The following is a 55,243-nucleotide window of genomic DNA, read 5'->3' as shown; positions in this document are numbered from 1 at the left end:
CCGAGGGGGTCGTCGAGCGGGATCGGCGCCCGGTTCGGCGGGTCGTCGCGGACGTGGACGTCGTGGACGCGGGCCAGGTCGATCGGTTGCGCCCGGTTCACCTCGACGATAAGGCGGTCGGCCGCACCCACGTACGCGGGCGTGTGACCGATGGAGGTGGAGGGGACGAGCCAGTCGGGCCCGACCGCGACCGCCTCGACGACCGCTATCGTCTCGCCGCGCATCCCCGCGCGGAGGCCGCCGAACCGCACCTCGTCGGCGAGCCGCGAGATGTGGCGGTCGTGGAAGGCGAGCCGGCCCTCGTTGGCCGCCTCGCGGGAGGTCTCGTTCGGGACGAACGGGTAGCGCCGGGCCATGTCGCCGGACTCGACGAGGTCGCGGTCGATCTCGTCGCCGACGCCGCCGCCGGATATCACGGTCAGCTCGCGCTCGCCGTCGGCCGCGGCGACGGCCTCGGGGACCAGCTTCGGGTAGCCGACGCCGCCGAAGCCGGAGACGAGCAGCGTCGCGGTCTCGGGGACTAAGGCGGCCGCCTCCTCGGGGGCGGCGAACGGGAGGTCGCCGCCGAGCCGCGTCGCCGGGACCGGGTCGTCGAGGGTCGGCGCCGCGGGACCGGAGGGCGCGGGCGTCACTCTAAGTCCTCCGGCTGGGTGCCGATCCCCTCCGGCCACCCCGTCGGCTGCGCCGCGCTCGGCTGCGCGTGCGACCGCTTGAGCACCATCGGCGTGCGCTCCAAGGAGAGCACCAGCTCGTCGTCCTGGTTGTACGTCCGCAGCTCCGTGGTGACGATGCCGACGTGGTCGCGCGAGGAGGACTCGCGCTTCTCTATCACCTCGGACTCGGCGAACAGCGTGTCGCCGTGGAAGACCGGCGCGTGGTGGCGGATCTCGTCGTACCCGAGGTTCGCGGTCGCGTTCGCCGACACGTCGATGACGCTCATCCCGACCGCCAGCGCGATGACGAAGGTCCCGTCGACGAGGCGCTCGCCGAACTCCGTCTCGGCGGCGTACGCCTCGTTGAAGTGCATCGGGTTGAGGTTCATCGAGAGGTTGGTGAACCAGACGTTGTCCGTCTCGGTCACCGTCCGCCCGTAGGGGTGTTTGTACACGTCCCCGACCTCGAAGTCCTCGTAGTACCGGCCCTCCCAGCCGCCGACGAGCCGGCGGTCGGCACCCCCGTCGGTAGCCGGGGTCCCGTCGGTCGCCGCGCCCTCGCCGGTCGCCGATCTCCGGTCGTCCGCGCCGTCGTGTGCGTCGCTGTCTCGTACCATACCGCTCCCGACAACGAACGGCTAAAAGAGGATTGCGCTCGCGGCCCCGTCCGCCGGATCGGTCGCGCTGAACGCTACAGCGAGGACGTGTACAGCAGCAGTCCGACGGCGACCAGCGAGACGAGCAGGATCCACCCGACCATGATGGCCCCCATCTGACGGTGCGTGAGGTTCGTGCCCTCGAGTATCTCGGAGACGCCCATACGCCGACGGATTCGCCGAGAGTATTTAATCGCTTCCAACGGACGAAGCGGACTCGCGGGCCTAACGAGCGAACGAAGTGAGCGCAGGAGTGGACTCGCGGGGATTCTGAACCAGAACCAGACGTGCTCGCTCGCGTCGCTCGCTGCGCGCGACTGGTAGGGTTCAAATCCCCGCTCATTAAGATATGCGCCGCTCGCGACGTTGCTCGCGGCGCAAAAACATGGACTCGCGGGGATTTGAACCCCGGGCCTCTTCCTTGCGAAGGAAGCGATCTGCCACTGATCTACGAGCCCTCACGACGAAGCAATCGCCGTTCGTATTTGTACCTTACCTTTCGCCGACCGGTACGCGAGAGGCTCCCACTCGTCGACCGAACGGGTTCGGCCGGTGTACCCGACACCCGCGAACCCGGCCGGCACCGACGGGATTAGGTACCGCGAGCGCGAATTCGCTGACACGACGCGGATTCTCGCCGCCGGCAGTCGAATAACGTTTTTGAGACGCATCCCACATTCGTTACCCTTTTGGCCGCGGACGACCGAGCGTTCGGTATGTCAGACGCGACGGCGACCGACGCGGCGGCCGACGTGGACCCGGCCGCGCTCGCGGCCCTCAAACACGTCGGGCTGGTCGGCGGCCTCTCCGAGACGAAGGTGTCGTGCGCGGCGCTGGGCGACCGGCTCGACGCCTCCACGCAGACCGCTTCCCGGCGCCTCCAGACGCTCGAATCCGCGGGCTACGTCGAGCGCGACGTGGTCAGCGACGGGCAGTGGGTCCGCGTGACGGACGCGGGCGAGGCCGCGCTCCGCGCGGAGTACGCCGACTACCGCCGGCTGTTCGAGTCGGACGTCGAGCTCTCGCTCCGCGGCGCGGTCACCGGCGGGATGGGCGAGGGACGCCACTACATCACGCTGCCGGGCTACGCCGAGCAGTTCCGCGAGCGGCTCGGCTACGACCCGTTCCCGGGGACGCTCAACGTGAACCTCACGGAGGAGAGCGTCCGCCGACGCGGCGAGATGGCGGGCATCGACGCCGTCCCGATCGAGGCGTGGGAGGGCGAGGACCGCACCTACGGCGCGGCCACCTGCTACGGCGTCACCCTCGTCGCGGACGGCGAGCGCTACGAGGCGGTCCACGCCATCGTCCCCGACCGGACCCACCACGACGACGACCAGCTCGAACTGATCGCGCCGGACCGGCTGCGCGACGCGCTCGACCTCGAAGACGGCGACAGCGTGGAGGTCCGCGTCGAACCCGCGAGCCGCGCCGACGAGCCCGGGTCGGCCGCGGTCGAGACGGAGGTCGCCTGATGCGCGCCGACGTCGACGCCGATCCGGACGCGGCGGGGGCCGACGCCGGCGAGACCGCCGAGGGGACGGACCCGGTCGAGCGCGCGCTCGACGCCTTCCGCGCCGGCGACCCGGTCTGCGTCCACGACTTCGCGGACCGCGAGGGGGAGACGGACATCGTCTACCCCGCGGGCGCGGTCGACGAGGCCGCCGTCGCGCACATGCGCAACGACGCCGGCGGCCTGATCTGCGTGGCCGTCAGCGACGCGGTCGGCGACGCGTTCGACCTGCCGTTCCTCGCGGACGCGCTCGACCACCCCGCGGTCGACGACGACCCCGACTACGACGACCGCTCCTCGTTCTCGCTCCCCGTGAACCACCGCGAGACGTTCACCGGGATCACGGACGCCGACCGCGCGAAGACCATCGTCGAGGTGGCGAACGCGGCCGCGCGGGTCCGCGACGACCCGACCGGCTACGGGCCCGAGGAGTTCGCCGCCGAGTTCCGCGCGCCCGGCCACGTCCACGTGCTGCGCGGCGACCGCGACGGCCTCGACGGCCGGACCGGCCACACCGAACTCGGCCTCGCGATGGCCGAGGCCGTCGGCGCCGCGCCCGCCGCCGTGGTCTGCGAGATGCTCGACGACGAGACCGGCGACGCGCTCGCGCCCGCGGACGCCGCCGCCTATGCGGCCCGCCGCGACATCCCCTACGTCGAGGGCGCGGCGCTCGTCGAGGCGCTGAAGTAACTCCTTCTCACGCTTCGCGGTGGCGCGTGCCTGCGAGCGGCCGCCCTCGGCGGCCGCGAGTCAGCACGCGCGAGGGAGTCGCTGGCGCCACCGGCGCCAGCGACGAGGCTGGGGAGGCGTGAGGTGCGGTTGCTGTGCGGGGCGGGACTCGAAGGGGCAGTCGCGAGGCCCGCGCAGGCGACGCAAGCACCGCAGGAACGAGCGAAGCGAGTGACGAGGAGCACAGCGAGCGTGCGCGGGCCTCGCGGCTGGGGCTTCGGCGGCGTTCGTCACGGATCTGCTCACGACCACTTATAAGAGAGCGACTGGGGCTTCGGAGGTGTCTATCGCCGTCGCTTCCAGTAGCGATTACGGACACGAGATCCGTCGACGCGAACGCTCCGAACGGCACCACGCCGGTCAACGACCCGCCCGGATCGCCGCGACCCGCCTGGACACCCACCCGACGAGCCAGTACTGCCAGACCGCCGTTCCGGCCGCGCCGAGGGCGAACGACGCGACGACGATCAGCGGCGATGCGCCGGACCACCCGAACCAGATCCCGAGGTACGTGCCCCCCACTAGCGGCCACGCGAGCACCGCGGCTGTCGGGATCATGACGACGGCGATCGACGACACGTCGGCGAGAGCGACGACGAGGCCGACGGCGGTGACCCCGGCGAGCGCGGCGGTCGTGGCGGCCCGCGACCGCGACGGCGTCGGGACGCGGTCGGGCGCGAGCGCGACGACGGCCGCGGCTACGACGTACGCGAGCGCCGGCAGCGCGGCGACGAACAGCGCCTTGACGACCACGGGCCACGGGTCGAGCGCGAGGAGTCCGGCGACGCCGAGGACGTAGCCGGCCGCGAGGAGCGGGAGGAGGTGCTGGCGCCGGGAGCGGAGGGCGTCGCGGACGGCCGCGCGGGACCCGGCCATGCCGATATTCCGGGCGCGACGGGTAATGGGCCTTCGGGGGCGCACGGCGACCGTTCCGGCAGTCCCAGGCCGGTTGTCACAGTTTTAAGCCCGCCGACCGCAACGACGAACCATGGGATTCGACGAGATGGACGTCGACACGATCTGGAAGAACGGGGAGTTCCTCGACTGGGAGGACGCGACGACCCACGTTCTGACGCACGCGCTCCACTACGGGAGCGGCGTGTTCGAGGGCGTCCGCTGTTACGACACCGAGCGGGGGCCGGCCATCTTCCGGTGGGACGAACACCTCGACCGGCTGTTCGACTCCGCGAAGATGTACGACATGGACATCGAGCACTCCCGCGAGGAGATAACCGAGGCGACCCTCGAACTGCTCGACCGGCAGGACCTGGAGTCCTGTTACATCCGGCCGATCGCCTACTACGGCTACGACTCGCTCGGCGTCTCGCCGAAGGACTGCCCGACCGACCTCGTCCTCGCGGCGTGGCCGTGGGGCGCCTACCTCGGCGAGGAGGCGCTCGAGGACGGCGTCGACGTGATGGTCTCCTCGTGGCGGAAACACGCGTCCTCGCAGGTGCCGACGAACGTGAAGACGACCGGTCTCTACGTCAACTCCATGCTGGCGGGCGAGGAGGCGCGCCGGAACGGCTACGTCGAGGCCATCGTCCTCAACAAGGAGGGCAACGTCGCGGAGGGGCCCGGCGAGAACGTCTTCATGGTGAACGACGGCGAGATATACACCACCGGGCCCGCCCAGTCCATCCTCGAAGGGATCACCCGCGACACCGTGATCACCCTCGCCGAGGAGCGCGGCTACGAGGTCCACGACGAGGCCGTCATCTCGCGGGGGCAGCTGTACACCGCCGACGAGCTGTTCTTCACGGGGTCCGCCGCGGAGGTCACCCCGATCCGCTCGGTCGACGACACGGAGATCGGCGCGGGCACCCGCGGGCCGGTGACCGAGGAGCTCCAGAGCGCCTTCTTCGACCTGGTCGAGCGCCGGACGGACGACCACGACGAGTGGTTCACGTACCTGTAGCCCGCGCGACCCCGTCTCGATAGAGCGGTTACTCACCGGAACGTAGACCGTCTACTCGCCGGAACTCAGACCCTCTACTCGCCGGAACTGCCGCCGTCGGCCGCCGACCCCTCCCCGTCGCTCGGGGTGCCGTCGGTCCGGACGTGCCCGTAGCCGCCGGGAGCGTCCGCCCCGTCCCCCTCCGCGGGGGCCTCCTCGTGGACGGGCACCTGGTGGGCCGACTCCGCGAACCCGGCCGAGAGGACGCGCGTCATCCCCTCCTCGACCGTCTCGCCGGTCTCCTCGATCCGCTCCGGCTCGACCTCGATGACGAACCCGGTGGTGATGTTCGGCGCGGTCGGCATGAACAAGACGATCTTGCCGTCGCGGGTCTTCTTGCCCGTCCGGAAGGCCGTCATCCGGATCCCCGGCCACGTCTCGATGTACACCGGGCTCTGGAGCTCGTCCGTGCCGGAGATCGCCGTCTCGATCGCGAGCTTCGAGGCGTTGTACACCACCCGCAGCGCCGGGATCCGGTTTATCGCGTCGTCCACGGCCGACTCCGCCAGGCGCCCGAGCGTGGTCCGCATGAAGTACCCGACCGCGAGGACGACGGTCGCGAACACCGCGAACGCGATGACGACGCGCGAGACGGGCTCTAAGGGCGCGGGGATGACCTCGGGCTGGAGCCCCTCGATCAGCGGGATCGACGCGATGTACTGGTAGATCCAGCGGAGGACCAAGAGGAGGACGAGGAGCGGCGCCAGCACGATGAGCCCGCTGGCGAAGTCGCGTTTCCACGTGGACATCTATCGGATCGGTATGTGTCGGCAATCCTTAAGAGGGCTTCCACGCGGCGGCGGCCCGAGGCCGGCCGGCGGTCGCCTCGCCTACCCGCCCAACACCGCCCGCACCGCGAACGTCAGGTTCTCCTTGCGCTCGCGGACGCGGCGGTAGAAGTACGAGAGCCACTTGCCGCCGTACGGGGCGTACTGGTACACGTCGACCCCCTGCGCGGCGAGGTCGCGCTGGGCGTCCTCGCGGACGCCCATCAGCATCTGGACCTCGTAGTCGGCGCCGCCCTCGCGCGAGAGCCGGTCGGCGAGCGAGATCATCTCGGGGTCGTGGCTCCCGACCGCGATCCCGCGGTCGCGGCGCTCGAAGAGGAACCGGAGGTCGTCGCGGTACGCCTCGTCGACGCGCGCCTTGTCGGTGTACGCGATCGACGACGGCTCGTCGTAGGCCCCCTTCACGAGCCGGATCTTGCCGGGGACGTCGACGAGGCGGTCAAGGTCGTCGGCGGTCCGCTTGAGGTTCGACTGGATGCACTGGCCGACGCTCCACGGATAGTCGGCCGCGATGGACTCGAAGGCGTCGAGGGTGGCGTCGGTGGTGTCGGCGTCCTCCATGTCGCACCAGACGAACGCGCCGAGCTCGTCGGCGCGGGCGACGATCTCGCGGTAGTGCTCCTCGAACAGGTCCGCCGACACGTCCATTCCGATCTGGGAGGGCTTCACCGAGACGCAGGCGTCGAGGCCGCTGTCGGCGATGTCGTCGAGGAGCTGGAGGTAGGCGTCGGCGTCCGCGCGGGCGTCCGCGGGGTCGTCGTAGTGCTCGCCGAGCAGGTTCAGGATGACCGCGACGCCGTCCTCGTTCGCCGCCCGAGCGTGGTCGAGGGCGGACGGGACGCTCTCGCCGGCGACGAACCGACTGGCGATGGGGGGAATCATACGAACAGTTCCGGTCGGGGCGAACTTTACCTTTGCCGACCCGGCGGCGACGACCGCAAGCCCGATCCGGGGTTTATAAAACGCCGCGCGCCGGCGGTGAGGACATGATCGGTACGCTCGTTGCGACCGCGTTCTGGGCGATGCTCCCGGCGTACGTCCCCAACAACGCCGCGGTGCTGGCCGGCGGGGGCCGCCCCATCGACGGCGGCCGCGAGTGGCGCGGCGCGCGGCTGCTCGGCGACGGGAAGACGTGGCGCGGGACCGCGGTGGGGACACTCGTCGGCGTGCTGCTCGCGCTCGCGCTCAACCGCCTCGCCGACCCGGCGAGCGCCGCGCTCGGCGCCGACCTGCCGACGTTCGCGCTCCCGGCGGCGGTCGCGCTCGCGTTCGGCGCGATGTGCGGCGACATCGGCGCCTCCTTCCTCAAGCGCCGGTCCGGGCGCGAGCGCGGCGCCGCGTTCCCCGGGCTCGACCAGTTGGACTTCGTCGTCGGCGCGCTGGTCCTCGCCTTCGTCGTCGACACCGACTGGGCGCTGGCGGTGTTCACGCCGCGGGTCCTCGCGGTCGTCCTCGTGATGACGCCCGTCCTCCACGTGGTCACGAACGTCGGGGCGTACGCGCTCGGCGTCAAGAACGAGCCGTGGTGAACGCGACGGGAATCGTCTTCCGCGACAGGAATTACCTTCTGTGACGGCCAACACGTTCCGAACTTTCGTAGTTGCGCTTCCGGTCAGAAAAACTGATCGAACGGTCGCGTAATTCACAGCGACGAGAACGGCAGAAAGATATATATGCTGGTGTGGCATACCATGGCACGCATGTCTAGTAGTGCACCCAGCTCGGACGACGACGTGTTCGACGAGTTCCTCTCGGATCACGGCCACGAGACAGAGATCGTAAGCTGGGAGCGATCCTATAACAAGCTCCAGTGTCCCGAGTGCGGTGCGCTCCACGAGGAAGGAACGGCGCGGTGTTCGGTCTGCGACTGGCGGCCGAACTGACCCCCGCGGCGACGCCGCGGTGTAGGGATTTTCTTTCCGTCGTACTCCCCGGTAGTATTATGAGGAATTACCCGATAGTGACTACCATGCCGACCTGTCAGAACTGCGGTTCGTTCGTCACGACAGATTACGTTCGGGTGTTCACTCCGAACGAGGTCGATCGGCCCCGCGTCTGTCCGGCCTGCGAGGACCTGGTCCGCGACGGCGCCGACGTCCGCGAGGCCCGCGCGACGCGGAGCAGTTGACGGCCGCCTGGCCGGCGAGGCGCCCGTCCGTCGCGGCCGGGCCGGAGCCCGGGGCGACGACCGCCGAGCCACGGCGTTTAAGGAGAGTCGGAATCTGGGGGTAACAATGACTGATACCACGGTGACGCGGCTGTTCGGGGGTCCCGGGAGCGGGAAGACGACCGCGCTCCTGGACCGCGTCGAGGAGATTCTCGACGAGGAGGGGGCCGACGTGCGCGACGTGCTCGTCGTCTCGTACACGCGCGCGGCGGCGGCGGAGATCCGCGAGCGGCTCGCCGAGCGGCTCGGCGTCTCCCCGCGCAGCCTCCAGGGGAACGTCAGCACGATGCACGCGAAGGCGTACGAGCTGCTCGACCTCTCGCGCGGCGACGTGGTCGGCGAGGACGACAAGGAGGCGTTCTGCGAGGAGTACGGCATCGAGTTCGAGGACCAGCACGGCGGCGCCGGCCGCCGCACCGCGCGGTCGACGACCATCGGCAACAAGATCATCGCCACCTCGCAGTGGCTCCAGCGCACCGAGCGCGACGTGGCCGACTGGTACGACGTGCCCTTCCAGTGGAACGTCGAGGAGGTCCGGCTCCCGCCCGAGGAGGACCCGAACGCCCAGCAGGGGAACAAGTACACGCCGACGTGGCCCTCCGACGACGACCGGATCGACATCCCCGAGACGATCCGGGCGTGGCGCGCGTACAAGGGCGACAACGACCTCGTCGGCTTCGCCGACATGCTCGAACGGGTCGCGCAGCGCTCGCTGGTCCCCAGCGTCGACTACCTGATCATCGACGAGTTCCAGGACATCACGACGCTCCAGTACAACGTCTTCGAGGAGTGGCGCCCGCACATGGAAAAGGTGCTCATCGCCGGCGACGACGACCAGGTCGTCTACGCGTGGCAGGGCGCCGACCCCGACCTCCTCCTCGACACCGAGGTCGACGAGGACGTGGTCCTGCCGAACTCCTACCGGCTCCCCTCGGAGATCCTCAACGTCGTCAACGCCGAGATCCGCCACATCGAGAAGCGCCAGGAGAAGGACCTCCACCCGCGCAAGGAGGGCGGCACCGTCGAGGCGATCGAGTCGCCCTCGATGATCGAGCTCGTCCGGAACGTCCGGTACACCGTCGAGGACGACGAGGGCGACATCATGTGCCTGTTCCGGGCGCGCTACCAGATGTTCGACTTCATCGACGAGTTCATCGACCACGGCATCCCGTTCACGATGCTCACCGACGGGCGCATGTGGACCGACCGGGTCCAGGACTACGTCAGCGCCATCGAGAAGGCCGAGGCGGACGAGCCCGTCACCGGCCTCGAGGCGCGGCGGCTCGCGGACATGCTCCAGGACTCGGCGTTCGGCACCCACGACCGCGAGGAGTTCTACGACTTCCTCGACGACCGCGAGGAGGCGGCCGACGCCGACGACGTCGCCGAGATCGAGGTCGCCGCCGACACGCTGAACGAGTACATCCCCTTCATGCCGGACACCGCGAGCGCGGACGACATGGTCCGGAAGGTGACGAGCTTCCAGCGCAAGTCGATGGGCGCGTACTTCGACGGCGACTACCGGGGCACCGACCCGACCCGCGTCCGCGTCGGCACCATCCACTCGGCGAAGGGCCGCGAGGCCGACCACGTGTTCGTCGCCACCGACCTCACTGAGAAGGTGGTCGAGCAGATGGCGGCCTCCATCGACGACCCGACCGACGTCGACGGCGTCGAGGAGTTCACGAAGTCGACGAGCCCCGTGCCGGTCCTCACCGACAACGAGCGCCGCGTCTTCTACGTCGGGATGTCCCGCGCCCGCGAGCGGCTCGTGATCATGGAGAGCCTCATCAGCGGCGCGCCGACGCTCCCGATCAGCGTCCTCCTCTTCAACGAGCTCCGCGACGAGCCGGCCCAGGAGCTCGTCGACGAGGTCCAAGCGGAGCTGGCGGTCCCCGAACCCGAGCCGTGAGCGGGGGCGACGCGACGCCGGGAGACGGCGATGGGGGACCCCGCCCGCTCCGGACCGACCTCCGGCCCGTCGTCGAGGCGGTCCGCGAGGCGGACGCGGCGGCGTTCGTCGCCGTCGGCGACCGCTCCGACGACGACCTCTGCTACCTGACGCGCTTTTCCGGTCCGGACCGCCCGTACGCGCTGGTCGTCGCGCCGAGCGGCGGGACGACGAGCGGCGGCGACGCCCGCGCGGTCCTCTGTGCCCCCGCGCTGTTCCGCGAGCAGGCGGAGCGGGAGTTCGTCGCGGGCGCTCGCGCGCCGAGCGCGGAGGCCACCGCCGACGCCGAGGAGCGGTTCCACGACGGGGTCGCTCGCGAGGTCCGGACCGAGGGCGTCGGCGACCACGCCGGCGAGCGTGCGGCCGCGGTCGTGGAGGACCTCGTCGACGGCGCGAGCGCGGCGGCCGAGGGCGACGACCCGACCGTCCTCGCGCCCGCCTCGATCCCGCACGACGCGGCGGTGTACCTGGAACGCGCGGGGGCCGAGTTGGCCTCGACGGACGCGGTCGCCGAGGCCCGGGCGCGCAAGGCGCCGGCCGAAGTCGACCGGCTCCGCCGCGTCCAGCGCGCGGCGGTCGCCGGGATGGCCCGCGCCGAGGCGGTCCTCGCCGAGAGCGAGGTCGCCGGTGGCGGGAGTGACGACGACGGGGCCGACGGCGGCGAGGAGGCGGAGACGGACCGCCGTCCCCCGCTCCGCTGGAGGGACGAGCCCCTCACGACCGAGCGGCTTCGCCGCGAGGTGAACGCGGTCCTCGCCGCGCGCGGCGTCCGCGACGCCGGCAACACGGTGATCGGCGCCGGCCCCTCCGCGGCCGACCTCCACTACGTCGGCGGCGACCCGATCCGGCCCGGCGAGACGGTGCTGCTGGACGTCTCGCCGCGGGGCCCGGACGGGTACTACGGCGACGTGACCCGGACGTTCGTCGTCGACGGCGACGGCGGCTGGGAGCGCCGCGCGTACGTCGCGGTCGAGGCCGCCCGCGAGGCGGCGCTCGACGAGGTCGAGCCCGGAGTTCCGGCGAAGACCGTCCACGGCGAGGCGGCCGCGGAGCTGGCCGCGTACGGCTTCGACCCGAACGCGGGCGAGGGCGAGGCCGGCTTCACCCACGGCACCGGCCACGGCGTCGGCGTGAGCCTCCACGAGGGGCCGTCGCTGTCCGGCGCGGGCGAGCTCCGACCGGGACACGTCGTGACCGTCGAGCCGGGCGTCTACGACCCCGAGATCGGCGGGGTCAGGCTGGAGGACCTGATCGTCGTCACCGACGACGGGTACGAGATACTGGCCGAGTACCCGTTCGGTATCGCGCCGGAGGAGCGGTCGGACGCGGACGCCGTCTGAAGGCCAGCGAGTTACCGCCCCGTCGCGTCGTCGCCGTCGACCGCGGCGGCGTCCGTCGACCCGGACTCGTCGTCGCCCTCTCGACCCGAAGCCGTCCCGTCGGGGTCGCCGCGCAGTTGGCGCGGCAGCAGCCCGGACAAGAGCTTGCGGGCGATCCGCGCGGGGTCGAGGAAGTACTGCGGGAGGATGACCATCGCGGCGGCGACGACGAGCAGCCCGGCACCGAGCGCGGTCTCGCCGGCGGCCAGCCGGATGATGGCGTAGTTGGCGAGCGGCAGCGCGAAGACGAGCGAGGCCGCCAGCCCGATCATGTCCAGCAGTCCGAGTCGCATCGACCCTCAGTTGATCCCCGGGGGAGAAAAGGGGCCCGGCGCATCCCGCTGCGGCGCGGCGCGGGACGAGGGCGTGCCGCGGCGCGCGACCGGCCCGCTCGGTCGACCGCGCTGACCCAGAACCGATAACCGTCGCCCGCCCCCAGTTCCGGTATGTTCACCGGCATCGTCGAGGGCACCGGCGCGGTCCGCGAGCGGACCGAGACCGACGACGGACTCCGCCTGCGGATCGGCGTCGACGGGTTCGACGACCTCCACCACGGGCAGTCGATAAGCGTGAGCGGCGTCTGCCTGACCGTCGAGGAGTACGGGACTGGCGGCGCGGCCGAGGCGAGCGACGGCGGTGAGGCGACGGGTGACGAGCCCGACTGGTTCGAGGTGTTCCTCGCGAGCGAGACGGTCGCGAAGACGTACCTCGGCGACGTGCGCGAGGGCGACGCGGTCAACGTCGAGCGCGCGATGCCCGCGGACGGGCGGTTCGACGGCCACGTCGTCCAGGGCCACGTGGACACGGTCGCCGAGGTCCGGGGGATCGAGCGCGTCGGAGAGGACTGGCGGTTCACCTTCGCGATTCCGTCGGGACAGGACCGCTACCTCGTCGACAAGGGCTCCGTGACGCTCGACGGCATCTCGCTGACGGTCGCCGAGAAGCGCGGCGACGAGTTCGACGTCGCGATCATCCCGACCACCTACGACCTCACCACGCTCTCCGAGAAGTCGGTCGGCGATCCGGTTCACCTGGAGGTGGACGTGATCGCGAAGTACGTCGAGAACATGCTGGACGGGTACGCGGGAGCGGACTGAGCGGAAACTGACCGCGCTCTTGACCGTCTCAGGCGTCCTTCGCGCCCTTCACCGTCTCGCGGACGGCGTCGACGCCCTCGTCGTGGAGCAGGTCGCCGACGACGATCACGTCGCTGTGGGCGGCCATCTCGTTGGCCGACTCGTAGTCGTGGATGCCGCCGCCGTAGAAGAGGGTGGCGTCGTCTAAGGCGTCGTGGGCGGCCGCGACCTTCTCCGTGTCGCCGAAGGTGCCCGAGTACTCGACGTAGACTATCTCCTGGCCGAACATGCGCTCGGCGACCTTCGCGTACGCCCCCACGTCGTCGGCGCTGAGGTCGCAGTCGGCCTCCGTCAGCTGGGCGACGGACGCCTCGGGGTTCATGACGATGTACGCCTCGGTGTGGGTCCGGCTCCAGTCGAGGTCGTCGATGCGCACCCACTCCTTGTGGGCGCCCGTGATCCAGAAGGGACCGCCAGCGTTGAACACGGTGGGGATCAGGTAGCCGTCGAGCGACGGGGAGTCGATCACGACGCCCGGGTTCGACGGCTCCTGGTACAGCGGCACGTCGTACTCGGCGGCGGCGTCGACGACGCGCGTCATCTTCTCCGCGGTGACGTCGAGGGTCCCGCCGATCTCGATCGCGTCCGTCCCGGTCCGGCACACGTCCTCGAAGGTCTCGCCCGGGCGGAGGTCCTTGTCGGGGTCGACCTTCAGCACGTGGTCCCAGTCGTCCCACGGGTTAGTCATCGGGCGAAACTCCACCGGGCGTGACCAAAAAGGTGCGGAACCTGTCTCACGGGGGAGAAAGCGCCGCGGCTACAGCAGATCGTCGATCTCGTCGTTCTCGAACGCGGCCGCCGGGTCGGGCTTCTCCTCGCGCTCGTCGCGGACCGCCTGCCTGGCGCGCTCTAAGAACGCCTCGACACGCTGGGAGCGCTCGACGCCCGCGAGGAGGACCAGGGCGGCGATCCGGTCGGAGTCGAGCGGGAAGTCGCCGCCGCGGACCTGCATCGACCCCGTCTCCTCCTGGAGCCACTTCCGGGCCTTCTCCGCGCCCTTCCGCGAGATCCGGTCCGGGTCGCCCGCGACCGCGACGAGGGCGGCGTCGGCGTCGGTCGCGTTCGGCAGCGAGAGCCCCGTCATCACCGCGCTCCGGACCGCGCTGGTCACCGTGGTGACGTTCTCCTGCGGGTCCTCGGCCGCGGGCGCCGACGCGAAGCCGACCGCGGCCATGCCGCCCGAGCGGAGCGTGTTTATCACCTCGCTCGTGTCGACGACCGACTCGCCGACGCCCTCGACCGCCTCGCCGGCGGCGAGGATGAGGCCGATCCGCTTCGCCATCGAGGCGTTGATCGCCTCGTAGCCGCCCTCGACGGACTCGCCCGCGGAGCGCCACGCGTCGTTGTCCAGCAGGATCGTCGCGTCCGCCTCGCGGACCAGGGTCTTCAGCGACCGCCCGGCGTTCACCTGGTACATCGTCCCCTCGTCGCGGCCGGGGAGGACGCCGATGGCGTAGACGGGCACGTCGTACACGCGGTTCAGTTCGCGGACGAGGACCGGCGCGCCGCCGGAGCCGGTCCCGCCGCCGAGGCCGGCGACGACGAACACCGCCTCGGCCTCCGCGGTGACCTTCGGGGCGAGCGCGTCGAGCACCTCGACGGCGTCCTCGTCCATCACTTCGGCGCCCAGTTCGTTGTCGCCGCCGACGCCGTGGCCGTTGACTCGCGACTGCCCGACGAGGACCGTTTCGAGCGGGAGGGGGTCGAGGTCGGCCGCGGCGGTGTTGACGGCGAGCGCGTCGAGGACCGCGCCGTAGCCGGCGTCGGCGTCGAACTCGGTGATGGCGGTCGCCAGCTTTCCGCCGGCCTGTCCGACGCCGAGGAGGACTGCTTTCATGCGGGGTCGTACCACCCCCCGCGACAATACCCTTTCCCCGAGTTTTAAGAGTGGAGCCGCGGGCAACGGGCCGCATGACCGATCACGCACGCGGGACCGAGCCGCCGAGAGCGGAGACGGAGGCGGAGAGCGCGACCCCGACGGACGCGAACGGCCCGAACGACCGGATCGAGTCCCGGCTCCGCGCCGTCGAGCGCGCGGTGACCGGAGGCGACGCGCGGCCGGCGGACGCGGCCACGGAGGCGCGGGCGACGGCCGAGCGCGAGCGGCTCGAATCGCGGCTCGACGACGTGGAGGAGCGCGTCGCGGAGCTGGAGGCCGCGACGCAGGCCATCCGCGGCTACGCGGGAGCGGTCAGGGCAGTCAACGACGAGGTCGAGCGGCGGGCCGACCTGGCGCTTGCGCGGGCGACCGAAGCGAGTCGAGGGGCCGGCCGTAACGGAGTCGGCGGCCCAGATCGAGACGCGGACGAGGAAGCCAGTCCCGACAGTGCGGTCCCGTCGGAGAGAGCCCTCGACGCCGCCCTGCCGGACGACGGGCGGGCTTCCGGCCCTCGCACCGGCGACGGCGGGAGCGTCGAGGGCGGCGGGGGCGCGAGCGACGACGGCGGCGCGTGGGCGACGGACGCGCTGGACCGGCTCCGGGAGTCGCTGTGAGCGCGCCGTGATCCGCGTGGTCCTCACGGTCCTCGTGGCGGTCGCGCTGCTGGCGGCGTCGATGCCCGCCGTCGAGACGGCCCGGACCGCGACGACGGCGGAGCGGCTCGGCGCCGAGACGGACCGGCTGGAGCGAGCGATCGGCGGCGTCGTCAGCGGGTCGACCCCCGTGAGCGATCCGGCGATGGCGGCGGGGACGACGGTCCTCGTCCGCGTGCCGACGGGGTTCGCCGCGGCCGAGACGGACCGCGTCGCGCTCGTCGAGTCGGCGGAGGGACCGGGCGGCGTCGCGCTCGCGTACCGGATCGACGGCGGACCGAAGCGCACGCTCCGCGTCGGAACGGGACCCGCGGAGACGGCCGTCGACCTCGTCGGCGGCCCGATCGAACTCCGACCGGGACCCAACCGGGTCCGGATCCGGTACGTCGACGACGGGGGACCGACGGTCCGGATCGGTCGCATCGGCTGAAGCGGGTCGGGAGCGGGGGCGAGTGATCGGGCGATCGTTTATATACCGAACCGCGGCCACGGCCGGCATGAACCTCGACCTCACCGAACGGCTCGCCGGCGGCGACGGCGAGACGCGGCTCGGACGGCTCCCGTGGGTCGACGACGGTGCCGGCGCGTGTCGGTGCGAGCCGACGTTCCGCGAGCCCGTGGGGACGGGCGTCGGGGACCGGGTCGTGCTCGACGTCGACGCCGACGGCTGCCCCGGGCGCGGCGACCTCGCCGCGAGCCCGGACTGCCTCGCGACCGTCGTCTCGGCGCTCACCGACCGCGACGCCGACGTGATCAGGACGCGGCACCGCGGGCGAGAGCGCTCCTACGCGGACCGCGCCGCCGAACTCCTGATCGCCGCGGGACGGTTCCGCGAGCGGATCGGGTTCCACGAGGAACGGCTCGCCGACCGTGTCGTCCGCGACCCGCTCGGCGCGGCGGCGGAGGCGGCCGGGCGCGCGGGGGCCGCGAAGCGCGTCGCGACCGAGACGGGACTGCTGTCGGCCGCCGAGGAACTCGCCGGAGGCGCAGACGGCGTCGAAGGCGACCGCGACCTCGACGAGATTCTCCGTGCGCACGTCGGCCCGACCGCCGCGACCGCGCGCGTCGCGGCCGCGCCGCCGCCGGGCGCGACGCTGGTCGACCGCTGGACAGTCGCGACCGGGGCGACCGTCCGACTCTACGAGGGCGACGGCTCGCTCAGGACGTACCACCTCACGCCGCCGAGCGCCGAGTTGGACGCCGACGCCGTCGCGACGCTGGCCGACGCGCGGGACCGGCTGCTCGACGATCCTCGCGGGGGCGACAGGGCGCCGGGGAGAGCGGTGCGGGCGGCCGCGGACGACGGCGATCCGGTTGGGGACCTGACCGAGGTGCTGCGGCGGCACACGCACGGCTACGGCGCGTTCGAACACGTCTTCGCCGACGAGCGCGTGAGCGACGCGACGGTGACGGCGCCGGTCGCGGAGAACCCCCTCCGCGTGGTCCTCGACGGCGAGCGGTGCCGGACGAACGTGCGCCTCCCGCCGGAGAGGGCGGCCACGCTCGCGTCCAGGCTCCGGCGGGAGAGCGGGCGGGCGTTCTCGCGGGCGACCCCGACGCTCGACGCGACGATCGAGTCCGAGACCGGGCGCGTCAGGGTCGCCGCGGCCACGGCGCCGGCGAGCGACGGCCTCTCGTTCACCTTCCGGCGCGGCGACCCGGAGGCGTGGACGCTCGCCCGGTTGGCGTCCGTCGACACGCTCACGCCCGCGGCCGCCGGGGTGTTGTCGGTCGCCGTCGAGCGCGGCGTGGCCGGGCTGATCGCCGGGGGACGGGCGGCCGGAAAGACGACCGCGCTCGGAGCGCTGCTGTGGGAGCTACCCGCCGAAACGCGGACGGTCGTCGTCGAGGACACGCCGGAACTGCCAGTCGACGCGCTCGCGGACGCCGGCCGGGACGCCCAGCGCCTCCGCGTCGGGGACGGCGCCGAGCTCGCGCCGGCGGACGCCGTGCGGACCGCGCTCCGCATGGGCGGCGGCGCGCTGAGTGTCGGCGAGGTGCGCGGCGAGGAGGCGCGGGCGCTGTACGAGGCGATGCGCGTCGGCGCCGCCGGCGAGACCGTCCTCGGGACCATCCACGGCGAGGATCCGGCGGCCGTCGAGGAGCGCGTCGTCACCGACCTCGGCGTCCCCCGCTCGTCGTTCGCCGCGACCGACTTGGTCGCCGTCCTCGATTCCCACCGCATCGAATCGATCGTCGAGGTCGTCGACCGCGGCGACGGCGTGAGCTTCGAGCCGCTCTTCGAGCGCGCCCGGGACGGACTCGTCGCGACGGGGCGGGTCGACCGCGGCGAGAGCCGACTGATCGAGGCCCTCGCGGGCGCGGACGAGTCGTACGCGGCGGTGCGATCGGCAGTCGATCGGCGGGCCGACGAGATCCGGGAGGCGGTCCGGACCGGGCGGACCGCCCCAGCGAGGTACGTGGGGGGCGACCGATGACGGGAGCCCCGTCGCCACAGTCCGACGGACCGGTCGGATCGAGCGACGACGGGGAGGGAGCCTCGGAGGAGCTACGGCGGGCGGTCGCGTTCCTCGGGTGGGACCGCTCCCCCGAACGGATCATCAGCCTCGGGTACCGGATCGGGATGGTCGCGGGCGGGGTCGTCACCGCCGTCGCGGCGCTCCTCGCGGGCGCGGTCGCCGCCGCACCGGCGGGGCTGGCCGCCTTCGTCGGCGGGGTCCACGCGATCCATCGGGCGCCGGTGTGGCTCGCGTCGCTCAGGCGGACGCGGGCGCTCGGCGCGGCGCCGGGACTCGTCGGGCGGCTCGTGTTACGGATGCGCCTCGATCCCTCGACCGAGCGCGCGGTGCGGTTCGCCGGGCGGACCGGGGACGGGCCGCTGGCCGCGGCGCTCGCCCGCCACGAGCGGGGGAGCGCGGACGGGCCGACGAGCGGCCTTCAGGCGTTCGCGCGCGAGTGGCGCCCGTGGTTCCCGGCGATCGACCGCGCCGCGGCGCTGGTCCGGACGGCGGCGACGGCGCCCCCCGAGCGCCGCGGGCGGTGCCTCGACCGCGCGCTCGACGCGACGCTCTCCGGGACGACCGACCGGCTCGCGTCGTTCGTCGGCGCGGTTCGGGGCCCGGTCTCCGCGCTGTACGCCTTCGGCGTGTTGCTCCCGCTGGCGCTCATCGCATTGCTTCCCGCGGGCGCCGCCGCCGGCGTCGCGATCGGCCCCGGGCTCGTCGCCGGCCTGTACCTCGTCGCGCTCCCGAGCGGGCTGGTGGCCGCCTCGGCGTGGCTGCTCTTCCGGCGACCTGTCGCGTTCCCGCCGCCGCGGATCGACGGCGATCACCCGGACGTGCCGGACCGCGGCGGGTCGGCGCTCCTCGTCGGCCTCGCGCTCGGCGCGGCGGCCGCCGTCGTCGCCGCGCGGGCCGTGGCGCCGTGGGCCTGGCCGGTCGCGGGAGTCGGCGTCGGCGTCGGGAGCGCGCTGTTCGTCCTCGCGCGGCCCCGTCGGGCGGTGCTGTCGGACGTGCGCGACGTGGAGCGGGGGCTCCCCGACGCGATGACCGTGATCGGCGGCGACGTGGCGGAGGGGATCGCGGTCGAGACCGCCGTCGCGAACGCCGGCGAGCGGCTGGACGGCGCGACCGGCGAGGTGTTCGAGCGCGCCGGGCGGCGCAGCGACACGCTGCGGGTCGGCGTCCGCGAGGCGTTCCTCGGGCGGGGCGGCCCGGCGGCCGCCGTCCCGTCGCCCAGGCTCCGCGGCGCCATCGCGCTGCTCGCCGTCGCCGCGCGGGAAGGGCGGCCCGCCGGCGACGTGCTGCTGGAGCTCGCGGACCAGCTGGAGTCCCTGCGCGACCTCGAACGCGACGCGCGCCGCCAGCTGGCGACCGTCACGGGGACCCTCTCGAACACCGCCGCCGTGTTCGCGCCGCTCGTGGGCGGGGCGACCGTCGCGCTCGCGACCGGGATCGACGCGGTCGACGTCGGCGGGCTCGGCGCCGGGGCGGCGGCGGGCGCCGACGCGCTCGGCGGCGGGCTGAGCGCCGGCGGCGGCGCGGGCGTCGAAGCGGGGGGTGCCGCAGGGGGGAGCGGTCCGGCCGGGGCGAGCGGCGGCGCGGGGACACTGTCGGTGCCGGTGCTCGGCCGGATCGTGGGGACGTACGTGCTGCTGCTCGCCGCGCTCCTCACCGGGCTGGCGACGGGGCTGGAGCGCGGGTTCGACCGGACGCTGGTGGCGTATCGGATCGGGATCGCGCTGCCGACGGCCACCGCGACGTTCCTCGTCGCGTTCGCCGGCGCCGGCCTGCTGTTCTGATACCCGGCGAGGGAAGCCGAGACGGCGGCCGGTGCCGGCCAGCGCCACCGGCCCGCGACCCCGATCGTTTATATACCAAACCGCGGCCAGCCGCGCCATGTTCGAGACCCACCTCGACGCCACGTACGCGTGGCTCGGCCTGGCCGTCGTGAGCGTCGCGGCCGTCGGCGTGGCGGCCGCGTTTCCAGCCTCGCCGCCGCCGGACGCCGACGGCGTCGCGCGCACGGTCGACTCGGTCGCCGACGGGGAGTATCCGGCGACCGCCGAGCACGGGATCGCCGCAAACCGGATCCGGATCTCGGCGGGCGCCGTCTCGCTCGGCGACGATCGGGGGACGGCGTGGGCGGCGCTCGACGCGCCGCGGATCACGCCGGTGGTCCGGCCGACGGCGGGCGTGTCGCCGGCCGCGGTGACGGACGCCCGGCTTCGGCGCGTGCTCGACGGCGCACCGCCGGACGCGGCGTTCGACGACCCGGCGGCGTTCGCGGCTGCGGCCGAGCGGGCGCGGGCGGCGGACGCGACCTGGACGCCGGCGCCGGAGCAGATCACGGTCCGACGGGTACACTACGGCGACGTCCGCGTCACGCTCGTGGGGTGATCGCGCGTGTTACCGGACTCCGCGAGGCCGGGCGATTCGACGGCGCCGGAGGCGACGACGGACCCGACTCGGCCGTTCTCGGCCGCCAATCGCGCCGCCGTCGAACCGATCGCCGCGCTCGTCGCGGTGATCGTCGTCGGACTCGCGCTGGGACTGTACGCCGGCGCGTTCGCGGACGCGGCGCCCGGCGAGGACCGGACGAGCGCGGCGGCGGCGCTCGACCGCGTCGAGGACGCGGTCACCGTCGGGGGCGTGGTCGAGCCGGAGCGGCTGCGGCAGGCGGAGGCGCCGGGGACGGCGACGGCGATCGAACTGGAGGCGGACGGCGAGCGGTGGTCGGCCGCGTCCGGTCCGGAGGCGCCGGGACCGCCGGGGGTCCGGTCGCCGGAGGCGGTCGCGGTCGCCGAGCGGCGGGTGACGGTGCGCGTGGCGCCGGGACGGAACGTCCGGGGGACGCTCCGGGCGGTGGTGTGGCGGTGACCAGCACCGTCCTCGACGTGACCGTGCTGCTGCTGTGCGTCTCCGCCAGCGTCGTCGCGCTCGGCGCGACCGACGCCGGCGGTCCCGACGGCCCGACCGCGACCGACGCCGCCGACCGACTCGTCACCGAGACCGCGACCGTGACGTACCCGGACGGGGACGCGCCGAACGGCACGCGGCGCGTCACCGCGACGCGGGCGGAGCTGCTCGCGCTGCTCGCCGTCCGCGACGCCGAAGGGGCGTTCGACCGCGAGGCCGTCGCGTCCGTCCGGGCGGGGGTCGGCCCGCGGACGCGCGTCGACGCGACGGTTCGGCGCGACGACGCAGCGGGCCGGAGCGACGCCGCCGGAGGATCACCGGGCAGCGACGCGCGGCGGCGCTCCGGGGCCCCACCGGCGCGAGGCGAGGCCGCCTCGTCACCGCATTCGATCGTCGGTGCGGCGGTTCCGACGCGGGGAGTCGACGGGCGGGGCCGAGCGCACGGCGTAGGCGACGCGGGATGGTCGGTCGCCGTCGGCCCCGAGCCGCCGCGAACCGCCGACGTCGCCGTCGCCGTGGTCCGACAGCCGGTCCCGGACGGGTTCGGCGATGCGAGCGGCGAGCGCCGCCCGTCGGAGGGCGTCGTTCGGATCGTCGTCAGGAGGTGGTGAGCGTGGGGAATCGAGGGCGCGGTCGGTCCCCGAACGCCGGTCGCGCGCGGACGTTCGCCGTCGACGAGCGGGCGCGGGTCCCGTTCGCGCTCGTCGGCGTGCTGCTGCTCGTGACGAGTTCGGCGTACGCCGCGGGCCTCGCCGAGCAGGGGCTGGTCGGGGAGGACCGCCGCGTCGAACGCGCCGTGGAGCGCGTCGACGCCGACGCCACCGCCGCGCTTAGGAGCGCCGCCCGCGAGGCCGCCCACGACGCGGCGGCGGCGCCGGTGACGCGCGCGCCGGAGGGGACCGGCCCGGGGGCCGAAGCGGTCCGCGAGGGGTCCGCGTTCGAGGACGCGTTCCGAGTCCGGCTCGCGATCGCCGGCGCGGAGGCGCTGCGCGCGGTCGAGAGCGACCACGGCGCCGTGACGGCGAACGTCTCGCTCCCGCCCGTCGACTCGGCGGACGACCTCGTCGCCGCGCGCGACCGGGTCCGCGTCGAACCGGCCGCCAACGGCACCGCGACCCGGGTCACCTTCGAGGGCGTCGCGACGACCGCGACCCGGGACGGTCGGACGGTCGTCAACCGGACGCGACCGCGGACGGTCACGGTCGCCGTCCCGACGCTGGCCGCTCACGAGCGGACCGAGCGGTTCGAGCGCCGGCTCAACCGCGGGCCCGTGGAGGGGCCGGGGCTCGGGCGACAGGTCACCGCCAGCCTCTACGCGATGGCGTGGGCCCGCGGATACGGCCAGTACGCCGGCGCCCCCGTCGAGAACGTCGTCGCGAACCGCCACGTCGAGCTGTCGACGAACGCCGGCATCGTCCGCGTCCAGCGGGACGTGTTCGGAACCAGCGACCCCGACGCGCGCGGCGGCGTCGCCCGCGCGACCGCCCGGACCGGCGTGACCGACCTGCTGGCGCCGACGGGCGTCCGCGAGGCCGCCTGGACCGACGCGGTCCTCGGGGCGCCGACGCCGACCGGGGACGTGGAGGGAGAGTCCGCGGCCTCGACCGGCGACGCGGCGGCGAGCGAGGACGCCGCCTTCGACCCGGGCGGGGAGGCGACCGGCGAGACCGCCACGGTCGAGGTCGGTCACGCGGCCGACCGCGCCGCGACCCGCGTCCACGACGACCTCGAATCGATCCTGCGGGCGAGCCACCGGGTCGAGGCGACACTGGAGGCGGAGGCGACGCGGGTCGTCGACGGCGGCCCGGTGTCGCCGGACCGACCGCGTTCGCGGCTCGCCGAGCCGTGGCGCCGCGTCGACGCGTCGCGGATGGAGCGCGTCCGCGTGACCGACGGGAGCGAGCTCCGGACGGGGACCGACGGCGCGACCGTGTCGGCGGGCGAGTCGGTGTCGTTCGGGCGCGCGACCCGGACGGTCGTCGTCGAGCGCACCGCGACCGCGACGTGGGAGCGCCGGGTCGTCAAGCGCGGGCCGAACGGGACGGTCGCGAACGTGAGCGTCGACCGCGCCGTGACGCGGGACGAGGCGACGGACCGCTACCGCGTCCGCGTGTCGGTGACCGGAACGTACGCGCCGCGCGGCGACGCGCCCGACCGGCCGACGGCGACGTTCGGGGCCGCCGAGGGCCGCGGCGTCGCCGGTCCGGACCTCGCGGACACCCCGGCGGCCGCGCGGGCGGAACTCGGCGTCGAGACCGATCGCGACGTCGACCGGCTGGCGCGCGAGGCCGTCGAGTTCGGCGACGAGACGCGGTCGACGGTCGTGTACGGCGACCGCTCCGACGCGGACGTAGACCGGATCGCGAGGGACGTCTCGGAACTGTCCGAGCGCGTCCGCGGGGTGGAGACCGAGGCGTCGATGACCGACGCGGCGGTTGGCGAGTCGACGCCGTACCGGGACCTCGCCGCGGCCGTGCGCGACCGGCGGGAGCGCCTCCGGGACGCCCCGGCGAGGTACGACGGCGCCGTCGACCGGGCGCGCGTCGCCGCCCGCGTCGCGTACCTCGACGCCGTGGTCGCGGAGTTGGAGTCGGCGGCCGAAGACCGGGAGGCGGCGACCGAGGGCGTCCTCGACCGCGTGAACGACGCGTTCGGCGGGCCGCCCGTGGGCGAGGTGATCGCCAGCCGCGAGGCCGCCCGCGACCCGGGGACCTACGCCGTCGGCGGCGGGGGACCGGGCGGCGCCGTCACGTTCGCGCCGGAGGGGTCGCCGGGGTACCTCCCGCGGACGGCGGTCGACGGCGAGCGCGTCGCCGGCGTCGACGGCACGACGACGCGACCGCTCGCGACACGGAACGTGAACTACGTCACGCTCCCGTACGGGGACGTCTCCGGCGGGATCGCGGACCGGATCCTGGGCACCGACGACACGGTCCGGATCGGCGTCGCCGGGCGGGCGCTCCTCGCGGCCGACGAGGCGCTCGCGGCGGCCGACGGCGACGACGACCTGCGCGCCGACCGCCGCGCGCTCGCCGGACGGGTCGACGCCTCGCTGCGACGGGTCGACGAGGCGCTGGCGGCGCGGCTCGCGGAGCGGACGGACCTCTCTCGCGCACGGCGGAAGGCGGTCTTGGACGCCGTCGCGGCCGAGTACGACTCGCTCGGCGAGCGGGCCGTCGCGGTCGGCGACGGCGAGTACCCGGAGCGCGTCGCGAGCGAGGCGGCCCGGGTCGGGTCCCTGTCGTCGGCCGAGCGGCTCGGGCTCGCGGCGCACCTCCGCGTCGAGGCGCGCGCGGAGGCGGGGCGGGACGCGGTCCGCGTGCCGGCCCGGTTCGTCGACGAGGCGACCGCCGCGTCCCGCGCGGTTCGCCGGAAGCGGGTCGAGTCGGCGATCGAGGGGCGCGCGAGGAAGGCGGTCGCGTCGGTCCCGGACGAGCGGGTCCCGAAGCCCGTTCGGACCGTCGGCGCGGGGCTGCCGGTCGCGCCCGTGCCCGGGTACTGGGTGGCGACGGTCAACGCGTGGCACGTCGAGGTGCGCGGGGAGTACCCGCGGTTCGCCCTCCGCGCGAACGTCGGAACGCCCGGGCGCCCGTTCGAGTACGTCCGAGAGCCCGGCGCGGTCAGCGTCGAGGTGGACGGCGAGTCGGTCGGGCTCGGCGCCACGGAGCCGGTCGCGTTCGAGACGCGGACGGTCGTCGTCGTCGCCGTCCCCGCCGGACCGCCCGGCGTCGGCGACGTCGGCGGGACGCGCGAGGAGACGTCCGCCGGCTGGCCGTGTCCGGGTCCCCTGACCGCGTCGCCGGCGGACGGAGACGAGTGTACGGCGGGGTGAACGGCGGCGGGAACCGACCGGCACGCGCCCGACCGCAGGCGTTTTGAGACGGCGCGACCGAGTGAGGGTATGTTCCACGAGGTCGTCGACGGTCGCGGCGCCGGGCCCGACGTCGACGCCGACGAGCCGGCGGCGGCGGAGTTGCTCGCCGCCTTCGAGGCGATGGTGACGGAGGCGACCGCGGCGGTCGATCCCGACCGGCTGGTCGGAGAGACCGGGCTGAGCGAGGCGGACGCGGGCGCCCTCCGCGACGGAGAGATCGCGTCGCTCTCGCTCGCGGACGGGGCGGCCGTCCTCGCGGCGGCGAACCCGGACCGAGACGCCGACGCGATGGTGGCCGAGGTGCGCGACCACCTGCTGATGGGGATGGCGACCGCCGTCCTCGACGTCGACGCGATCGCCGCGAAGATCGACGCCGACCTCACCGGCCAGGAGGTCCAGCAGGCGTTGGAGGGGCGGACGAGGATGACCCTCGGCCAGCTCGCCGAGATCCTCGCGGTCATCGAGCGACGCAAGCCATGAGGGTCGTCGTCGTCGGCTGCGGCTACGTCGGGCTGGCGCTGGCGGACCAGCTCGCCGCCCGCGGTCACGCGGTCACCGGCGTCCGGCGGTCGGACGCGGGGCTCGACGCGGTCGACGCCGTCGGCCCCGACGTCGAGGCCGTCCGCGCGGACGCGACCGATCCGGCGTCGCTCTCGGCGCTCCCGGACGCGGACGCGGTCGTCTTCGCGGCCAGTTCGGGCGGACGGGGCGCCGAGGCCGCCCGCGAGGTGTACGTCGACGGCCTGGCGAACGTCGTCGACGAGTACGGCTCGCGGGCGTCGCCGCCGGACCGGCTGGTGTACACCTCCTCGACGGGCGTGTACGGCGACCACGACGGCGGGTGGGTCGACGAGGAGACGCCGGTCGAGCCGACCACCGAGAAGACCCGGGTCCTCGCCGAGGCGGAGCGGATCGCGACCGAGCGGACGGCGGAGGCCGGGATCGACGGGACCGTCGTCCGGTTCGCGGGGCTGTACGGCCCCGAGCGGTACCGGCTGGAGCGGTACGTGGAGGGGCCGGTGACGGCCGGCTACCTGAACATGGTCCACCGCGACGACGCCGCGGGGTCGATCCGGCACCTGCTGGAGGCGGACCGGGCGCGCGACCGCGCCGTCCTCGTCGTCGACGACGAGCCGGTCGACAAGCACGCGTTCGCCGACTGGCTCGCCGACGCCTGCGGCGTCCCGCGCCCGGAGAAGTTATCGAAGGACGAGCGGATCGCGGCCGGCGGCCTCTCCGCGGCGGCGGAGCGCCGGATCCGGACGAGCAAGCGGTGTTCGAACGCGCTGCTCCGCGAACTGGGCTACGAGTTCGCCCACCCGACGTTCCGGTCGGGGTACCGCGACGCCGTGCGCGCGTTCCGGGCGCGGAGCGAGTAGACCGCCCCGTCGAATCGCGGCGCGCCGCCGCAGGGCCGCAGGATCGCGGGGCGTTCCGTCGGTTCCGGTCGGTCGGAACGGTAACGAACCTTCATGTGTCGGGAGCGACTCGCCACAACGCATGCGAGCGATGAGCGCGGTCGGCGACCGGTTTTCGCAGGCGGCGACCATGGCTCGGGAGAACCCCGAACTCGCCGTCGCCGCGGCGCTCGTCGTCCTGATCGCGGTCGGTATTGGGCTGATCGTGCTCCGGTCCCGGCGGACGGCCGGGGTGAAGTTCCGCCGACTGCTGGCCGCCGAAGACGAGATCACGGTGTTGATGCACCCGAACCCGGACCCCGACGCGATGTCGGCCGCGGTCGGGGTCGCCTCGCTCGCCGACCAGGTGGACGTCGACGCCACCGTCCAGTACCCCGGTCAGATCCGCCACCAGGAGAACCGGGCGTTCCGGACCGTCCTCGACCTCGAACTGGAGCCGATCGAGCACGTGAGCGACCTCGCGGCGGAGTCGGTCGTCTTAGTCGACCACAACGAGCCGCGGGGGTTCGCCGGGGCCGACGGCGTGTTGCCGATGGCGGTCGTCGACCACCATCCCGGGGACGGCGCCGGCGAGCTGTTCACCGACGTGCGGACGGACTACGGCGCGACCGCGTCGGTCGTCGCCGAGTACTTCCGGGACAACGACGCGGTCCCCGTCCCGCCGGACAAGCACGCGAGCGAGACGGCGAGCGACCTCACGCTGTCGACGGACACGGCGACGGGCCTGCTGTACGGGATCTTGGCGGACACGAAACACCTCACCGTCGGCGCCAGCGAGCCCGACTTCGCGGCGGCCGCCTACCTCTACCCCGGCGTCGACCAGGACCGGCTCGACCGCATCGCGAACCCCGCGGTCGACGCGGAGGTGCTGGAAGTGAAGGCCCGGGCGATCGCGGGGCGCCGGATCGAGGGGTCGTTCGCGGTCGCCGACGTCGGCGGCGTGAACAACGTCGACGCGATCCCGCAGGCCGCGGACGAGCTGATCCAGCTCGAGGGCGTCAGCGCCGTCGTGGTGATCGGGGAGCGGGACGAGACCGTCCACCTCTCGGGCCGGTCGCGCGACGACCGAGTCCACATGGGCAACGCGATAGCGGCGGTGTTAGACGACGTGGACAGCGGAAACGGCGGCGGGCACTCCCGGATGGGCGGCGGGACGATCGAACCGGAGGTCGACCCCACCGGAGAGGGGGAGCGAGAGACCGTCGACCGCGACGCGCTCGCCGACGGGCTGTTCCGCGCGATGGCGGGCGACGTGTGACCGCGTCGCCGAGCCGACGGCCGCCGCGACGCCTCCGGCGGCGCGACGCGCGGATTTAAGTCTCGGGCCGCGGTGCGTCCGACATGGACATCGACGCGTCGGTCGACGACGGCTGGCTCGCGCTCGCCGGCGTCGGCGCCGGCTACGGGATCGCGGTCGGACTGGTGTTCCTGCTGGTCTTCGTCGCGCCGTACCTCGTCGTCGCGGCGCTGTAACGGGCGCTTCGACGGGAGGCGACGGTCGAAAAAGGACTGAGCGGCCGCGACGCGATCAGGCGAACGCCAGCGAGTCGTCGGCGTTCGTCTCGTCGTCCTGGCGGAGCTTCTCGTGGGCCTCGAGGAAGTCGTCGACGGTGACCTCCGTGCGGTCGTCGCGGATGGCGAACATCCCGGCCTCCGTACAGATCGCCTTGATGTCGGCGCCGGATGCGTCGGGGGTCAGCTCGGCGAGCTCGGCGAAGTCGACGCCGTCCGCGAGGTTCATGTTGCGGGTGTGGATCTGGAAGATGATCTCGCGGCCCTCGGTCTCCGGCTTGGGCACCTCGATGAGGCGGTCGAAGCGGCCGGGGCGGAGGATCGCGGGGTCGAGCATGTCGAAGCGGTTGGTCGCGGCGATGATCCGGACCTCGCCGCGCTCGTCGAAGCCGTCCATCTCGGAGAGCAGCTGCATCATCGTGCGCTGGACCTCGGCGTCGCCGGAGGTCTTCGAGTCCGTCCGCTTCGAGGCGATGGCGTCGATCTCGTCGATGAACAGGACGGCGGGCTGGTTCTCGCGGGCGACCTCGAACAGGTCCCGGACCAGCTTCGCGCCCTCGCCGATGAACTTGTGGACCAGCTCCGAGCCGGCCATCTTGATGAACGTCGCGTCCGTCTCGTTGGCGACGGCCTTCGCGAGCATCGTCTTCCCGGTGCCCGGCGGCCCGTACAGCAGGACGCCGCTCGGGGGCGTGATGCCGACGTCCTCGAACATGTCGGGGTGTTCGAGCGGCATCTCGACGGTCTCGCGGACCTCCTGCATCTGGTCTTCGAGCCCGCCGATGTCGGCGTAGGTGACGTCCGGCGAGTGCTCGACCTGCATGACGCGGGCGCGGACGTCGGTCTCCTTCTCTAACTTCTTGACCACCGACAGCGAGTTGTTGACCGCGACGCGGTCGTCGGGGTCGAGCTTCTCGCGCATCTCGTCGGTGATCTCGGTGAGCGCCTCCTGGTTGTTGCCGTGCTGTTTGATCACGGCGCCGTCGGGCGTGATCTCCTGGACCGTCGCCACGAACAGCGGGGACTGCTTCAGCTTCTTGTTCTCGTGGGTGAGCCGTTCGAGCTTCTGCTGGTACTTGTTGTTCTCCGCGTTGGCGTCGAGGAGCTTGTCGCGCATCTCCTCGTTCTGGGACTCTAAGACGTCGAGCCGCTCCTGTAAGGAGTCGATCTTCTCCTGTTTCGACGCCGCTCCCTCGTCGTAGGGCATATCGACGTCGTCGACGGTGTCGCTCATTGTGCTTATTAAAGCGTCTCGCGGATAAGAGGCTTCGGGTGGGGGCACGATGCCGCCAGTATCGTCGGCGAGACGGCGACGCGCGGGGGGTTCGGCCGGACGGACTGGTCGGTCCGGGGCGTACAGATGCTCAACAGTAATGAATTAGGATAGTAAATATTATTATCCGGCATGCGATCGATCGAGGTACGCATGAGCACGACCGATGCCGTCACCGCCGACGACGCGGCCGCGGACCGCTGGGCGGCCGTACGCGACCTGCCGCCGAGCGCGAAGCTCGTCGCGAAGGTGTTAGACTACAACGACACGCTGACCCAGAGCGAGCTGGCCGAGGAGACGCTGCTCCCGCCCCGGACCGTCCGCTACGCCCTGTCGCGGCTCGAAGAGGAGGGCGTCGTCGACTCCCGGTTCTCCTTCACCGACGCGCGCAAACGGCTGTACTCGCTGGCGGTCTGAGGCGGGGTTCGGACCGCGCCGCGGTCCGCAGGGTCGAGGGGAGCGTCCGCGACGCTTTATCCCCGATGCCGCGCCAGTCGGCCCGTGGTCTCGACTACCGCCGTCAAGCGCGCCCTGGCCGCGCTCGCGACGCGCACCGACACCGCGAGGCGCCCGTACGTCGCCGTGATCGACGAGGCGGACGCCGCGCGCGCCGACCTCCGCCGGGCGGCCGGCTTCGTCGACGCCGTCGGCCTCGACCGGCTGGCGGAGGCGGTCGACGTCGCGGAGCGCGCGGGCGACGAGGCCGCCGCCGAGCGCGGCCGCGAGGCGCTGGCCGCGTACCGGGCGTTCCGACGCGCGGCGGACGGTTCCGGCGGGGACGGTGACACCGACGCCGGCGGCCCCGAGCGGCGCGGCGACGGGCGCGACCACTTCCGCTCCGGCCCCGGAATCCCTAAGCCGGACACCGGCCAAGACGCGGACAGATGACACGGGTGATCCACACCGGCGACACCCACGTCGGGTACTCGCAGTACCACTCGCCGGTCCGACGCCAGGACTTCCTCGACGCGTTCGAAGCCGTGGTCGACGACGCGGTCGACGACGGCGTCGACGCCGTCGTCCACGCGGGCGACCTCTTCCACGACCGCCGGCCCGAACTCGGCGACCTGATGGGGACCATCTCCGTCCTCCGCCGGCTCGACGACGCGGGGATCCCGTTCCTCGCGGTCGTCGGCAACCACGAGTCGACGCGGGGCGGGCAGTGGCTCGACCTCTTCGAGCGCCTCGGCCTCGCGACCCGGCTCGGCGACGAGCCGGTCGTCGTGGGCGACACCGCCTTCTACGGCCTCGATCACGTCCCCGTCTCGCGGCGCGACGACCTCGACTACGCGTTCGCCGACTACGACGCCGAGTACGCGGCGCTGGTCGCGCACGGCCTCTTCGAGCCGTTCGGCTACGCCGACTGGGACACGGAGACCGTGCTGACCGAGAGCGACGTCGACTTCGACGCGATGCTCCTCGGCGACAACCACACGCCCGACACCGCGCGGGTCGCCGACACGTGGGTCACGTACCCGGGCTCGACCGAGCGCGCGAGCGCCAGCGAGCGCGAGGGGCGCGGCTACAACGTCGTCGTCTTCGACGCCGACGCGGCCGGCGGCGACGACCGGGTCGAGATCCGGCGCCGCGCGCTCGACACGCGCCCGTTCGTCTTCGTCTCCGTCGAACTGCGCGAGGGCGAGGGCGAGTCGCGGGTCCGCGAGCGCGTGCGGGAGCACGACCTCGCCGAGGCGGTCGTCCACGTCGAGATAACCGGGGAGGGCGACCCGGTGACGCCCGCGGCCGTCGAGGAGTTCGCGACCGACGAGGGCGCGCTCATCGCGCGCGTCACGGACAGGCGCGAGGTCGACGCCGACGGCGAGGTGGACGTGAGCTTCGCCGACCCGGAGGACGCCGTCCGCGACCGCCTCGACGAGATGTCGCTGTCGACCGCCGCACGCGACGTGGAAAGCGCGGTCCGCGAGGACACCGTCCCGGACGCGAACGTCCGCGAGACGGTGAAGCGACGGGTCGAGGAGCGGCTCGACGGCGACGAGGACCTCGGCGCGTTCGAGGCCGTGGAGCCCGACGCCGAGACCGGCGATGACGACGGCGGCGAAGCGACGGCCGAATCGGATGAAGCCGGGGACGACGACGAACCGAACGGCAACGAATCGGACGGCGACGAATCGAACGGGGAGGAACCGGACGACGACGAACCGGACGGCGACGAACGGGACAGTAACGAACCCGAGCCGGACGAGTCCGACGCCGACCCCGCCGAGGCGACGGACGCCGACGCGGCGTCGCCCGACGGCCAGGTCTCCATGGAGGACTACCTGTGAAGTTCGACCGCGTCCGCCTCGCGAACTTCAAGCCCTACGGCGACGCCGACCTGCGGCTGACCGAGGGGGTCACCGTCATCCACGGGCTCAACGGCAGCGGGAAGTCGTCGCTCCTGGAGGCCTGCTTCTTCGCGCTGTACGGCTCCAAGGCGCTCGACGGGACCCTCGACGACGTGATCACGAACGGCGAGGAGGAGACGGAGGTTGAGCTGTGGTTCACCCACGACGGCGTCTCCTACCGGGTCGAGCGGCGGATCAAGTCCTACGACGGCCGGATCGACCACCAGTGTACGCTCGAGGCGACCGACGGGAGCGACGTGACCCGCGACGGCGCCCGCGCGGTCCGCGAGTTCGTCACGGAGCTGCTGCGGATGGACGCCGAGGCGTTCGTCAACTGCGCGTACGTCCGGCAGGGCGAGGTGAACAAGCTGATCAACGCCACGCCGCGGGAGCGGCAGGACACGATCGACGACCTGCTCCAGCTCGGGAAGCTGGAGGAGTACCGCGAGCGCGCCGGCGACGCCAGGCTCGGCGTCGAGGACGTGCTGGAGAACCGGCGCGGGCGGCTCGACCAGCTCGACGAGCAGATCGCCGCGAAGGAGGACCGCGACCTCCACGCGCGGCTCAACGAGCTGGAGGGCGAACTCGGCGAGGTCACCGACGACATCGAGCGGTACGAGACCCAGCGGGAGCAGGCGAAGGAGACGCGCGACGCGGCCGCCGAGACGCTGTCGACGCACGCGGAGAAGCGGGAGAGGCTGGAGGCGGTCGAGTCGGAGATCGACGAGATCGAGGCCGCGATCCGCGAGGCCGAGCGCGAGCGCGACGACCACCGCGACGCGATCCGCGAGACGCGCGAGCGGATCGACGAGATCGAGTCGGAGATCGACGGGCGGCTCGACGACGCCGGCCTCGACGCGGCGACCGAGGAGGCGATCGCCGACCGCCGCGCGGCGCTCGACGAGCGGGAGGCGACGGTCCGCGAGGACCTCGACGACGAGCGGGTGAACGCCGAGGGGCTCCGCAATCAGGCGACGAACCTCGCCGGGAAGGCCGACGACCGGACCGAGCGCGCCGCGGAGATCGAGGCCGAGGCCGACGACCTCGCCGACGAGGCCGAGGCGACGGCGGCGGCGGCCGACGAGGCCGAGTCGTCGGTCGCGGACCTCCGCGAGGAGGCCGACGAGCTCCGCGAGCGGTTCGCGGCCGCGGACGCCGACGTCGACCGCGACGGCGTCGCCGACGAGCGGGACGCGCTGCGCGACGAGCGCGGCGAGGTCCGCGAGCGGATCGCCGAGCTGTCGGCGGAGCTGAAGAACGCCCGCGAGCGCGTCGCGGAGGCCGAGGAGCTGCTCGCGGCGGGGAAGTGTCCGGAGTGCGGCCAGCCGGTCGAGGACTCGCCGCACGCCAGCGGGATCGACGAGGACCGCGAGCGCGTCGCGGAGCTGGAGGCCGAGCTCGCGGACGCCCGCGACCGCGAGGCCGACCTCGACGACCGGATCGCGGAGCTCGACGGGCTCGCGAGCGCGGCCGACCGGCTCGACGAGATCGACGAGCGCGTCGAGACCCTCGAGGCGCGCGTCGAGGAGAAGCGCGAGGCGGCGGACCGGAAGCGGGAGACGGCCGAGGAGAAGCGCGAGCGCGCCGCAGAGCTCAGGGACGCGGCCGAGGAGACGCGCGAGGTCGCGGCCCAGAAGCGCGAGGAGGCGGAGGCGGCCGCGGCGCGCGTCGAGGAGCTCGAGTCCGAGCTCGCGGCGATCGACGACGCGCGCGAGGCGGTGACGGCGGTCGAGGAGCGCCTCTCCGCTATCGCGGACGCGGAAGACGAGGTCGAGCGCCGCCGCGAGAAGCGGGAGAACCTCGAAGAGGTGAACGACGAGCGGCGCGACCGGCTCGCCGACAAGCGCGAGCGGCGCGACGAGCTCGCGGACGCCGTCGACGAGGCCGCGGTCGAGACGGCGAGGGAACGGAAACAGGAGGCAGAGCGGTACCTCGAACGGGTCGGCGAGGAGCTCGACCGCCTCGACGAGCGCCGCGAGGAGCTCCAGAACGCGATCGGCGGGGTGAAAGGCGAGCTCCGCGAGCTGGAGGAGCTCCGCGAGGAGCGCGAGGCGCTGGGCGAGCGGGTGGCCGCGCTGGAGGGCCTCCACGAGGAGACGAGCGAGCTGGAGTCGATGTACGGCGACCTGCGCGCGGAGCTCCGCCAGCGCAACGTGGCCGAGCTGGAGCGCACCCTCAACGAGACGTTCGAGCTCGTCTACGGCAACGACGCCTACTCGCACATCGAGCTCGACGGCGAGTACGTCCTCACCGTCTACCAGAAGGACGGCGAGCCGCTCGACCCCGAGCAGCTCTCCGGCGGCGAGCGCGCCCTGTTCAACCTCTCGCTGCGCTGTGCCATATACCGCCTGCTCTCGGAGGGGATCGAGGGCGCGGCGCCGACGCCGCCGCTCATCCTCGACGAGCCGACGGTGTTCCTCGACTCCGGCCACGTCTCGCGGCTCGTCCGGCTCGTCGAGGAGATGCGCGGCTTCGGCGTGCGCCAGATCGTCATCGTGAGCCACGACGACGAGCTGGTGGGCGCGGCCGACGAGCTGGTCACCGTCGAGAAGGACCCGCGCTCGAACCGCTCGACCGTCCGGCGGGAGGACGCGGCGGACATCGAGGCGGCGTCGCTCGCCGACGACTGAGGCGAGGTCCCGCAGGACCGCCCTCCGCGTGCTCCGACGGGCGCCCGTTCGTATCTCTCCGCCGGGCAGCGGGCGACGCTCACGCCCCGGCCTGCCCGAGCAGATAGGCGAACGTACCGAGGGCGCCGGCGACGGCGAGCCCGGCGTACGCGAGCAGGTACCGCCACGAGTCCGCCGAGGAGTACCGGAAGGCGGCGACGGCACCGACTCCCGCGAGCGCGAGGAACCCGTACGCGACCGGGGGTCCGGCCAGCCCGAGGCGATGCGCCAGGACCCGTTCCGAGATGAGCGGGGCGAGGAGGCCACAACAGACCGCGAGGAGGGCGCCGCTGAGGCGCCCGTTCGGTCGGAGCGCCATGGGCGAGGGGCGTCGGCCGACCGGCAAGTGCTTTCTGTCGGCGTCGGCCGTTCGACGCCGGCGGGATCAGCCGTCGTCCGACTCGGCGCCGCCGTCGTCCGCCGACTCGCCGCGCAACAGTGCCAGCGCCTCGACCGCGACCGGGGTCGCCTCGTAGCCGCGGCGCCCGGCGACCTCGGCCTCGTCGACCAGGCCGGCCGCGCGGAACTCGGAGAGCGCGCCGTGGAGGTCGGACTCGCACATGTCGGCCGCGTCGAGGAGGTCGATGGCGGCGATCGGCCCCTCGTCGACGACCACCGCGAGCAGGCCGAGCGACCGGTCGTCGCGGACCGCGCCGAGCGTCCGACGGACCGGCTCCGACACGCCGGAGGCGGCGGTCGCGAGCGGCGACTCGCCGTCGACGACCCGGAGGTCGTCGTTGTCGACGTACCGCTCCGCGCCGGTCGCCGGGTCCCGCACGCGGCTCGACTCGGCGGAGCGCTTCACGAGGAGGTACGTCTCGCCGTCGCCGTCGCGGACCGTCTGCATGGTCGAAGGAGGGCGCTCGCCGGGTATTACGCTTCCGGGGGCGCCGCGTCGGGGTCGGGGTCGTCCGCCTCGGACCCCGGATCGCCGTCGCCCTCCCCGTCGGCCTCGTCCCGCGACCGCCTCCACGACCGGTACGTCTGGTAGGTGCGGACGCCGGCCAGGAGCCCGGCGACGAACAGGGCCGGACCGATCCGCGACCAGCCCTCGAAGAACCACACCATCGGGCCGAGCGCGACGAGGAGGACGGCGGCGTTGGCGTAGATGACGGCGACGACGAACGCGCGGAGGGTGCCCTGGTCCACGTCGCTCGCGCCCTCGAAGTCGCCGCCGTCGTCGAACGACTTCACCGAGGGCGCCCGCGGAATGTCGGGCGTCATCTCCCGCTCGGCGTCGGAGCTCTCGCCGACCGAGATCTCGCCCTCGTCGTCCTCGTCGAGGCTGAACACGCCCGGCCGTACGCCGCGCCGGGGCAAAGGGGTTCCGTCCGGACGCGGCGCCGCGGCTGCTGGCGAGCGAGTGCGGTGCGGCGGGGCGGGGCGGCGGACGGCAGTAGAAGGGCCGCGTCAGACCGCGTCGGCGAGCCGGACGGTTCGGCTCGCCTCGACCCACGCAAGGGGGTTCGCGGCGTCGAAAAGCACCACGTTCCCGTCGTCTTCGTACGCCTCCACCTCGGCGTCGACCGCGTCGGAGTCGGCCGGGCGAGCCACCTCGGATTCGGAGCGTGGGTCCGAAGACATAGACCGTGGTAAGTCATCACACATTATATGCCTTTCCGTGGCGGGATAGCTCGCCGCACCCGAAAGCCGAGTTTTTTAGCCGGGTGCCGCCGAAGGGCGGATATGACTCAGTCGGGGCTGTCGGACTTCTCGTCGACCGGGGATGCGGGCGACGGGGCCGACGGCGACACGGACACCGAACGGGAGGAGCTGGCCGCCCAGGAGGCGGCCGTCGTCGCCGGCGGCGGCCGCGGTCACGTCAGCGACGTGGTCGACGTCGACGAGGCGAAGTTCCCGGAGTCGACGGGGACCGTCGAGCTGATGATCACCCAGATCGACTACGCCGTCGAGGGGTACGGGAGCGACGAGTACCCGGTCGTCCACGTGTTCGGTCGGCGGCCGGCCGAGAACGTCGACGGGGAGGCCGAAGGCGTCGACGGCGACCCGGACCACGACGTCGTCGAACACCTCCGCGTGCTCGGCGTCGAGCCGTACTTCTACGTGCCCACCGCCGACCTCGACCGCGACCCCGTCGAGGAGTACGACGTGGTGATCGGGACCCGCGAGGAGAGCCCCGACGGCGAGCCCTTCGAGAGCATCCGCGGCGAGCCGCTCACCCGGATCGTCACCCGGACGCCCCGCGACGTGGGGAACATCCGGGACGACTTCGAGACGAGCTTCGAGGCAGACATCCTGTTCCCGAACCGTTTCCTGATCGACAACGGGATCAACGGCGGGATCCGCGTCGAGGAGCGGCGCCTCGACGACGGGGAGGGGACGATACAGGTCCACGAGGGCCACCTCGAACCCGCCGAGGTCGACGCCGACCTCCGCGTGAACACCTTCGACATCGAGGTCGACGACCGGCGCGGCTTCCCTGAGGACGGCGAGGAGCCGATCATCTGTCTCACCAGCCACGACTCCTACGACGACGAGTACGTCGTCTGGCTGTACGACGCGCCCGAGGCCGACATCCCGCCGCCGGCGGACCTCCCCGACTACGAGGGGATCGTCGGCGGCGACGGGGAGCTGGACTTCCGGGTCCGCACCTTCGAGGAGGAGGCCGCGATGCTCGACGCGTTCGTCGAGTACATCGACGAGACGGACCCGGACCTCCTGACCGGCTGGAACTTCGAGGACTTCGACGCGCCGTACGTCCTCGACCGGCTGGAGGTGCTCGACGAGGGGAGCCAGTACGACCTCGACGTCGACCGGCTCTCCCGGATCGGCGAGGTGTGGCGGTCCGGGTGGGGCGGCCCGGACGTGAAGGGACGGGTCGTCTTCGACCTGCTGTACGCCTACAAGCGCACGATGTTCACCGAGTTAGAGTCGTACCGGCTCGACGCGGTCGGCGAGCGCGAGCTCGGCGTCGGGAAGGAGCGCTACACGGGCGACATCGGCGACCTCTGGGAGCAGGACCCGGAGCGCCTGCTGGAGTACAGCATCCGCGACGTGGAGCTGTGCGTCGAGATCGACCGGAAGCAGGACGTGATCGCCTTCTGGGACGAGGTGCGGACCTTCGTCGGCTGTAAGATCGAGGACGCGCCGACGCCCGGCGACACGGTCGACATGTACGTCCTCCACAAGGCGTTCGGGAAGTTCGCGCTCCCGACGAAGGGCCAACAGGAGTCGGAGGAGTTCGAGGGCGGCGCCGTCTTCGACCCGATAACGGGCGTCAAGGAGATGGTGACGGTCCAGGACCTGAAGAGCCTCTACCCGATGTGTATGGTGACGATCAACGCCGGCCCGGAGACGAAGGTCGACCCCGACGAGTACGACGGCGAGACCTACGTCGCGCCCAACGGGACCCACTTCCGGAAGGAGCCGGACGGCATCATGCGCGAGATGGTCGACGAGCTGCTCTCCGAGCGCGAGGAGAAGAAGGCGCTCCGGAACGACCACGACCCCGGGACCGAGCCGTACGAGCAGTACGACCGCCAGCAGGGCGCCGTCAAGGTCATCATGAACTCCCTCTACGGCGTGACGGGCTGGGACCGGTTCCGTCTTTACGACAAAGAGGGCGCAGCAGCCGTCACAGCGACCGGTCGCGAAGTCATCGACTTTACCGAGGAGGCCGCAGAAGAGCTTAATTATCAGGTTGCTTATGGAGATACCGATTCGGTCATGTTATCTCTTTCTGACATGTCGAAGGAGGAGGCGATAGAGACCTCCTTCGAGATAGAGGACCACATCAACGAGCGCTACGACGACTTCGCGCGCGAGGAGCTCAACGCCGACGAACACCGCTTCCAGATCGAGTTCGAGAAGCTCTACCGGCGCTTCTTCCAGGCGGGCAAGAAGAAGCGGTACGCGGGCCACATCGTCTGGAAGGAGGGGAAAGACGTCGACGACATCGACATCACCGGCTTCGAGTACAAGCGCTCGGACATCGCCGGGATCACGAAGGAGGTCCAGCAGAACGTCATCGAGACCATCGTCACGGGCGACGACATCGACGACGACATGGAGGAGGTCAAGGAGTACCTCGTCGACGTCATCGCGCGGGTGCTCGACGGCGACGTGGACCTCGACGAGGTCGGGATCCCCGGCGGCATCGGCAAGAAGCTCGACGCCTACGACACGCCGACCGCGCAGGTCCGCGGCGCGAAGTACGCCAACCTCATGCTCGGGACGAACTTCGGCAGCGGGTCGAAGCCGAAGCGGCTCTACATCGAGAAGGTCCACCCGGACTTCTGGGCGCGGATGGAAGACGAGGAGGGGCTCGACCCCCAGCGGGACCACCTCTACGGGGAGTTCAAGCGCGACCCGGACGTGATCTGCTTCGAGTACGCCGACCAGGTCCCCGACGAGTTCGAGGTCGACTGGGAGAAGATGCTCGACAAGACCCTCAAGGGACCGATAGAGCGCGTGATAGAGGCGCTCGGCATGTCGTGGGAGGAGGTCAAGACGGGCCAAGAGCAGACGGGGCTCGGCTCGTTCATGTGACCGACGGCGAGGCGAAACGCCGGTCGTCGAAAGCACTTTTCGATCGGAAGAAAATTTCTTGGTGGATCTGCGATTTTTGAGGCGGAGATGCGTAACCGTTAACCCCCGCAACACCCACTGTTCGCACACGAGGCACGAGAACACAATGGCAACTCTCGAAATCAACGACCTTCGGGCACGAGTGGCCGAAGAGGGCGGTGAACGGATCCTTCGCGGCGTCGACCTGACCGTCGAGTCCGGGGACATCCACGCGCTGATGGGTCCCAACGGCTCGGGCAAGTCGACGCTGGCGAAGGTGATCGCCGGCCATCCGGCCTACGAGGTGACCGACGGGTCGGTCTCCCTCCACCTCGACGAGGACGACGTCGCCGACGTGGACGCCGACCTCGACGACGAGGATTACCACTGGGAGCTCCTGGAGCTGGAGCCGAACGAGCGCGCCGCGCTCGGCATCTTCCTCGGCTTCCAGTACCCCGCTGAGATCGAGGGCGTCACGATGACGAACTTCCTCCGCCAGGCCCTCAACGCGAAGGCCGACGAGCGCGAGGAGCTGTTCGAGGACGAGGACGAGGAGTCGGCCGAGGCCGACGAGGACGACGAGGGGTACGAGACCTCCCCGATGGAGGGGCCCGCGGACGACGGCGAGATCGGCGTCGCCGAGTTCCAGGAGATCCTCTCCGAGAAGATGGAGCTGCTCGACATGGACGAGAAGTTCATGCAGCGGTACCTCAACGCCGGCTTCTCCGGCGGCGAGAAGAAGCAGAACGAGGTCCTCCAGGCCGCGATGTTAGAGCCGTCGATCGCCGTGCTCGACGAGATCGACTCCGGGCTCGACATCGACCGCCTGAAGGACGTCTCGAAGGGGATCAACGCGCTCCGCGACGAGCAGGGCACGGGCATCCTCCAGATCACCCACTACCAGCGCATCCTCGACTACGTCGAGCCCGACCACGTCCACGTCATGCTCGACGGCGAAGTCGTCAAGAGCGGCGGCGCGGAGCTCGCCGAGAAGCTGGAGGACGAGGGGTACGACTGGGTCCGCGAGGACGCCTTCGAGGCGGCGTAACCGAATGCGGGCACGCGACACACGTAAACACGGGAATCCGTAACAATACACTATGAGTTCACAACAGGACGACCTCAAGGAGACAGACACCGAGGCCCGCTTTGAGTTCAAGAAGGAGGAGAAGTCCGCCTTCAAAAGCGAGAAGGGCCTCACCGAGGAGACGGTCCGCGTCATCTCGGAGGACAAGGACGAACCGGAGTGGATGTTAGAGCGCCGCCTGCGCGCGCTCGAGCAGTTCCAGGAGATGCCGATGCCGACCGACTGGCCCGGGCAGCCGGACCTCTCGGAGGTCGACATCGACGAGATCGTTCCCTACATCCGGCCGGACATCGAGACCCGCGGCGGCGCGGACAGCTGGGAGGACCTCCCGGAGGAGATCCAGGACACCTTCGACAAGCTGGGCATCCCGGAGGCCGAGAAGAACGCGCTCTCGGGCGTCGGCGCGCAGTACGAGTCCGAGATCGTCTACCAGAACATGCAGGAGCGGTGGGAGGAGAAGGGCGTCATCTTCTGTGACATGGACAAGGCCGTCCAGGAGCACGAGGAGATCGTCCGCGAGCACTTCATGACGAAGTGCGTCCCCCCGAGCGACAACAAGTTCGCGGCGCTTCACGGCGCCATCTGGTCCGGCGGCTCGTTCGTCTACGTCCCGGAGAACACCACCGTGGAGATGCCGGTCCAGGCGTACTTCCGGATGAACTCCGAGGGGATGGGCCAGTTCGAGCACACGCTCATCATCGCCGAGGAGGGCTCCGAGGTCCACTACATCGAAGGCTGTTCCGCCCCGAAGTACTCGGCGTTCAACCTCCACTCGGGCGGCGTGGAAGTGTTCGTCGGCGAGGACGCCCACGTCCAGTACTCGACCGTCCAGAACTGGTCGAAGAACACGTACAACCTGAACACGAAGCGCGCCATCGCCGAGAAGGGCGGGCGCATGGAGTGGATCTCCGGCTCGATGGGGTCGAAGGCGACGATGCTGTACCCGTCGACGATCCTGAAGGGCCGCGGCGCGTCCGACAACCACATCACCATCGCCTTCGCGGGCGAGGGCCAGGACATCGACACCGGCGCGAAGGTGTACCACAACGCGCCGAACACGAAGTCCACCGTCGAGTCGAAGTCGATCGCGAAGGACGGCGGCCGCACCAACTACCGCGGCCTCGTCCACATCGCGGACGGCGCGGAGAACTCCTCGACGGCCGTCGAGTGCGACGCGCTGATGTTCGACAACGAGTCGACCTCCGACACGATGCCGTACATGGAGATCAACGAGTCGAAGGTCGACGTCGCCCACGAGGCGACCGTCGGCAAGATCGGCGACGAGGACATCTTCTACCTCCAGTCGCGCGGTCTCGACGACGACGACGCCAAGCAGATGATCGTCTCGGGCTTCATCGAGCCGATCACGGAGGAGCTGCCGATCGAGTACGCCGTCGAGCTGAACCGGCTCGTCGAGCTGGAGATGGAGGGTTCGCTCGGATAACATGAGCACGAAGCAACTAGAGAGCCTCTCGGAGGAGACGGTACGACGCATCGCCGACGAACGCGACGAGCCCGAGTGGCTCTTGGAGACCCGGCTGAACGCGCTGTCCGCGCTGGAGACCGCGGAGCTGCCCGACGTCATCCAGACGCCGGGGCGCCGCTGGACCGACCTGGAGGCGCTGGACTTCGAGGCGCTCGTCGACCCGCTGAACCAGGCCGACGAGACCGAGCGGACCGCGGGCGACGACGAGGTCGTCGTCCTGCCGTTCACCGAGGCGCTCGCCGAGTACGGCGACGTGATCGAGGCGAACTTCGGCTCCGTCCTCGACCCCGAACACAACTACCTCACCGCGCTTTCGGTCGCGCTTTTCACCACCGGGACGTTCGTCTACGTCCCCGAGGGCGTCGACGTCGAGGACGTGACGGTGCGCGCGGAGATGAACTCCCGCTCGCTGTTCAGCCAGACGCTCGTCGTCGCCGAGGAGTCGTCGTCGGTGACGATCCTCGAGTCGATCGAGACCGGTGACGCCGAGGTCGACGACGACCGGTACTTCTCGAACCTCGTCGAGGTCGTCGCGGGCGAGAACGCGAACGTCCAGTTCGGCTCGCTCCAGAACCTCGACGCGGACGCGTACACCTACTCGCTGAAGCGCGGCGTGACGGACACCTACGCGACGATCGACTGGATCGAGAGCAACTTCGGCTCGAAGCTCACCCGGTCCGACATCGAGACCGACCTGAACGGCGACGGCTCCGAGAGCCAGATCGTCGGGACGTTCTTCGGCACGGACGACCAGCACTTCGACATCAACGCCCGCGTGTGGCACCAGGCCGAGCAGACGACCGCCGACCTGGTCACCCGCGGCGTGCTCGACGACGTCGCCCGCTCCGTCTACGAGGGCGTCCAGGACGTCGGCGAGGACGCGTGGAACACCTCCAGCTACCAGCGCGAGAACACGCTGATGCTGTCGGACGACGCCGAGGCGGACGCGTCGCCGAAGCTGATCATCCACAACCACGACACCGAGGCCTCCCACTCCGCGACGGTCGGGCAGGTCGACGCCGAGGACCTGTTCTACCTCGAGAGCCGCTCGATCGACTCGCGGACGGCCCGGAACATGCTCGTCGAGGGCTTCTTCGTGCCCGTCTTAGAGGAGATCGCGGTCGACGAGTTCCGCGACGACGTCGAGGAGCTCGTCTTCGAGCGCCTCCAGTAAGCGGTCGGCGCTCGCGGCCCGCCCGCCGAACGGATTTTTTTTTCGACGCCCGACACACCGACTGAGCGACCGGCGCGCGAGGGGAACCGCTTAAGACCGACGACGCCCGAGTCGGTGGTATGCGAACCCGCGTATCGCGCCGTCTCGGGTGGTCGCGGTGAGCGTGAGCCAGCGGGTCGCCTCCGACGACCAGCTCGCGCGACTGCTCCAGATCGGCATCGTGCTCGAGGAGGTCGTCGAAGCGCGAACGCACCGCCACTACCAGCAGCTGGACGCCGAGCTCGACGAGGAGGTGGAGACGCTGCTCGCGGACGCCGCCGAGGAGTCGGCCGACCACCGCGAGCGCTTGGAGGCGCTCGTCGAGGGGCTCGGCGTCGACAGCGTCCCGTTCGACGAGATCGAGTCGCTGGTCGACGCCCGCTACGGGCGGACGCGACCGGAGGACTTCGACGACGTGCTGTACGACCAGCTGTGCAACGAGGAGACGGCGTACAAGTTCTACGACGACCTCATCGAGGCGATCGAGGACTCCGACGCGGCGTTCTCGATCGACCGCGATGAGCTGATCGCGACCCTGACGGCGATCCGCGACGAGGAGGCCGAGGGAGTGCGCGAGGTCACGGAGGTCATGGAGCGCCGATGAACCGGGCAGACGAGTCGCCGACGAGCGCCGACGGAGGACAGCCGTGAACACCGCAGATCAGTACCTCAAGACGATATACGTCGTACAGGACGAAGATGACGGGCCCGCCTCGACCGGGTCGATCGCCGACGCGCTCGGCGTCAGCCCGGCCAGCGCCAACGAGATGATCGGCAAGCTCGAAGAGCGGGGGCTCGCCGAACACGAGAAGTACAAGGGCGTGCGCCTCACCGACGACGGCATCGTCCGCGCGCGGGACGCCCTCCAGACGTACTGTATCATCGAGCGCTTCCTCGCCAACGTCCTCGCGGTCGAGGACTTCCAGGCGGAGGCCCGCGAGCTCGAGGCGGTCATCGACGACACGGTGGCCGAGCGGCTCGACACGATCATCGACCGCCAGCCGGAGTGTCCGGACTGCTTCGACCCCGAGTCCGACGCCTGCGCGTGCCTGGAGGTCGCGGCGACGCCGGTGGAGCCGGAACAGCAGTAAGGACCGCCGCGGGGGACCGCTTTAGACGCCGGTGGAGTAGCGCAGGATGCCCGCGATGCCGCCGAACGCGTCGAGCAGCTGCTCGCCCTTCTCGAAGTCCGTCGAGATGAACCGCGTCTCGGTGCCGCGCTGCTCCGCGATGGCCATCAGGTGTTCGATGACGTCCTCGCGCTCCTCGACGGCCGCCTCGTCGCCGCACTCGCTGCACTCGTGGTCGGGCGTCGAGTGGCGGGCGTCGACGACCTCGTACTCCTCGTGGCCGTTCGGGCACTCGTAGACGACGACGTCCGAGCGGAGGTCCTCGGAGATGAGCAGGCGGTCGACCGACCCCATGATCAGGTTCCGGCGGGTCTGTTCGAACCCGTAGGTGGCCTCCTGCCCGGTGTTGAGCTTCTCGAAGAACTCCTCCATGTCGTTTTTGTCCTGGACGATCTCCTGGTCCGCGAGCGCCTCCTGGCCCGCGTCGACGAGGTCCTTCAGCCCGGACTCGTCGGTGTACGCGACGTCGAACTTGCCGAGGACCTTGTCCTGGAGCTCGTGGTGGAGGTAGTCGCCGTCGAGGAACTCGTCTTTCGTCGGCGAGGGGCCGCCGACGAGGATGCCGTCGAGCTCGTGGCGCCTGTCGACGAACAGGTCGTTGGCCATCCCCGCGACCTCCTGGTAGAAGTTGTCGATGGCCTCCAAGCGCAGGCGGGCGAACCGCTGTGCTGACTGACCCCCCTTCCGCTGTTTGCCGGGGACGAGCGAGGAGGCGGACTTGACAGGCTCGACGCGTTTCCCCTTCAGCCAGCCGACGTTCGCCTCGCGGCGGTCCAAGACGATGAGCCCGAACAGCCCGGAGTCTTCGAGCATGTGCTCGAGCGGCTCGGTGAGGAACTCCGAGTCGCAGTGGTACCGGAACGACTCGACGGGCTGGGGCGGCGACTCCAGCGTCCGGGTGACCATGTCGGTCTGTCCGCCGCCCGCGTCGATGGCGCCGGAGAAGATCACCAGCCCGTTCTCGGGCGGGAAGGTGTCGTAGTAGCGCAGTCGGTCCTTGATCGAGGTGAGCGCGTCCTGAACGGCGGTCCGGGTCTGCTTGGACTTGATGTTCGACGCCTCGCTGTGCTCCTGGGTAACGTGGGCCACCACGTCGGAGATCTGCCTGTCTTCGGGGATGTAGATGGTGACGAGCTGGGTGCCGGAGCCCTCGTAGTCTTTGAGTTCCTCGATGACCTTGCGGAACTCGTACTTCCGGCGGTCCTCGTTCGCCTCCTGTGCGTCGCTACTCATTGTCCGAGATACGGTCGCGTGCGTGTAAGTAAGCTTTGACCTCCCGGCCGGCGCGTCGAGACCGGGTCGCACGGGTCGCTAAGCGGGCGTTTACTTATAAATGGACTGCGGTGACGCGTGCCTGCGAGCGGCCGGAGGCCGCGAGACAGCACGCGCGAGGGAGTCGGTCGCCCGAGCGGAGCGACGGGCGGCCGACGAGGCTGGGGAGGTGTGAGGCGCAGAGCAGTGTTGTGTGGGGCGGGGCTCACGGCTGGGGCTTTGGACGTGTTTGCCGTCGATCTTCGGTCAGCACCCGAAGAAGGCCGAACTCGATAACACCGATCCTACATCGACTCCGGCGCCTCGACGCCCAGCACGTCGAGCGCGTTCGCCATCGTGTGCTTCGCGGCCGCGACGACGGCGACGCGGGCGTCGCGGAGCTCGTCGGTCTCGGCGGTCACGACCGGGCACTCGCGGTAGAAGGCGTTGTAGGCGTCGGCGAACTCGCGGGTGAACGTCGCGATCGTGTGCGGCTCCAAGTCGTCCGCTGCGGCCTCGATGACCGCGGGGAAGCGGGCGACCTCCCGGAGGAGCTCGCGAGCCGCCTCGGTCTCTAACGCCCTCGCGTCCACGTCGAGCGCGTCGGGATCGACCGCGCCGTCGGCGTCCGCGGTCACGCCCGGCACGTCGACGCCCTCGGCCGCTGCCTCGTCGAGGATGCCGGCGCAGCGCGCGTGGACGTACTGGACGAACGGGGCCGACTGCGCCTCGAAGTCGAGCGCGTCCTCCCACTCGAAGGTGATCGCCTTGGCGGGCTGCTTCGAGACGATGTCGTACCGCACGGCGCCGATCCCGACCTGGTGGGCGATGCGCTCGACGTCGTCGTCGGTGAGGTCGTCGCCGCGGATGCGGTCGTCCATCCGGGACTCGACGGCGTCGCGGGCGCGGTCGATGGCCTCGTCGAGGAGGTCGTCGAGCATCACGCCCGTCCCCTTCCGCGTCGACATCTTCCCGTCGGGGAGGTTGACGTACGAGTAGATGACGTGGCCGAGCCGGTCGGTGTCGTTGCCGAGCAGTTCGAGGGTCGCGTCGAGCTGGTCGGCCTGGAGCTTGTGGTCCTCGCCGAGGACGGTGACGGCGCGGTCGTAGTTGTCGAACTTCCACTCGTGGTGGGCCAGGTCGCGGGTCGTGTAGAGGCTCGTGTCGTCGGAGCGCAGGAACACGAGGTTCTTGTCGATCCCCCACTCGTCGAGCTCCAGCTGCCAGGCGTCCTCCTCGTAGACGGCGTGGTCGGTCTCCTTGAGCCGCGCGGCGACCTCGTCGGTCGAACCGTCGCGCATGAACCGCGTCTCCTTGACGAACTCGTCGAACTCGGCCGGCAGGCGGGCGAGACACTCCTTCATCCCGCCCAGCACGGTGTCGACGACCTCGCCGACGCGCTCGTAGGTCGCCTCGTCGCCGGCTTCGAGCCCCTGGAGGATCGCCTGGATCTCCTCCTCGGCGGCCTCGACCGCATCCGGGTCGGCCTCCTCTAAGAAGGCGTTCCCCTTCCGGTAGTAGCGCACGAGGTCGTACTCCGCGCGGTCGCGGGCGGGGTCGGCGTCGAGGTCGTCCTCGTCGAACCGCTCGTACGCCCACGTGAACACCGCCATCTGGCGGCCGGCGTCGTTGACGTAGTAGTGGCGGTCGACGTCGTAGCCCGCGTACTCCATGAGGTTCGCCACGGCGTCGCCGACGATGGGGTTGCGCGCGCGGCCGACGTGGACGGGACCGGTCGGGTTCGCGCTGGTGTGCTCGACGACGACCGAGGCGTCGCGGTCGGGGAGCGCGCCGTACGCCGGGTCGACGGCCGCCGCGTCGAGCGTGTCGGCGAGGTAGCGCTCGTTCGCGTGGAAGTTGACGTACGGCCCCGCGGTGTCGACGCGCCCGACGTAGTCCGCGTCCGCGATCGACACCGCCTCGGCGACCGTCGCCGCGACGTTCGGCGGCGCGTCGCCGACCTCGCCGGCGAGCCGGAACGCGACGCTGGAGGCGAGCGTCGCGTCCATGTCGTCCGGCGGGCGTTCGATGCCGAGGTCGTCGGTCGGGAGGTCGAGATCGGCGAGCGCGTCCGCGAGCGCCGCCTCGACCTCCGACCGGAGCTGCCTGAACATACCGTCCGTTCGACGGGCGGGTTAAAAGGCCCTTCCGAACCGTGCCGCGGACTCGAACGGGCGGAGGGCCCCTCGGGTCCGCCGCGGCGCGCGCCGCCGACCCGTTTTCGAATCGATAATTTCCGCTCCGACTGGACGGCTCATAGGCAAATCGTACCGGGAGATATTTTGTCTCCGGGGTTCAGACCAGGAGGTAACCATGTTCTACGGGGTAGCGACGAGACCACGACTCGACGCGATCGGTCGACGCGGACAACTGTTACGCGGGACGCTCCTTCGCACCGATGGTTGAGCACACCCGGACGCTGGACTTCAAGATCGCGTTCGCCATCGGCCTGGGGACGATGATCGCCGCCGGCATCTTCTCGCTCTCCGGCACCGCCGTCGCGGCGATCGGCTCCAGCGCCGTCATCGCGTTCGTCATCGCGGCCGTCATCGCCGGGATCACCGCCGCCGGGTACTCGGAGTTCGCCTCGATCTACTCCGAGAACGGCGGGGGGTACCTGTTCTCCTCGCGGACCTTCGAGAACGACACGCTCGTCTACGCCATCGGCGCGATGCTCTTCCTCGGCTACACCGGGACGACGGCGTTCTACCTCGCGACGATGGACGAGTGGTTCTTCAGGTTCGTGCTCCCGGAGGCGTTCCACGTCCTCCCGCACGGGACGACGGGGGTGCTCGCCGCGCTGCTCCTCGGGACGCTGAACGCCCGGGGGACCGAGGAGAGCGGGATGTTCCAGCTGTTCGTGACGGGGGCGAAGGTGGCCGTCCTGCTGGCGTTCATCGGCGGCGCCTTCTCGTTCCGCGGCCCGTCGACGGCGGTCGGCACCTTCGCGACGGGCTTCACGACGGACGTGGTGGGGATCGTGTCGATCGCCGCGCTGGCGTTCATCACATTCTTCGGTTTCTCCGCCATCGCCGCCAGCGCCGGCGAGATCATCGAGCCGAAGCGGACCGTCCCGCGCGCCATCGCCGCGTCGATCATCACCGTCACCGTCCTGTACGCGCTGGTGATCGTCGCGATGGTCAACTCGCCGGTCCCCGCGGAGGTCATCGCCCGCGAGGGCGAGACCGCGATGGGCGAGGTCGCAGCCGGCTTCCTCGGCCCCATCGGGCGGTCGCTCATCGTCGCCGGCGCCATCTTCAGCATGGTCAGCGCGTCGAACGCTTCGATCCTCGCCGCCAGCGGGATCGGCTCGCTGATGGGCCGCCAGGGACAGGCCCCCCGACCCTTCTCGCGGATTCACCCGGAGTACAACACCCCGTTCTGGAGCATCGCCACCGCGACCGGCACCATCGTCTTCCTGATCGTCACGTTCATCATGCTGTTCCCGGCGGAGGGCGGCGTCCTCCCGTTCCAGATCAGCGTCCCCCTGCCCGTGGTCGGCTCCCTCGCGATCACGGAGCTGGGACTGACGACGCTGACCGGGTTCGCGACGCTGAACCTCCTGTTGCCGCTCTCGATCGTCAACCTCGCGCTCATCTACTCGCGGCGGCGCTACCCGGACATCGAGCGCGGGTTCCGGGTGCCCGGAGTCCCCCTCGTCCCCATCGTCGGCGTCCTCGCGAACCTCGGGCTGATCTACAACCTCCCGCTGAAGGGCGTCCTCGTCGGCGTCGTCCTCGTCGGGGCGCTGCTGGTCGCGTACCTGTCGTGGGGCGGGGCGCCGGCCGTCGACGAGCTGTTCGAGAAGGTGGTCGAGCCGGAGCCGACCGCCGCCGAGGAGACGGGCGGCGGCGCGGACGCCGAGGCGAGCGACGATGACCGGTACCGGGTGCTCGTCGCGGTCGCCCGCCCGGACAGGGCGGCGCGATACATCAGGCTCGCCGACACCCTGGGGAAGCTCCGGCACGACACGCCCCACATCCACGTGCTGAACGTCACGCAGATCCCGGAGCAGACGCCGTCGGAGGTCGTCCGGGAGACCGCCGAGAGCCGCGTGACCCGGATCCAGGAGCTGCTCGCGGGCGAGGACCTCGACGCGGACTACACGGTCGAGGGCCACATCTGTCAGGACGTGGCGTTCGACATCCTCCAGACCGCCCGCGAGGGCGACGCCGACCAGATCCTGATGGGGTATCCCGAGGAGCACACCGACGTGGCCGAGACGATCGAGTACAAGGCGCCCTGCGGCGTGATGTTCGTGCGCGGGTTCACCGACGAGACGGACACCTCGGTCGTCAACGTCGGCGCGGGCGGCGGCCCGCACCACAAGGCGCTGCTGCCGATGGTCGAGCAGCTCGGGCGCGACGGCGCGGAGCTCCACGTGGTCAGCGTCAACCCCAACGGCGGCGGGGGGCGCGCGGAGTCGGCGGACGCGACCGTCGCCGGCCTCTCCGACGCCCCGGAGGTACAGATCCACAACGTCCAGGCGGCGACCGTCGCGGAGGGGTTAGTCGAGACGGCCGCCGCCAACGGCGGGATCCTCGTGATCGGCGCGACCCGGACCCGCAGGCTCAGGCGCTGGGTGTTCGGGAGCACGCCCGACCGCGTGATCGACCTCGCGGACGGGGCGGGCGTCCCGGTCATCGTCTACGCCGGCGACCGCGGCGTCCAGGGACCGATCGAGGACTACCTCTACCCCGTCTACCGCTCGCTGACCGGTCGGCAGCGGAGCGAGGCGCCCGCCGACGGGACGTCGACCGAGGGCAACTGACCGCGGCGGCGCGGACCCTCCGGGGACCGTCCCGGGGTCACTGTCGCTTTTCGACGTGTTCCAGGGCGGTCTCGCGGTCCGAAAGCTCCAGCGTGTGTTCCCGTTCCGCGCCACACTGTGGGCAGACGTGCGTGTACACGATATCCGCCCCGTCGGCCTCGGCGTCCCACGCGCCGTCTTCGTCCTCGAACCCGCACGCCGGGCAGACGAGTTCCTCGTGGTCGTAGTGCTCCTTGAGCCGTTCGAACGGGGAGCGGCTGCGATCCGACGCCATACGCGACGCTCTGTTTTCGAACCACAAAAAATTACCTCGCTTGAGTGCGGTATACGTATTTAAGTCGTTTCGAATCCGCGTTTCTCGAAACGATCCTCCGCCACGAGGCGTCGTCGTGTGAGGGGCAAAACGTCTTTGACCGGATAGCCAGTAGCTGGGGCCATGACGTACCGCCCCGACGAGATCGACCGTCGGATCCTCTACTACCTAGGGATGAACGCGAGGGACACGTCCGCGCCGATGATCGCCGAGGAGGTGGACGTCACCCCCGCGACGGTCCGCAACCGCATCAACCGACTGGAGGAGCAGGGAGTCATCCGGGGGTACCACGCCGACATCGACTACGAGAACTCGAACGGGAAGGTGACGACGCAGTTCACCTGTACGGCCCCCGTGAGCAAGCGGTCGGCGCTCGCCAACGAGGCGCTGTCGACTCCGGGGGTGATCCAGGTCCGAGAGCTCCTCGCCGGGCAGGAGAACCTCGTGGTCACCGCCGTCGGCGAGGACACGACGGACATCAACCGCATCGCACAGCAGCTCTCCTCGGCCGGGGTGACCATCGAGCGCGAGGACATCGTCCTCGACGAGACGTTCCAGCCGTACCACGAGTTCGCCCCGGAGGAGGACCGGGCCCCGTCGGCGGTGACCGACTTCCAGACCGTCGTCGGCGGCGGGGAGGTCGTGGAGTTCACCGTCTCGGAAAGCGCCGACGTGGCCGGGCTCTCGCTGGAGACCGCCAACCAGCGGGGCCTGTTGTCCGACGAGGTGCTGGTCGTGGGGATCGAGCGCGACGGCGACCATATCGCGCCGAACGGCGACACGCGGATCAAGCCGGGCGACCTCGTCTCGGTGTTCTCGCCGGAGGCGCTCCCGGAGCGGCTCGTCGACGCCTTCGACGGCGACCCCCGGCCCGCGAACGAACAGGTGTGACCGGGCGGGGCCAGATCGGCGCCCCGGGCGGCGGGCGAAGCCGCGACCGGCTCCGCAGCGGCCGACCGCTCCCTACTCGACTATCTCGTCGATGAGTTCCCGCGCGCTCCGCCGGACCGCCTCGTCGCTCTCGATCGACGGCTCCCACCCCAGGGCGGACAGCTTCTCGATCGACAGCCGCATCTTCGGCACGTCCCCGGTCCAGCCGCGGTCGCCGCCCGTGTAGCTGTACGCGGGGTCGACGCCCAGCTCCTCGCTGACGACGTCGGCGATCCGGGTCACCGAGGTGGTCGTCCGCGTCCCGAGGTTGTAGACGTTCAGGTCGTCGTCCGCGTGCTCGACGACGTGCTGGATCGCGTCGACGCACTCCGTGACGTGCATGTACGACTTCTCCTGGCGGCCGTCGCCGAGGATCTCCAGTTCCGTCGGGTCGTCGTCGAGCTTCTGGATGAAGTCGGGGATCACGTTGCCGCGCTGGCGCGGGCCGACGATGTTCGCGAACCGGAACACCCACGACCGGATCCCGTAGGAGTGCGCGAACGTCGAGATCAGCGCCTCGTCCGCGAGCTTCGCGGAGCCGTACATCGAGATCGGTTCGAGCGGGGCGTAGTCCTCGGGCGTCGGCCGCGGCGCCTCGCCGTACACGGTCGACGAGGAGGTGAACGCGAACCGGTCGACGCCGACCTCGCGCATCCGTTCCAAGACGTTGTACGTCATCGCGGTGTTCTCCTCGAACAGCGCGCGGTCGTCGTCGTAGTTCGTGTCGGTGTACGCCGCGAAGTGGAAGACCGCGTCGAGGTCGGGGGTGACCGCGCGGGCGACGGCGTCGGGGTCGGTCACGTCCGCCTCGACGAACTCGGCGCCGTCGGGGACGCGGTCGCGGGTCCCCTTCGAGAGGTCGTCGGCGACGCGGACGGTCGCGCCGCGGTCGAGCAGGGCGGCCGCGAGGTGGCTCCCGACGAGCCCGGCGCCCCCGGTGACGAGGACGCGCGAATCGGCGAGGTTCATACGGGGTCGTCGGCGGTCGCGAATAAGTAGGTGTGGAATCGGAACGGAGGACGGGCGGGACGGGCAGGGCGGAGCGGGCGCGACGCGACCCTACAGGTTCTCGAACGCCTCGTCGACGAGTTCGCCGGTGGTGGCGACGATGTCCGCCATCTCGTCGTCGTCCGGCGCCATGCCCACGAGCCGAGCGATGCGCATGATGGAGACGTGGTAGACGCGCTGCGTTCCGGGCTCCTCCTCCCAGACGACGACGTTACAGGCCATCAGCGCGCCGAGCTTGTTGTCCGTCGCGTCGAGGGCGCGGTCGGCGACCTCGGGGTTACACGCCCCCAGCACGTAGTAGGGGTCGCGACCAGCGTCGACCTTTTCGTTGAGCATCTCGGACGGCGAGAACTCGACGGGGACGCCGAAGCCGGCGTCGGTGAAGGCGTCGCGGACGTGTTCGATCGCCTCCTCGTGGTCCATTTCGAGGGTCGTCTGTTGCTCGCCGATGTCGTCCGGGTCGATCTGAGTCGGGTCGATCGGAAGCGTCATTCGTGTATCGTCTTGGGCCTACGTAACAAATACCCTTTGGATAGCGGCCCGAAAATTCGAGCGACACGCCGACCGAACCGCGTCTACGTCACCGCGGCCGAGATAGTCTTGTGCTGTTCGGGAACATCTTTAACCGCCTCCGTCACCCTACCGCCCGGTACGATGACCGCGTCAGTGCGCGAGGACCTCGAACGCGACATGGAGTGGCCGGACGCCCTGGAGTGCATCCACGGGCTCAACGACCGGGACCGGGCGGTCTTTCGGGCGCTCCAACGGGCGGACGAGTGGCTCACCGTCGACGACGTGGCGGACCGGCTCGGCTGCGAGCGGTCGACGGCGCACCGGTCGATATCGCGACTGGTCGAGTTCGACCTCGTCGTCCGGCGGCAGGTGAACTACGACCACGGCGGCTACTACTACGTGTACCGCCCGCAGGCGCCGGAGGCGATCGCCCGCGAGATGCGGCGGCTCCTCAACAGCTGGTACGCGACCGTCGGCCGGCTCGTTCAGGAGTTCGAGGACCGGTACGGTCGAGAGCCGAACGGGAGCGAGGACCGGGCGACGCCGCCCGATCCCTGAGGCGTGGGCTGAGGAGCCCCACCTGCCACATTATATTGTGTGATCTATACAAAACAGCTAAACCGCCGGGGACCGAACGGGACGGTATGGCCGAAGACACGGGCGCGTCGCGGCCGACGCCCGCCGGCGACGCCCCCGCCGAGTACGTGCGAGACAACCGGGAGGCGCTGGTCTCGCTGGCCCTCGACCTGCTCGCCGTCGACACGTCGAACCCGCCCGGCGACACGCGGGAGATCGTCGCCGCCGTCGAGCGGTTCCTCGACCCGCTCCCGGTCGAGGTCGACCGGGTCGCCGTCGACCCGGCGAAGCCGAACCTGCTCGTGCGGGTCCCCGGCGACGCCGACCGCACGCTGCTGTTCAACGGGCACCTCGACACGGTCCCGTTCGACGCCGACGCGTGGACGCGCGACCCGCTCGGCGAGCGCGCCGACGGCCGGGTCTACGGCCGGGGCGCGACCGACATGAAGGGCGCCGTGGCGTCGCTGCTGTTCGCGCTCCGGGCCTTCGCCGCGACGGATACGGAGCCGCCCGTCGACCTCCTGTTCGCCCTCGTGAGCGACGAGGAGGTGGGCGGCGACGCCGGGCTCCCGGCGCTGCTCGACGCGGGAGCGCTCGACGCGGACGCGTGCGTGATCGGCGAGCCGACCTGCGAGGCGGGCCGTCACTCCGTCACGGTCGCCGACCGGGGCAGCATCTGGCTGACGCTCGAAGCGGCGGGCGAGGCGGCGCACGGCTCCCGCCCGGCCCTCGGCGTCAACGCCGTCGACCGGCTCTACGCCGCCGTGGAGCGGATCCGCGAGCGGTTCGGCGGCGAGCGGCTGGCGATCGACGCCGAGGTGGAGCCGATCGTCGAGGAGTCGGTCGCGTACTACGCCCCGTCGATGGGCGAGGCGGCCGCCCGGGAGCTGTTCCGGTACCCGTCGATCAACCTCGGCGTCTTCGAGGGCGGCGACGCGGTGAACGCCGTCCCGGGCTCCGCGCGCGCCGAGGTCGACGTGCGGCTCACCGCGGGCGTCCACACGCCCGACGTGCTCGCCGGGATCCGGGAGTGCGTCGCCGGCTGTGAGGGGATCACGATCGCCGACGTCTCCTGGAGCGTCGGCACCGCCGAAGACCCCGAGGGCCCGCTCGTCGAGGCCGTCGCGTCGACGGCCGCGGGCGTCACCGGGGACCGCGTCTTCAGGCGGAGCGCGACGGGCGGCGGCGACGCCAAGAAGCTCCGGAACGCCGGGATATCGACCGTCGAGTTCGCGCTCGGGACCGACACCGCGCACGCGCCCGACGAGCACGTCCCGGTCGACGCGCTCGTCGACAACGCGGTCGTCTACGCCCGGCTCCCGGCGGCGTGGCGGGCCCGGATCGACGGGTAGCCGCCGGCGGGGTGCGGGGCGACCGCCGCCCGGTCGGTCCCGGACCGCGTGAGAAAGACATAGATACTGGAATAGTGTACTTGTGGATATGAAGGACAACACTATGCCGGCGAGGGGGCGGCTCCGCGGGGGCAGGGCGCTCGACGCGCCGGCCGCCGGGGCCGACCGACCGCGACGCCCGCACCGCTCACCGGACGCCGACGCGGCGACCGCCCGCTGACGATGGACCGGTTCCGGAACACCGGCCAGCCCGACTGGGACTGGTGGGGGAAGCTCTGGCCGACGCCGGGCGCCACGCTCCGGGAACTCGGGCTCGCGGCCGGGCGGTCCGTCGCCGAGGTCGGCTGCGGGAGCGGCTACTTCGCGCTCCCGGCCGCCCGGATCGCCGAGCCGGCGTCCGTGTACGCGGTCGACGTGGACGAGGCGCTGCTGGCCGAGCTGACCTCGCTCGCCGAGCGGCAGGCGATCGGGAACGTCGTCCCGGTCCGCGGCGACGCCCGGAACCTGACCGATCTCCTCCCGGAGCCGGTCGACGCGCTCGTCGTGGCGAACACCCTCCACGGCGTCGACGACCGGACCGGGTTCCTCGGGGAGGCGTTCGACGCGGTCGAGCCCGGCGGGAGCCTGATCGTCGTCAACTGGCGCGACCGGCCGCGCGAGGCGACGACCGTCGGGGGCGAGCCCCGCGGCCCGCCGACGGCGCTGCGGATGTCCCCCGAAGAAACGGAGGAGGCCGTCCGGCGAGCCGCGGCGTTCGAACTCGACCGGCGGGTCGACCTGCCGCCGTACCACTACGCGCTGGTGTTCGATCGGTAGCGGGACGGGCACCGCCGCCACCGGTCCGTGCCGAACAGCGTATTTTAGAATAGTGGAATTTACGCACAAGTCTAATAGGCTGCCGCCGCAACCGTCGCGTGTGAGACAGCCATGACCGACATCGAACCCGACGACACCGTCGACGCCAGAGGCGCAGCCTGCCCCGGTCCCCTGATGGACCTCATCGGCGCGATGCGGGGCGCCGAGCCCGGGGCCGTCGTCCGGCTCCTGAGCGACAACGAACAGTCGCGCACCGACGTCCCCGAGTGGGCCGAGGAGGCCGGCAACGAGCTGCTCGCCGTCGAGGAGCTCGACGACCATACCGCGTTCTACGTGGAGA

Annotated in this window: 57 protein-coding genes and 1 tRNA gene (2 of these 58 running past the window's edge); 38 read left to right on the top strand and 20 right to left on the bottom strand. The window is 71.5% G+C overall.

What is annotated here, in order from left to right:
* The 4 genes from DVK05_RS12085 to DVK05_RS12075 form a co-directional block, all read right to left on the bottom strand.
* On the bottom strand, positions 1–632 hold the start of the coding sequence (locus DVK05_RS12085) for an acetyl-CoA hydrolase/transferase C-terminal domain-containing protein (protein ID WP_121563591.1). 883 nt of this gene lie to the left of the window's left edge; only the first 632 of its 1,515 coding nucleotides appear in the window; its start codon is at positions 630–632; its stop codon lies off the left edge, out of view.
* Complete coding sequence (locus tag DVK05_RS12080; protein ID WP_121563588.1) at positions 629–1,270, bottom strand: MaoC family dehydratase; 642 nt, start codon at positions 1,268–1,270, stop codon at positions 629–631. The genes DVK05_RS12085 and DVK05_RS12080 overlap by 4 nt, the downstream gene beginning before the upstream one ends.
* 74 nt (positions 1,271–1,344) lie before the next feature.
* Positions 1,345–1,473 (bottom strand): hypothetical protein, encoded by a 129-nt coding sequence (locus tag DVK05_RS17715; RefSeq protein ID WP_255409714.1) that lies wholly within the window; start codon positions 1,471–1,473, stop codon positions 1,345–1,347.
* 222 nt (positions 1,474–1,695) lie between these two features.
* Positions 1,696–1,767, bottom strand: a tRNA-Ala gene (locus DVK05_RS12075).
* 258 nt (positions 1,768–2,025) lie between these two features.
* Between DVK05_RS12075 and DVK05_RS12070 the strand changes: the two genes are divergently transcribed.
* Positions 2,026–2,784: a DUF120 domain-containing protein gene (locus DVK05_RS12070; protein ID WP_121563797.1), complete on the top strand. Its 759-nt coding sequence runs from the start codon at positions 2,026–2,028 to the stop codon at positions 2,782–2,784.
* Positions 2,784–3,512 carry a 3,4-dihydroxy-2-butanone-4-phosphate synthase gene (gene ribB / locus DVK05_RS12065; protein ID WP_121563586.1) on the top strand — a complete coding sequence of 243 codons (729 nt, stop codon included), beginning with the start codon at positions 2,784–2,786 and terminating at the stop codon, positions 3,510–3,512. Before DVK05_RS12070 ends, ribB begins: the two co-directional genes overlap by 1 nt.
* Positions 3,513–3,911: 399 nt before the next feature.
* Here ribB and DVK05_RS12060 read toward each other — a convergent pair whose 3' ends face one another.
* On the bottom strand, positions 3,912–4,427 hold the full coding sequence (locus tag DVK05_RS12060) for a hypothetical protein (protein WP_121563584.1): 516 nt from the start codon (positions 4,425–4,427) through the stop codon (positions 3,912–3,914).
* Positions 4,428–4,539: 112 nt separating this feature from the next.
* Between DVK05_RS12060 and DVK05_RS12055 the strand changes: the two genes are divergently transcribed.
* Complete coding sequence (locus DVK05_RS12055; protein WP_121563582.1) at positions 4,540–5,469, top strand: branched-chain amino acid transaminase; 930 nt, start codon at positions 4,540–4,542, stop codon at positions 5,467–5,469.
* 74 nt (positions 5,470–5,543) lie between these two features.
* Here DVK05_RS12055 and DVK05_RS12050 read toward each other — a convergent pair whose 3' ends face one another.
* Together DVK05_RS12050 and DVK05_RS12045 are read right to left on the bottom strand one after the other, a co-directional pair.
* Positions 5,544–6,257, bottom strand: a complete 714-nt coding sequence (locus DVK05_RS12050; protein ID WP_121563580.1) for a DUF502 domain-containing protein — start codon at positions 6,255–6,257, stop codon at positions 5,544–5,546.
* Between the two features lie 81 nt (positions 6,258–6,338).
* A complete protein-coding gene (locus DVK05_RS12045; protein WP_121563578.1) occupies positions 6,339–7,178 on the bottom strand; it encodes a proline dehydrogenase family protein in 840 nt (279 codons plus the stop codon).
* A 104-nt stretch (positions 7,179–7,282) separates the two neighbouring features.
* Here DVK05_RS12045 and DVK05_RS12040 point away from each other — a divergent pair, with 104 nt between their 5' ends.
* The 5 genes from DVK05_RS12040 (at position 7,283) to DVK05_RS12025 (ending at position 11,754) form a co-directional block, all read left to right on the top strand.
* Positions 7,283–7,825 (top strand): CDP-2,3-bis-(O-geranylgeranyl)-sn-glycerol synthase, encoded by a 543-nt coding sequence (locus DVK05_RS12040; RefSeq protein WP_121563576.1) that lies wholly within the window; start codon positions 7,283–7,285, stop codon positions 7,823–7,825.
* A gap of 171 nt (positions 7,826–7,996) precedes the next feature.
* A complete protein-coding gene (locus tag DVK05_RS12035) occupies positions 7,997–8,179 on the top strand; it encodes an HVO_0416 family zinc finger protein (RefSeq protein WP_053772426.1) in 183 nt (60 codons plus the stop codon).
* Positions 8,180–8,265: 86 nt separating this feature from the next.
* Positions 8,266–8,424 carry a hypothetical protein gene (locus DVK05_RS17375; protein ID WP_167551915.1) on the top strand — a complete coding sequence of 53 codons (159 nt, stop codon included), beginning with the start codon at positions 8,266–8,268 and terminating at the stop codon, positions 8,422–8,424.
* A 106-nt stretch (positions 8,425–8,530) separates the two neighbouring features.
* Positions 8,531–10,375 carry a UvrD-helicase domain-containing protein gene (locus DVK05_RS12030; protein WP_121563574.1) on the top strand — a complete coding sequence of 615 codons (1,845 nt, stop codon included), beginning with the start codon at positions 8,531–8,533 and terminating at the stop codon, positions 10,373–10,375.
* Positions 10,372–11,754 carry a Xaa-Pro peptidase family protein gene (locus DVK05_RS12025; protein ID WP_121563572.1) on the top strand — a complete coding sequence of 461 codons (1,383 nt, stop codon included), beginning with the start codon at positions 10,372–10,374 and terminating at the stop codon, positions 11,752–11,754. The genes DVK05_RS12030 and DVK05_RS12025 overlap by 4 nt, the downstream gene beginning before the upstream one ends.
* A gap of 11 nt (positions 11,755–11,765) precedes the next feature.
* On the opposite strand, the gene DVK05_RS12020 is transcribed toward DVK05_RS12025, so the two are convergent.
* A complete protein-coding gene (locus tag DVK05_RS12020; RefSeq protein ID WP_121563570.1) occupies positions 11,766–12,086 on the bottom strand; it encodes a hypothetical protein in 321 nt (106 codons plus the stop codon).
* Positions 12,087–12,239: 153 nt separating this feature from the next.
* On the opposite strand from DVK05_RS12020, the gene DVK05_RS12015 reads away from it, so the two are divergent.
* The gene (locus tag DVK05_RS12015; RefSeq protein WP_121563569.1) at positions 12,240–12,890 is read left to right on the top strand and encodes a riboflavin synthase; all 651 of its coding nucleotides are present in this window, start codon (positions 12,240–12,242) and stop codon (positions 12,888–12,890) included.
* 28 nt (positions 12,891–12,918) lie between these two features.
* On the opposite strand, the gene DVK05_RS12010 is transcribed toward DVK05_RS12015, so the two are convergent.
* Entirely contained in the window at positions 12,919–13,617 is a 699-nt protein-coding gene (locus DVK05_RS12010) for a phosphoglycerol geranylgeranyltransferase (protein WP_121563568.1), read from the bottom strand.
* 69 nt (positions 13,618–13,686) lie between these two features.
* Positions 13,687–14,766 carry a tubulin/FtsZ family protein gene (locus tag DVK05_RS12005; protein ID WP_121563567.1) on the bottom strand — a complete coding sequence of 360 codons (1,080 nt, stop codon included), beginning with the start codon at positions 14,764–14,766 and terminating at the stop codon, positions 13,687–13,689.
* 74 nt (positions 14,767–14,840) lie between these two features.
* On the opposite strand from DVK05_RS12005, the gene DVK05_RS12000 reads away from it, so the two are divergent.
* The 12 genes from DVK05_RS12000 (at position 14,841) to DVK05_RS17710 (ending at position 27,604) form a co-directional block, all read left to right on the top strand.
* Entirely contained in the window at positions 14,841–15,422 is a 582-nt protein-coding gene (locus DVK05_RS12000; protein WP_121563566.1) for a DUF1515 domain-containing protein, read from the top strand.
* 7 nt (positions 15,423–15,429) lie between these two features.
* A complete protein-coding gene (locus DVK05_RS11995; RefSeq protein WP_121563565.1) occupies positions 15,430–15,891 on the top strand; it encodes a hypothetical protein in 462 nt (153 codons plus the stop codon).
* A gap of 67 nt (positions 15,892–15,958) precedes the next feature.
* Complete coding sequence (locus DVK05_RS11990) at positions 15,959–17,899, top strand: ATPase, T2SS/T4P/T4SS family (protein ID WP_121563564.1); 1,941 nt, start codon at positions 15,959–15,961, stop codon at positions 17,897–17,899.
* Positions 17,896–19,722 (top strand): type II secretion system protein, encoded by a 1,827-nt coding sequence (locus tag DVK05_RS11985; RefSeq protein ID WP_121563563.1) that lies wholly within the window; start codon positions 17,896–17,898, stop codon positions 19,720–19,722. The genes DVK05_RS11990 and DVK05_RS11985 overlap by 4 nt, the downstream gene beginning before the upstream one ends.
* A 97-nt stretch (positions 19,723–19,819) precedes the next feature.
* Complete coding sequence (locus tag DVK05_RS11980) at positions 19,820–20,320, top strand: hypothetical protein (RefSeq protein WP_121563562.1); 501 nt, start codon at positions 19,820–19,822, stop codon at positions 20,318–20,320.
* Between the two features lie 6 nt (positions 20,321–20,326).
* Positions 20,327–20,800, top strand: coding sequence for a hypothetical protein (locus DVK05_RS11975; protein ID WP_121563561.1), 474 nt, complete (start codon positions 20,327–20,329; stop codon positions 20,798–20,800).
* Positions 20,791–21,450, top strand: coding sequence for a hypothetical protein (locus tag DVK05_RS11970; protein ID WP_121563560.1), 660 nt, complete (start codon positions 20,791–20,793; stop codon positions 21,448–21,450). The genes DVK05_RS11975 and DVK05_RS11970 overlap by 10 nt, the downstream gene beginning before the upstream one ends.
* Complete coding sequence (locus tag DVK05_RS11965) at positions 21,444–24,671, top strand: hypothetical protein (protein ID WP_121563559.1); 3,228 nt, start codon at positions 21,444–21,446, stop codon at positions 24,669–24,671. The genes DVK05_RS11970 and DVK05_RS11965 overlap by 7 nt, the downstream gene beginning before the upstream one ends.
* A 69-nt stretch (positions 24,672–24,740) precedes the next feature.
* Positions 24,741–25,193 (top strand): DUF5791 family protein, encoded by a 453-nt coding sequence (locus DVK05_RS11960; protein ID WP_121563558.1) that lies wholly within the window; start codon positions 24,741–24,743, stop codon positions 25,191–25,193.
* Positions 25,190–26,092, top strand: coding sequence for an NAD-dependent epimerase/dehydratase family protein (locus tag DVK05_RS11955; protein ID WP_121563557.1), 903 nt, complete (start codon positions 25,190–25,192; stop codon positions 26,090–26,092). Before DVK05_RS11960 ends, DVK05_RS11955 begins: the two co-directional genes overlap by 4 nt.
* Positions 26,093–26,213: 121 nt before the next feature.
* A complete protein-coding gene (locus DVK05_RS11950) occupies positions 26,214–27,389 on the top strand; it encodes a bifunctional oligoribonuclease/PAP phosphatase NrnA (RefSeq protein ID WP_121563556.1) in 1,176 nt (391 codons plus the stop codon).
* A gap of 83 nt (positions 27,390–27,472) precedes the next feature.
* Positions 27,473–27,604 carry a hypothetical protein gene (locus tag DVK05_RS17710; protein ID WP_255409713.1) on the top strand — a complete coding sequence of 44 codons (132 nt, stop codon included), beginning with the start codon at positions 27,473–27,475 and terminating at the stop codon, positions 27,602–27,604.
* Positions 27,605–27,659: 55 nt separating this feature from the next.
* On the opposite strand, the gene DVK05_RS11945 is transcribed toward DVK05_RS17710, so the two are convergent.
* Positions 27,660–28,877: a proteasome-activating nucleotidase gene (locus DVK05_RS11945; protein WP_121563555.1), complete on the bottom strand. Its 1,218-nt coding sequence runs from the start codon at positions 28,875–28,877 to the stop codon at positions 27,660–27,662.
* 192 nt (positions 28,878–29,069) lie between these two features.
* On the opposite strand from DVK05_RS11945, the gene DVK05_RS11940 reads away from it, so the two are divergent.
* From DVK05_RS11940 to rad50, 4 genes are all read left to right on the top strand, one after another.
* Positions 29,070–29,333, top strand: a complete 264-nt coding sequence (locus DVK05_RS11940) for a helix-turn-helix domain-containing protein (protein ID WP_121563554.1) — start codon at positions 29,070–29,072, stop codon at positions 29,331–29,333.
* 84 nt (positions 29,334–29,417) lie between these two features.
* Entirely contained in the window at positions 29,418–29,804 is a 387-nt protein-coding gene (locus tag DVK05_RS11935) for a hypothetical protein (RefSeq protein WP_121563553.1), read from the top strand.
* Positions 29,801–31,201, top strand: coding sequence for a DNA double-strand break repair protein Mre11 (mre11, locus tag DVK05_RS11930; protein ID WP_121563552.1), 1,401 nt, complete (start codon positions 29,801–29,803; stop codon positions 31,199–31,201). The genes DVK05_RS11935 and mre11 overlap by 4 nt, the downstream gene beginning before the upstream one ends.
* Positions 31,198–33,891, top strand: a complete 2,694-nt coding sequence (gene rad50, locus DVK05_RS11925) for a DNA double-strand break repair ATPase Rad50 (protein ID WP_121563551.1) — start codon at positions 31,198–31,200, stop codon at positions 33,889–33,891. Before mre11 ends, rad50 begins: the two co-directional genes overlap by 4 nt.
* 79 nt (positions 33,892–33,970) lie before the next feature.
* On the opposite strand, the gene DVK05_RS11920 is transcribed toward rad50, so the two are convergent.
* The 4 genes from DVK05_RS11920 to DVK05_RS17370 all read right to left on the bottom strand — a co-directional run bounded on the left by DVK05_RS11920 (position 33,971) and on the right by DVK05_RS17370 (position 35,514).
* Positions 33,971–34,249, bottom strand: a complete 279-nt coding sequence (locus tag DVK05_RS11920) for a hypothetical protein (protein ID WP_121563550.1) — start codon at positions 34,247–34,249, stop codon at positions 33,971–33,973.
* Positions 34,250–34,315: 66 nt separating this feature from the next.
* A complete protein-coding gene (locus DVK05_RS11915) occupies positions 34,316–34,777 on the bottom strand; it encodes a hypothetical protein (RefSeq protein ID WP_121563549.1) in 462 nt (153 codons plus the stop codon).
* 26 nt (positions 34,778–34,803) lie between these two features.
* On the bottom strand, positions 34,804–35,223 hold the full coding sequence (locus DVK05_RS11910) for a hypothetical protein (RefSeq protein ID WP_121563548.1): 420 nt from the start codon (positions 35,221–35,223) through the stop codon (positions 34,804–34,806).
* Between the two features lie 117 nt (positions 35,224–35,340).
* The gene (locus DVK05_RS17370; protein ID WP_167551914.1) at positions 35,341–35,514 is read right to left on the bottom strand and encodes a hypothetical protein; all 174 of its coding nucleotides are present in this window, start codon (positions 35,512–35,514) and stop codon (positions 35,341–35,343) included.
* 102 nt (positions 35,515–35,616) lie between these two features.
* Between DVK05_RS17370 and DVK05_RS11905 the strand changes: the two genes are divergently transcribed.
* The 6 genes from DVK05_RS11905 (at position 35,617) to DVK05_RS11880 (ending at position 43,334) form a co-directional block, all read left to right on the top strand.
* The gene (locus DVK05_RS11905; RefSeq protein WP_121563547.1) at positions 35,617–38,439 is read left to right on the top strand and encodes a DNA-directed DNA polymerase; all 2,823 of its coding nucleotides are present in this window, start codon (positions 35,617–35,619) and stop codon (positions 38,437–38,439) included.
* A gap of 145 nt (positions 38,440–38,584) precedes the next feature.
* On the top strand, positions 38,585–39,505 hold the full coding sequence (locus DVK05_RS11900) for an ABC transporter ATP-binding protein (protein WP_121563546.1): 921 nt from the start codon (positions 38,585–38,587) through the stop codon (positions 39,503–39,505).
* Positions 39,506–39,557: 52 nt separating this feature from the next.
* Positions 39,558–40,988, top strand: a complete 1,431-nt coding sequence (gene sufB, locus DVK05_RS11895) for a Fe-S cluster assembly protein SufB (protein ID WP_121563545.1) — start codon at positions 39,558–39,560, stop codon at positions 40,986–40,988.
* A gap of 1 nt (position 40,989) precedes the next feature.
* Positions 40,990–42,204 carry a Fe-S cluster assembly protein SufD gene (sufD, locus tag DVK05_RS11890; RefSeq protein ID WP_121563544.1) on the top strand — a complete coding sequence of 405 codons (1,215 nt, stop codon included), beginning with the start codon at positions 40,990–40,992 and terminating at the stop codon, positions 42,202–42,204.
* Between the two features lie 157 nt (positions 42,205–42,361).
* Positions 42,362–42,847 carry a ferritin family protein gene (locus DVK05_RS11885; protein ID WP_121563795.1) on the top strand — a complete coding sequence of 162 codons (486 nt, stop codon included), beginning with the start codon at positions 42,362–42,364 and terminating at the stop codon, positions 42,845–42,847.
* A gap of 43 nt (positions 42,848–42,890) precedes the next feature.
* The gene (locus DVK05_RS11880) at positions 42,891–43,334 is read left to right on the top strand and encodes a metal-dependent transcriptional regulator (RefSeq protein ID WP_121563543.1); all 444 of its coding nucleotides are present in this window, start codon (positions 42,891–42,893) and stop codon (positions 43,332–43,334) included.
* Positions 43,335–43,355: 21 nt separating this feature from the next.
* On the opposite strand, the gene prf1 is transcribed toward DVK05_RS11880, so the two are convergent.
* Positions 43,356–44,606, bottom strand: coding sequence for a peptide chain release factor aRF-1 (gene prf1, locus DVK05_RS11875; protein WP_121563542.1), 1,251 nt, complete (start codon positions 44,604–44,606; stop codon positions 43,356–43,358).
* Positions 44,607–44,929: 323 nt separating this feature from the next.
* Positions 44,930–46,738, bottom strand: a complete 1,809-nt coding sequence (gene argS / locus DVK05_RS11870; RefSeq protein ID WP_121563541.1) for an arginine--tRNA ligase — start codon at positions 46,736–46,738, stop codon at positions 44,930–44,932.
* Positions 46,739–47,022: 284 nt separating this feature from the next.
* On the opposite strand from argS, the gene DVK05_RS11865 reads away from it, so the two are divergent.
* Positions 47,023–49,395 (top strand): amino acid permease, encoded by a 2,373-nt coding sequence (locus DVK05_RS11865; protein ID WP_121563540.1) that lies wholly within the window; start codon positions 47,023–47,025, stop codon positions 49,393–49,395.
* Positions 49,396–49,432: 37 nt separating this feature from the next.
* On the opposite strand, the gene DVK05_RS11860 is transcribed toward DVK05_RS11865, so the two are convergent.
* Complete coding sequence (locus tag DVK05_RS11860; RefSeq protein WP_121563539.1) at positions 49,433–49,669, bottom strand: HVO_0649 family zinc finger protein; 237 nt, start codon at positions 49,667–49,669, stop codon at positions 49,433–49,435.
* Positions 49,670–49,831: 162 nt separating this feature from the next.
* On the opposite strand from DVK05_RS11860, the gene DVK05_RS11855 reads away from it, so the two are divergent.
* Positions 49,832–50,599: an Lrp/AsnC family transcriptional regulator gene (locus DVK05_RS11855; protein WP_121563538.1), complete on the top strand. Its 768-nt coding sequence runs from the start codon at positions 49,832–49,834 to the stop codon at positions 50,597–50,599.
* A 72-nt stretch (positions 50,600–50,671) separates the two neighbouring features.
* Here DVK05_RS11855 and DVK05_RS11850 read toward each other — a convergent pair whose 3' ends face one another.
* On the bottom strand, positions 50,672–51,607 hold the full coding sequence (locus tag DVK05_RS11850) for an NAD-dependent epimerase/dehydratase family protein (RefSeq protein ID WP_121563537.1): 936 nt from the start codon (positions 51,605–51,607) through the stop codon (positions 50,672–50,674).
* 90 nt (positions 51,608–51,697) lie between these two features.
* Entirely contained in the window at positions 51,698–52,138 is a 441-nt protein-coding gene (locus DVK05_RS11845; protein ID WP_121563536.1) for a DUF302 domain-containing protein, read from the bottom strand.
* A 162-nt stretch (positions 52,139–52,300) separates the two neighbouring features.
* Here DVK05_RS11845 and DVK05_RS11840 point away from each other — a divergent pair, with 162 nt between their 5' ends.
* The 5 genes from DVK05_RS11840 to DVK05_RS11825 all read left to right on the top strand — a co-directional run.
* A complete protein-coding gene (locus DVK05_RS11840; RefSeq protein WP_199712323.1) occupies positions 52,301–52,717 on the top strand; it encodes a helix-turn-helix domain-containing protein in 417 nt (138 codons plus the stop codon).
* Between the two features lie 86 nt (positions 52,718–52,803).
* Complete coding sequence (locus tag DVK05_RS11835; protein WP_121563535.1) at positions 52,804–54,087, top strand: M20 family metallopeptidase; 1,284 nt, start codon at positions 52,804–52,806, stop codon at positions 54,085–54,087.
* Between the two features lie 88 nt (positions 54,088–54,175).
* Positions 54,176–54,307 carry a hypothetical protein gene (locus DVK05_RS17705; protein ID WP_255409712.1) on the top strand — a complete coding sequence of 44 codons (132 nt, stop codon included), beginning with the start codon at positions 54,176–54,178 and terminating at the stop codon, positions 54,305–54,307.
* A gap of 2 nt (positions 54,308–54,309) precedes the next feature.
* Positions 54,310–54,903 carry a class I SAM-dependent methyltransferase gene (locus tag DVK05_RS11830; protein ID WP_121563534.1) on the top strand — a complete coding sequence of 198 codons (594 nt, stop codon included), beginning with the start codon at positions 54,310–54,312 and terminating at the stop codon, positions 54,901–54,903.
* Positions 54,904–55,014: 111 nt separating this feature from the next.
* A protein-coding gene (locus DVK05_RS11825) for a sulfurtransferase TusA family protein (RefSeq protein WP_121563533.1) crosses the window boundary here: on the top strand, positions 55,015–55,243 show its 5' portion. Its footprint extends 8 nt past the window's final position; the window shows 229 of its 237 coding nt (coding positions 1–229); it begins with the start codon at positions 55,015–55,017; the stop codon falls past the right edge of the window.

Origin of the sequence: Halorubrum sp. Atlit-8R (genome assembly GCF_003666025.1) — an archaeon.
In the GTDB taxonomy this organism is placed as follows: Archaea; Halobacteriota; Halobacteria; order Halobacteriales; family Haloferacaceae; genus Halorubrum; species Halorubrum salinarum.
The sequence above is the reverse complement of the archived record's forward strand: the minus strand, read 5'-3'. Positions and strand labels throughout refer to the sequence as shown.

What these genes read in the sequence shown, in the direction of transcription:
- DVK05_RS12080 (WP_121563588.1), bottom strand. Translation starts at nt 1,270, where the DNA reads ATGGTACGAGACAGCGACGCACACGACGGCGCGGACGACCGGAGATCG.
- DVK05_RS17715 (WP_255409714.1), bottom strand. Translation starts at nt 1,473, where the DNA reads ATGGGCGTCTCCGAGATACTCGAGGGCACGAACCTCACGCACCGTCAG.
- DVK05_RS12070 (WP_121563797.1), top strand. Translation starts at nt 2,026, where the DNA reads ATGTCAGACGCGACGGCGACCGACGCGGCGGCCGACGTGGACCCGGCC.
- ribB (WP_121563586.1), top strand. Translation starts at nt 2,784, where the DNA reads ATGCGCGCCGACGTCGACGCCGATCCGGACGCGGCGGGGGCCGACGCC.
- DVK05_RS12060 (WP_121563584.1), bottom strand. Translation starts at nt 4,427, where the DNA reads ATGGCCGGGTCCCGCGCGGCCGTCCGCGACGCCCTCCGCTCCCGGCGC.
- DVK05_RS12055 (WP_121563582.1), top strand. Translation starts at nt 4,540, where the DNA reads ATGGGATTCGACGAGATGGACGTCGACACGATCTGGAAGAACGGGGAG.
- DVK05_RS12050 (WP_121563580.1), bottom strand. Translation starts at nt 6,257, where the DNA reads ATGTCCACGTGGAAACGCGACTTCGCCAGCGGGCTCATCGTGCTGGCG.
- DVK05_RS12045 (WP_121563578.1), bottom strand. Translation starts at nt 7,178, where the DNA reads ATGATTCCCCCCATCGCCAGTCGGTTCGTCGCCGGCGAGAGCGTCCCG.
- DVK05_RS12040 (WP_121563576.1), top strand. Translation starts at nt 7,283, where the DNA reads ATGATCGGTACGCTCGTTGCGACCGCGTTCTGGGCGATGCTCCCGGCG.
- DVK05_RS12035 (WP_053772426.1), top strand. Translation starts at nt 7,997, where the DNA reads ATGTCTAGTAGTGCACCCAGCTCGGACGACGACGTGTTCGACGAGTTC.
- DVK05_RS17375 (WP_167551915.1), top strand. Translation starts at nt 8,266, where the DNA reads ATGCCGACCTGTCAGAACTGCGGTTCGTTCGTCACGACAGATTACGTT.
- DVK05_RS12030 (WP_121563574.1), top strand. Translation starts at nt 8,531, where the DNA reads ATGACTGATACCACGGTGACGCGGCTGTTCGGGGGTCCCGGGAGCGGG.
- DVK05_RS12020 (WP_121563570.1), bottom strand. Translation starts at nt 12,086, where the DNA reads ATGCGACTCGGACTGCTGGACATGATCGGGCTGGCGGCCTCGCTCGTC.
- DVK05_RS12015 (WP_121563569.1), top strand. Translation starts at nt 12,240, where the DNA reads ATGTTCACCGGCATCGTCGAGGGCACCGGCGCGGTCCGCGAGCGGACC.
- DVK05_RS12010 (WP_121563568.1), bottom strand. Translation starts at nt 13,617, where the DNA reads ATGACTAACCCGTGGGACGACTGGGACCACGTGCTGAAGGTCGACCCC.
- DVK05_RS12005 (WP_121563567.1), bottom strand. Translation starts at nt 14,766, where the DNA reads ATGAAAGCAGTCCTCCTCGGCGTCGGACAGGCCGGCGGAAAGCTGGCG.
- DVK05_RS12000 (WP_121563566.1), top strand. Translation starts at nt 14,841, where the DNA reads ATGACCGATCACGCACGCGGGACCGAGCCGCCGAGAGCGGAGACGGAG.
- DVK05_RS11990 (WP_121563564.1), top strand. Translation starts at nt 15,959, where the DNA reads ATGAACCTCGACCTCACCGAACGGCTCGCCGGCGGCGACGGCGAGACG.
- DVK05_RS11985 (WP_121563563.1), top strand. Translation starts at nt 17,896, where the DNA reads ATGACGGGAGCCCCGTCGCCACAGTCCGACGGACCGGTCGGATCGAGC.
- DVK05_RS11980 (WP_121563562.1), top strand. Translation starts at nt 19,820, where the DNA reads ATGTTCGAGACCCACCTCGACGCCACGTACGCGTGGCTCGGCCTGGCC.
- DVK05_RS11960 (WP_121563558.1), top strand. Translation starts at nt 24,741, where the DNA reads ATGTTCCACGAGGTCGTCGACGGTCGCGGCGCCGGGCCCGACGTCGAC.
- DVK05_RS11955 (WP_121563557.1), top strand. Translation starts at nt 25,190, where the DNA reads ATGAGGGTCGTCGTCGTCGGCTGCGGCTACGTCGGGCTGGCGCTGGCG.
- DVK05_RS11950 (WP_121563556.1), top strand. Translation starts at nt 26,214, where the DNA reads ATGCGAGCGATGAGCGCGGTCGGCGACCGGTTTTCGCAGGCGGCGACC.
- DVK05_RS17710 (WP_255409713.1), top strand. Translation starts at nt 27,473, where the DNA reads ATGGACATCGACGCGTCGGTCGACGACGGCTGGCTCGCGCTCGCCGGC.
- DVK05_RS11945 (WP_121563555.1), bottom strand. Translation starts at nt 28,877, where the DNA reads ATGAGCGACACCGTCGACGACGTCGATATGCCCTACGACGAGGGAGCG.
- DVK05_RS11940 (WP_121563554.1), top strand. Translation starts at nt 29,070, where the DNA reads ATGAGCACGACCGATGCCGTCACCGCCGACGACGCGGCCGCGGACCGC.
- mre11 (WP_121563552.1), top strand. Translation starts at nt 29,801, where the DNA reads ATGACACGGGTGATCCACACCGGCGACACCCACGTCGGGTACTCGCAG.
- DVK05_RS11920 (WP_121563550.1), bottom strand. Translation starts at nt 34,249, where the DNA reads ATGGCGCTCCGACCGAACGGGCGCCTCAGCGGCGCCCTCCTCGCGGTC.
- DVK05_RS11915 (WP_121563549.1), bottom strand. Translation starts at nt 34,777, where the DNA reads ATGCAGACGGTCCGCGACGGCGACGGCGAGACGTACCTCCTCGTGAAG.
- DVK05_RS17370 (WP_167551914.1), bottom strand. Translation starts at nt 35,514, where the DNA reads ATGTCTTCGGACCCACGCTCCGAATCCGAGGTGGCTCGCCCGGCCGAC.
- DVK05_RS11905 (WP_121563547.1), top strand. Translation starts at nt 35,617, where the DNA reads ATGACTCAGTCGGGGCTGTCGGACTTCTCGTCGACCGGGGATGCGGGC.
- DVK05_RS11900 (WP_121563546.1), top strand. Translation starts at nt 38,585, where the DNA reads ATGGCAACTCTCGAAATCAACGACCTTCGGGCACGAGTGGCCGAAGAG.
- sufB (WP_121563545.1), top strand. Translation starts at nt 39,558, where the DNA reads ATGAGTTCACAACAGGACGACCTCAAGGAGACAGACACCGAGGCCCGC.
- sufD (WP_121563544.1), top strand. Translation starts at nt 40,990, where the DNA reads ATGAGCACGAAGCAACTAGAGAGCCTCTCGGAGGAGACGGTACGACGC.
- prf1 (WP_121563542.1), bottom strand. Translation starts at nt 44,606, where the DNA reads ATGAGTAGCGACGCACAGGAGGCGAACGAGGACCGCCGGAAGTACGAG.
- argS (WP_121563541.1), bottom strand. Translation starts at nt 46,738, where the DNA reads ATGTTCAGGCAGCTCCGGTCGGAGGTCGAGGCGGCGCTCGCGGACGCG.
- DVK05_RS11865 (WP_121563540.1), top strand. Translation starts at nt 47,023, where the DNA reads ATGGTTGAGCACACCCGGACGCTGGACTTCAAGATCGCGTTCGCCATC.
- DVK05_RS11860 (WP_121563539.1), bottom strand. Translation starts at nt 49,669, where the DNA reads ATGGCGTCGGATCGCAGCCGCTCCCCGTTCGAACGGCTCAAGGAGCAC.
- DVK05_RS11855 (WP_121563538.1), top strand. Translation starts at nt 49,832, where the DNA reads ATGACGTACCGCCCCGACGAGATCGACCGTCGGATCCTCTACTACCTA.
- DVK05_RS11850 (WP_121563537.1), bottom strand. Translation starts at nt 51,607, where the DNA reads ATGAACCTCGCCGATTCGCGCGTCCTCGTCACCGGGGGCGCCGGGCTC.
- DVK05_RS11845 (WP_121563536.1), bottom strand. Translation starts at nt 52,138, where the DNA reads ATGACGCTTCCGATCGACCCGACTCAGATCGACCCGGACGACATCGGC.
- DVK05_RS11840 (WP_199712323.1), top strand. Translation starts at nt 52,301, where the DNA reads ATGACCGCGTCAGTGCGCGAGGACCTCGAACGCGACATGGAGTGGCCG.
- DVK05_RS11835 (WP_121563535.1), top strand. Translation starts at nt 52,804, where the DNA reads ATGGCCGAAGACACGGGCGCGTCGCGGCCGACGCCCGCCGGCGACGCC.
- DVK05_RS17705 (WP_255409712.1), top strand. Translation starts at nt 54,176, where the DNA reads ATGAAGGACAACACTATGCCGGCGAGGGGGCGGCTCCGCGGGGGCAGG.
- DVK05_RS11830 (WP_121563534.1), top strand. Translation starts at nt 54,310, where the DNA reads ATGGACCGGTTCCGGAACACCGGCCAGCCCGACTGGGACTGGTGGGGG.